Here is a 56,734-nt window from a genome sequence, read left to right as displayed (position 1 = left end):
GGATCACTTGCCGTGGGAGCGCGGAAAATCCGTTGGAAGCGAGACGCTCGAAGCCGTCGAGCGCTGAAACGACGAGGCTGCGCCGCTCTTCGCCAACGTGAGAGGTGAGGGGCCGCAAAGCGGCGCCGTTGCAGATGTCCCAAAGCAGGTTCTGCAGCAGCGGCTCAGGTCTGAAATCCGCCAGAGCCTGACCGAGCTGCGCCAGGCTGCGCCCCAGCGCCTGTATCTGCGGCACGGAGCGCGGTGCCTTGTAGAGCTGAACGCCATCCAGAAATGTCAGCATACGCACAAAGCGCTGCTCGCTTCCGAAACCCAGCTTGAGGAGAAAATTGCCGTTATAGGCCGGGATCGGCTTGGGGAGGGGAAGCGCCAGCGGTTTGCGCTCGAGGTGGCGCAAGGCATCGGTCTGGAAGGTCAGCACATCGGCGCGCTCGGCCGTATTGGCGATCTTCAGGATCGCGCGCTGGCCATGCGCGGCCTGGATCAGGAAGGTCTCGTCGCGCTCGCTTGAGAGTACCGAAGCGCGGCCGGCAATGCAGAAATACTGGGCGGCAATGGCTTCGACGCGCGCAAGCGGCGTCCTCTCCAGTTTTGCCGTCAGGGCGTCGTTGGTATCGGGCTCGGAGGTTTGGGTCATCAAGCTGGCCTTTATTGACACCGGGTCACGGACGATGTTTGAAATTCGATGCTGCGCGATTTGAATGATGCGTTGCACGCAACCGGCCAATGTCGGATGAAAGAGAAGCAATGCCGCCAGCCACCATTCCGCCGCTTACCGAAAGCTCCCGCTCCGTTCTGCGCGTCGTTGCGTCTTCCGGCCCGATCACCCGGCCGCGGCTCGGCGCGATGCTCAATCTTTCCAAGCCGACGATGACCGCGGTGATGAACGAGCTCGGTGCATTGGGGCTGGTGGCGCCGATCGGTTCGCAGCAGGGGGCGATGGGCCGTTCGGCCACGGTTTATGCCCTGGGGCCGGAAGCCGGTTATGTGCTCGGGATCGATGTCGGTGTCGCGCAGGTGCGCGCTGTCGCGCAGGGGCTCGACGGAACGCCGCTTGCGACTGCCGAACTCAAAATCGCCAAGCAGCAGCGCGCCACGACGGAAGAGGTGGCCGAGATCGTCGACGAAGCGGCGCGAACCGCGATCCTGGCGGTCGGCAAGCGCAGCAAGAACCTGCGCAGCATCGCCGTTGCCGTTCCACGCATCGTCTCGCGCAACCGGCTGGGGCTGAGTCGCCGCAAGGGGCCGGAAGCGGTTCTGCAGCGGTTGCGGCAATCCGTCGAAGCGCCGATCCTGCTGGAGAACAACGTCAACTGCGCGGCCTTCGGCGAGCTTCGCGCCGGCGCGGCGCAGGGCCGCGAAATCTTTCTGTTTCTGCAGATCGGCGTACGCATCGGCCTCGGTATCGTCATCGGCGGCAAGCTTTTCCGCGGCTTCAATGGTGCCGCGGGCGAAGCCGGCCGCCTGCCGTTTCCGTGGTCGGCCGGACATGTGCCGGAGCGCGAGGGCCTGGAACATCATTTGGGCTCCGATGCGCTGATGGAACGTTGCATCGCCGGATGGCCCACCACCGCTGGGGAGCCGCCGGTGACGGCACGTGAACTCTTCGACCGGGCGCATGCGGGCGAAAAAGAAGCTCTGCTCTGGGTCAACAGACATGGGGCCGATATCGGGAGAATGGTCGCTGGCTGCATCGGCTTCTTCGATCCGGGTCTCGTTGTTCTGGGCGGCGGCGTCGGTCAGAATCCGCTGATGCTCGATGAGGTCCGTCATGTCGCCCGCGACCTGACCTGGGCGACGGAGATTGCGGTGAGCAGCCTCGGCGTCAATGGCACCGTTCTCGGGGCTACCCGGCTTGCCGCCGACTATGCGCTGGCCGATATTCTCGGCGAAGCGCCGGATGCAACGCTGGTGCTGCCCGCCGGCCCGGCCCCGGACGAGGGGCCGGAAGCGTCTTTCGGCTGATCTTACACTTCCGTCGGCGACCACGGCTTCAGCTTGGTATCGGTCTGGCGATAGCGGAAGGTGATGTTCGTCAGCCCGGCGGCGTCCTGCATGTCGCCTGTTATCATCTGCAGGGCGACGATCTCGATGATCGCATCGGCGATCGGGTGATTGAGGCCGGGCACGGCGATCACCACCAGATTGTCACGCTGGGCAATGTCGCGGCGGTTGGTGATCAGAACCGAGGGGCAGCCGAAGCCCGCCATGTCCTCGGCAATCTTCGTCTCCCGGCCGTTGCCGAAAGCGATGACGCCGGTTCTCCGGTCCTGCGATTCCATCGGCCCGTGCAGATAGTTCATCGTGTCCCATCCGGCGGCGGGAATACGCACGGCCTCGCGGATCAGCATCGCACCTTCGCCGGCATTGGCATAGCCGGTGCCGCCGCCGACGAGATCGATCGAGCTGCAGGCGCCGAGCATTTTTGCGGCTTCGGACGCTTGCCCCGCGGCGGATTGCAATGTCTTCGAAACAGCGGCTGGCAGGCGGTTCCACTCGGGAGAAGAGCGTCCGCCCGCCAGCCTCTCACAGAGCAGCCCGATGGCGAGCAGCATGCCGGTATAGCCCGTCGAGCTCGCGCCATTGTCGGAACCGGACCCCGTCGGAAGGACGGCGCCGGTGAGTTCGGCAAGCGGGTTCTCGCTGCCTCTGCAGATCGCAATCTTCGGCGTGGCAGGCCTGAGCCGCATCACGTCCGAGATTTCACGGCTCTGACCCGATGCCGACAGGGCCACGAAGGCGCCGGCGGCGCTGTCCAGCGCTTCGTAGAGATCGGTCGGGCAATAGGGAAAGGATGGGATGCCCAGCGCGCGAAGGTAGACGGCGCCCGCCATGGCGGCCTGATAGCTGGCGCCGATCCCGGCAAAGCCCACCGTCTTGCCGGCGAAGCCGCTGATATCCAGCCTGGCGAGTGCCTCGCGCACGACGCTCAGGCCTTCCGCCAGGCTTTCCGGCTGGCGGGCAACCGCGTTTCTGTAACCAATGCGTTCCATTTGCGCTTCCTCTGTCTATGCAATCGGTTCAGCCGAGCAGGCGGCGCGCAAGCGCCAGTGCGCCATTGACCGGGGCCGCGCGCAGCAGGGTGATTTCGCTCTTCGGAGAGACCTCCGCCATCGCCCGGCGAAAGGCCTCGAACAGGCTCGGCTGCTCAACAACGACACCGCCGCCGATGACGACGTGACTGGCGTCCGCACCGCGGCTGATCAGAATGCCGACAAGGCGGGCGAGGGCGGCTGCACCGTCCTCGATCACCCTCGATGCGAGTGGTGATTTCTGCGAGGCAGCCTCGAATACGGCATCGGCATAGCTGCCCCAGACGGCCGCGCCGCGCGTCTCGTTGAGCAGGCGGCCGATCTTCGTCGCATCGTCGGTCTGCAGCTTCGACATCAGACCGGCGACAAGCGGATCACCGCTCTCGCCGAGATCGATCGACTTGCGGATCGCCCGGGCGGCTTCCCTGACGAGCGCTGCGGCACTGCCTTCGTCGCCGAGGATCCAGCCCCAACCACCGGCAACCAGCATCTCGCCTTCGCCGTTGCGTGCAACGGCAATCGACCCGGTGCCGGAGACGACTCCGATACCTGCCTCGAAGCCTGCTGCGGGAACCAGCAGTTCGGAATCGTTGACGACCTTGATCTTGCCGGTGAGGTGGGCGGCAAGATCACTTTCCATCTGCGTGCAATGCGGACCGGTGTCGCAGCCATGGGCACCGACAGCGATAGCAGCAGGTTCCGCCTTCGCCGTTTCTGTGATTAGCGCTGCGAGCGCGGCAGCATCGGCGGCCCGGTCCCATGTTCGCCAGTCGGAGGTGGGCACAACCGTATCAGCAACCACATCGCCGTTGTCGCTGACGAGCAGATGCGTCTTTGTGCCGCCGATATCGATGCCTGCGATCAGGCCGCTTTTCGCCATAGAATATATGCCTTCTGCATGAAGTTCGGTGGGCTAAAAAATATAGTTAGGCAGCTTTACAAACTATCTAGCCAAAAGGCAAGAACTATGATTTGTTAATGATCGTGAACACGCCCTAGAAAACGAAAAGGGGAGCGTAATGAGAGTGAGATCGATAGCAGGGCTGCTGACCGCAGCGACAATTGCCTGGGGGCTTTCCGCTCCCTTCACCTATGCCACGGACATTTCCTTCTGGACCTGGCGCCAGGAAGACAAGGCGGCCTACAACGAGCTGTTTGCCGACTTCACCAAGGAAAATCCGGATATCCACGTGAAGTTCGAATCCTTCCCGGACGAGAACTATCCGACGATCGTCTCGACGGCGCTGGCCGGCGGCAAGGGCGGCGATGTCATCCACACGCATGCGTATGGATGGCTCGAGCAGTTCGTGAAATCCGGCTATTTCGTCAAGCAGGACAGCTCCAACATGCCGTCGCTGGCCAACATGTCGGCCGATGCGCTCCTGTCAGGCACGTACCGTGCCGACGGACAGGTCTATTCGTTGCCCTTCGCCTCGCAGACCCTCGGCCTCTTCATCAACAAGGACGTCTTCGAAAAGGCCGGTCTCAAGGCGCCCACCACCTGGGATGAGTTCATCACCGTTTCCAAGGCACTGAAGGAAAAGGGCATCATTCCGCTCGCCAACGGCCTTGGCACCAGCTGGTTCAACGAAATGTTCGTTGCTTCCTTCACCGGCCCGCTGCTCGGCCAGGATTTCGTCTCCGACCTGAAGACCGGCAAGGCGACTTTCAAGGATTCGCGCTACATCGCCGCTCTCACCAAGCTGCTTGAACTGCGCGATTACATGTCGCCCGGCTTCGAGGGTATCGACTACGATACCGCAGGGCAGCTCTTCGTCAGTGGCCGTGCCGCAATGCTTGCCGGCGGCAGCTTCGACATCTCCACCTACAAGGGCGAAAACCCGCAGATCAACATGGACTTCATTGCACCGCCGGCTGCAAAGGCAGGCGATGTTCCCCAGGCAACGAAGTTCTATGACGGCGGCTATGCGGTCAACGCAGCATCGCCGAACAAGGAAGCCGCTCTCAAGCTGGTCGCCTGGATGGGCACCAAGGAATTCGGCGACAAGTTCACCGCGCTCCTCGGCAACATCTCGCCGATCAAGGGCGTCGTCGTGAAGGACCCGCTGCTGGCAGAAGTCGCCAAGCTCAACGAGACCGCGATGCCGCACATCAACGTCGTCTATTTCCGCTTCCAGAAGCCCACGGGTTCCGAGTTGCTACAGAACGACATTACGAAGATGATGTCCGGCAGCATGACGCCCGATCAGCTTGGCGCCGATCTGACCGATGGTCTCGCCAAGTGGTACAAGCCTTTCCAGGGGAAATGACATGAGCAATGACCGGCGCCGCACGACGACTTTTCTGCCGCAGCGCCGGTCCTTGTGGATCTGCTTTCTGCTCTTCCCGGCGATGGCCGTGATGACGCTCTTCGTCGTCTGGCCATTGCTCTCCGCCCTGCGTTTTGCCTTCTATGATTTCAACGGCCTGCTGCCGTCGAACTTCATCGGCCTGGAGAACTTCCGGAAGGTCCTCTTCGAGGAGCCGTATAGCGACTGGACCTACAATGCCTTCTGGCACAATGTTATCGTCTTCGTCTCTCTGATGGTCTTCGAAAACGGCACCGCTTTCCTCATCGCCTTCGGGCTGTTGAAGGGGTTGCCCGGCCATCGCATCCACCAAGTCATCGTCTTTCTTCCGGTGGTGCTTTCTTCCGTTATCGTCGGCTTTCTCTGGAAGCTCTTCCTGCATCCGCTGTTCGGTATCGTCAACGGCGCGCTGGCGCTGATCCACATCCAGGGACCGGCATGGCTCGGCAATGAAAATACTGCACTCGGCAGCATCATCTTCGCCAATATCTGGCATTGGCTGGGCTTCCCGACGTTGGTGCTGCTCGCCGGCATGCAGCGGATTTCCGCCGAGGTGATCGAGGCGGCGCGGCTCGATGGAGCCGGCGACTATGTGCTCCTCCGCCGCATCATCTGGCCGCTGATTGCCCCGAGCGTCACGATTGTCTGCATCCTGACCTTCATCGGCAGCTTCAACTGGTTCGAAATCCCCTACGTCATGGCGGGGCTGACAGGATCGCCCGGCGGATCGACCGATGTGCTCGGCCTCTATTTTTACCGCACGGCCTTCGGCAGCGTCACCAACGGCATCCAGGATTTCGGCCAGGGCAGCGCGCTAGCCGTCCTGATGTTCCTGTTCGTCGCCGGCTTCTCCTTCGTGGCTCTGCGCTTCCTGCGCCGCCGTGAAATCCAGCTCTAGGCCGCCCTTTGCCAGTTTCGGGAAATGACATGAACAATTCCAACGAGTGGATCAAGAACGGCTTCATTCAGGCGGTGCTTGTGCTGAACGCACTCATCATGCTCTACCCGCTTGTCGTCATGGTACTTTCCTCATTCAAGAAGAATGCGGAGATCTTCACCTCGCCCTTTGCCCTGCCGCAGAGTTTCGGCTTCGACAATCTGCAGAAGGTCTGGGATCAGACGAATTTCATTCGCTATATGCTGAATTCCTTTGGCGTCACGGCGGCCTCGATCATCCTGATCCTGACTTTTGGCACGATGGCCGCCTATGCGATCGCCCGCTATGAATTCCGCCTCGGCAGCGCTGTGCTGATGTTCTTCATCAGCGGCATGACGGTGCCATTGAAGCTGGCGATCATCCCGCTCTTCATCCAGCTCGATACGCTGCATCTGGTCGATACCTATGCCGGCCTCGTCCTTGTCTATGTCGCCATGGGCCTGCCGTCGGCGGTGTTCATCATGACGGGTTTCCTGCGCACGCTGCCGCGCGAGCTGGAAGAGTCGGCACGTATCGATGGCGCCAGTGAATTGCGGATCATGCTGAAGATCATGCTGCCGCTGGCGCGCCCTGCCATGGTGATCGTGGCAATCCAGAATGCGGTGCCGATCTGGAACGACTTCTTCTTCCCGCTGATCCTGATCACCTCGGACAATCTGAAGACATTGCCGCAGGGCCTGACTGTTTTCATCGGCGAGTTCACCACTGATTGGGGCGTGATGTTCACCGGTCTGACGCTGGCCGCATTGCCGATCACGCTTCTCTACATCGTGCTTTCCAAGCAATTCATCGCCGGCATCACCCAGGGCGCCGTCAAGTAATTCCAGGAGATTGGACCCCAATGAGCTCCGTGCAAATCCGCAGCGTCAGCAAGAGCTACGCCCAGACCAGCGTTATCAAGGATGTATCCGTCGATATTCCGGACGGCGAGTTCGTCATCCTCGTCGGTCCCTCCGGCTGCGGAAAGTCGACGCTTCTGCGGATGATCGCCGGACTTGAGGATATCAGCGGCGGCGAGATCGCCATTGGCGGCAACGTCATCAACGACGTCGCACCGAAATCCCGGGACATCGCCATGGTGTTTCAGAACTATGCGCTCTATCCGCATATGACGATCCGGGAAAACATGGAGTTTGCGCTTCAGCTGAAAAAGGTCCCGAAATCCGAGATTGATGGCAAAGTGATGCGCGCAGCCGAAATCCTCGGGCTCCAGGATCTCCTGGCGCGCTATCCGCGCCAGCTCTCCGGCGGCCAGCGCCAGCGCGTTGCCATGGGCCGCGCCATCGTTCGCGATCCCAAGGTGTTTCTGTTCGACGAGCCGCTTTCGAACCTCGATGCCAAGCTCCGTGTCCAGATGCGTGCCGAAATCAAGGCGCTGCACCAGCGGTTGAAGACCACCACAGTCTATGTCACCCATGATCAGGTAGAAGCGATGACCATGGCCGACCGCATCGTCGTCATGCGCGCCGGTATCGTCGAGCAGGCGGGAACGCCGCTGGAGCTCTACGACAATCCCGCCAACATCTTCGTGGCGCAGTTCATTGGCTCTCCGGCGATGAATATCATCGAAGGTACGGTTGCTGGCGGCGCGTTCGAGAGCCTCGACGCCATCAGCTTTCCCCTGCCTGCGAATGCGCCAGCCGAGGGAAGCAGGATCCACTATGGCATCCGGCCGGAGCATATCGTCCTGTCGGACAAGGGGGTGGCCGGTATCGTCCATCTCGTTGAGCCGACAGGCGCCAGCACCGAGGTGATCGTCAGCGTCGGCAAGCATCAGGTCGTCGTCCAGGCGCATGAGCGGCTGGTCGTGCAGCCCGGTCAGCAGCTCCATCTGGCCTACGATCCTGCAAAGGTCTGCCTGTTCGACGAGAGCGAGCAGCGCATCCGGATCTAGGAGCAGGCCATGAGCAGCAGGAAAAGTGTCATCATCACCGGCGCCGGATCCGGTATCGGCGCGGCAACGGCAATCGCCTTTGCCCGCAGCGGCTATGACGTTGCCGTCAATTACAGCCGCAACAGGACAGGCGCGGAAGACGTGGTCCGCCAATGCCTGGAAGCGGGAGCCGACGCGATCGCCATCCCCGGTGATATTGCCGGGGATGAGGATTGCCGGCGGATCGCGGACGAGGCGATCCGGCGCTTCGGCAGGATCGACGCGCTCGTCAACAATGCCGGCGTCACGCGTCAGGCCGCAGCCGGAGATCTCGATGCCTCTAGCGCTGCAGATTTCGAGGTGATCTTCCGCGTCAATGTCAGCGGCACCTATCAGATGATCCGCGCCGCCGTCCCCTATCTGCAGAAGGCGCCGCTGGGGTCGATCGTCAACGTCTCGTCGGACTCGGCCATCTCCGGCTCCGGTTCGTCGCTGGCCTATGCAGCCTCGAAAGGGGCCGTCAACACGATGACCCGCGGCCTTGCGCGGACGCTGGCGCCGCATATCCGCGTCAACGCCGTCTGCCCCGGCTTCGTCGATACTTCGTGGGCGCTGTCCTGGCTCAGCGAAGATGCCTACCGGGAGTTCAAGGCCGGGCTGATTGCCGCAGCGCCGCTGAAGAGCATTCCTGACGCATCGGATATTGCCGATGCGATCCTCTGGCTGTCGGACCGCGCCTCCCGGATGACCGGGCAGTGCCTTGTAATCGATAGCGGGGCGAGCCTCGTAGAGTAAGTTCGGCAGATCAGACGCCGCGGACAGTCTGCGAGAATGTCGCCAACACTTGTGCACGCAATCTTGTTTCCGCATATGCTCGCGGCAAACTTGCTGCCGGATGGATCTGCATATGCGTGGCGACAGAGCCAACTCACTGAAGTTGAAGATCGGCTTCCTGCTGGCGCGAAATTTTACGCTGAGCGCCTTTTCCCTGTTCGTCGATACGCTGCGGCTGGGCAGCGATCAGCGCGACAATTCCGGGAGAATTGCCTGCGATTGGTTGGTCATGAGTGTCGACAAGCATTTCGTGACGTCGAGCTCGGGCGTACCCGTGCCACCAAACGCGTCGCTGAAACCACCCGCCGAGTTCGACTATATCGTGGTCGTCGGCGGCCGGATCAACGAGAAGATCGAGGCGCTCGACAGCGCCGCTGTCTCCTATGTCGTCAACGCCGCGCGTGCGGGTGTGCCGGTGATCGGCCTCTGCACGGGCAGCTTCATTCTGGCGGAGGCGGGTCTTCTCCAGGGAAAGAAGGCCTGTGTCAGCTGGCTGCACCATGGCGAGTTTCGCGAGCGCTTCCCTGACATCTCCGTGACATCGCACGAGCTGTTCGTCGAGGACGGAAATGTCATTACCTGTGCGGGCGGCAGCAGCGCGGCGGATCTGGCGGCGTTTCTGCTCAACCGGCATGTCGGAGAGTTCGCTGAGAAGAACGCACTCGAAATTCTGCAGATCGCCAGACGGCGGGATGCCAACGAGATGCAGCCCCGCAATCCGATCGGGCAGGGCAGCATCGATGATGCGAGGGTCGAAAAGGCGCTGCTGACGATGGAGCAGCATATCGAAGATCTGCTCGATATCGAGGATATCGCATCGCAGAGCGGGCTATCGCGCCGCCAGCTCGAGCGCTCGTTCCGGGCGGCGATCGGCACTTCTCCGGCCTCCGCCTACTTGATCGTTCGGCTGGATGCGGCGATGCGCCTGGTGAAAACCACGAAGATTCCGCTCGCCGAGATCGCCATTCGCGCCGGCTTTCAGAATTCCTCACATTTCATCAGAAAGTTCAGAGAGCGTTTCGAGGCACCTCCGGCCACCGTCCGCAAAAATATCAAGCTGCGCGGACTGAGCGGCTGAGACTGCGGCAATAAAGCCTGAGAAACAGAGTGTATCTTCGATGGCTGATAAACCGCCCGTCAATAAATCCATGTCAGATTTCCGTCATCCCATAGCCGGGATGGAGGAACATGATGCCGTCGTCGTCCCCGGTCAGGAAACGATCAAACCGAACGGAAACCGTTGAGGTCGATCGCATCGATCTCGCGAGCGACGTCTACCATCTCAAGAAGGTCTTCGACAGCTGCTCCAAGGCTGCCCGCATCGGCGCCTGGGAATGCAGCCTTGCCGATGAGCGCCTGTGGTGGACCGACATGGTCTACGAGCTCTTCGATGTCGATCCGGGAACACCTTTGGTGCGCGATGAGATCGTGACCATGTATTCCGCCGAGACGCTCAGCGAATTGAAGCGGCTTCGCAGTGCCGCGATCGAGCAGCTCGGCAGCTTTTCACTCGACGCCGAAGTGATCACGCGAAAGGGAAATCGCCGCTGGATCAGGATCACGGCGCGGGTCGAATCCGAAAACGGCAAGGCGGTGCGGATCTTCGGGCTGAAGCAAGACGTGACGCTCGAGATCATGATGCTGAAGGAAATCCGCCATCGTGCCGATTTCGATCATCTGACGGGATTGGCGAACCGCTTCAGGTTCCATGAGCGCCTCGATACCCTCGTAGGGTCCGGGGTGGCGACCGACTGCGCGCTGCTGCTGGTTGACCTCGACGGCTTCAAACGCGTCAACGACAGCCTCGGCCACCGAGTCGGCGATTCCTGCCTGATCGAGGCGGCGCGCCGGCTGAATTTTGCCGCCGAAGGTGCTGACCTCGTATCCCGAATTGGCGGCGACGAGTTCGCCGTTATCTATAGGGGCGCATCGATCCAGCAGGTGGAGACCGCGGCAAACCGCATCGTCGCCGCCATGCAATGGAATGCGGGCGATGATATCGCGCTCGGGGCCTCGATCGGCGTCGCATGGGCCGGATCGGGATCGACGTCGGCCTCGCTTTACGAGGAAGCGGACCGGGCGATGTACCGCGCCAAGGCGTCGGGACGAAATCGCTTCGTCGTCCACCAGCCGCCCAGTCTCGACGCAGCCTGATCGCCTAAGATCCCTGTCCCCCCGTGCTCTCGCGCACGATCAGCTTGAAGCCGAGATCGATCTGCTCGGCGCCATGTGCAGCGCTGGCGTTGACGGCCGCCAGGACTTTTTCAGCGGCGAGCCTGCCGGTCTCGTAGCGTCTCGATGCGATGGACGATAGCGAAGGGGAGGCGCAGGCGGCAAATTCCAGGTCGTGGAAGCCGATGATCGAGATGTCGCTCGGTATCTGGATATTGTGTTTCCGGCATTCCTGCATGGCGCCAAGCGCAAGGTTGTCGTCGGTGCAGAAGATCGCCTCGGGAATGTTGCCGCGTTCGAACATCTCGGCGCACAATGCCGAGCCAAGCGCGATGGAGCTGTGGCGGGGTTTCTGCGTCACGAGCTCGAGGCTCTGATAGTCCGCCTCCTTCATCGCCAGATGGTATCCATCGAAACGCGACTGGGAACGATGATCGAGATTACCGCTGAGGAATGCAATGCGCTGGAAACCGCGCTCGATGAGGTGGCGTGTCGCCGCCCAGCCGGCTTTCTCCTGTGACATGCCGATATTGATATCGATGGGATCGTCGGAGAGCTCGAATGTCTCGACGACGGGCATATTGGCATGGGCAAGCAGCTGCCGCGCATGTGCCGTGTGGTGAATGCCGGCCATGATGATCGCCTCCACCCGCTGGCCGAGCAGCGCCTTGACGGCATTTTCCTCCTCGAGTTCCGAATAGCGGCTGTTGACGACAATGACCTGAAAACCGGCGCCGACGAGCGCTTCATGCAAGGCAAACAGATACTCGGCAAAGATCACGTTGTAGAGCGTCGGCACGATGACGCCGATCGCATGGGTGCGGGCAGAGGCGAGCCGGCTTGCGGCGATATTCGGCACGTAGCCGAGCTCCTTCACCGCGGCGTTGACACGCATGCGCAGGCCCTCGGAGACGGCATCGGGCTTGCGCAGTACCCGTGACACGGTAATCGGGCTGACGCCCGCGAGACTTGCAACATCGTCCAATGTCACGCGTCGCATGAAGTAATTCTCCGGTATGATATATTTCTCTATGTGAAGTCAGAATATCTATAGTTATGCCATAGTTGACAGCGCTAGCAAATAGAATTTGACGGCGCTGTCAACTATGTTACCTTTTTGCCGTTCCGGATATGGATGGGAATGGAGCCTTCCGGATCAAGCATGCCAATCAGATCATACTGGAGAGGCGGCTTCGATCCGCCTCGTGGAGGAGGACATTCATGCCCAAGTCGTTGAAAGCGAAGTCCATCCGGCTCGCTGGCCTTGCCGCGCCCATGCTGGCTCTTTTGTGCAGTGCTGCCTATGCGGAGCCGAAAGTCGTCTCCGGCCCGGCCGCCGATCCGCAATGCATGACGCCATGGGCGTCCGATACGCAATTCCTGCAGTTCCCCAAGAAAGAAGGCCCGTACCGCATCGCGCTGGCGAACGGCTATATCGCCAATACCTGGCGCATTCAGATGGTGCAGACGGCGAAAGCCTATGCCGCACAGCCTGACGTCAAGGCAAAGCTCAAGGAGTTCAAGGTCGTCTCGACCGGTGAGGACGTGCCGGCACAGATCTCGGCGATCAACAACTTCATTGACGCTGGATATGACGCCGTCGTCGTCGATGCGCAGAACCCGACGGCCTTTGGCCCGGTCATCAAGCGCGCCAAGGAGGCCGGCGTCGTCCTGGTTGCCTTCGACAATACACTCGACAGCAAGGACGCGATCAACGTCAACGTGGACCAGAAGGGTCTCGGGGTCATCTGGGGCGATTGGCTGGTCAAGCATATGCCTCAGGGCGGCAAGGTTCTCGAAGTCCGCGGCGTTGCCGGTACATCTGTCGATACCGACCGCCACGATGGCATCAAGGAAACGCTCGCCGCATCCGGCAAGAAGTTTGACGTGACCGAAGTCGTCGGCAAATGGGACGACGGCGTCGCGCAGAAGGCCACGGCCGACGCAATTGCCACCAACGGCCCGTTCGACGGGATTACCGCCCAGGGCGGTGATACCGGCGTCGTCCAAGCCATGATCGATGCCAAGCATCCCTTCGTGCCGTTTGGTGGCGAAACCGAAAACGGCTTCCGCAAGCTCTGCGCTGCCCATGCAGGCGATGGCCTGAAATGCACGTCGGCGGGCACCGGTCCGGCCCAGGTTGCGGTCGCCATCAAGACGGCGATTGCTGCTCTTGAGGGGCAGGTGATCCCGCAGGCGATCAAGCTGCCGACGGCGCTCGTGTCCGATCCTGATTTCAAGGAAGGCCAGGATTACTATCCGAAGGAATCCGACAATTTCTTCGTCGGTAATGCCTTCCCCACCTGCGGCATCAATTTCACCGCCCAGGAAATCATGGGGCAGAGCAAGGAAAACCAGTAAGCGGTCCAATTTGCCATATTGACTGCGGGCGTTCGCGCCCGCAGCCTTGCTGTTGCTGCGACCGCGGGAGGTGGACGCATGAATTTGCCTGAACCGTTTTTCCGGATGGACGGCATATCGAAGCGATATGGCGGTGTGATCGCGCTGAAGGATGCGAGCATCGCCATCCGGCCCGGCGCCATCCATGCCGTCCTTGGCGAAAACGGTGCCGGAAAATCGACGCTGATCAAGATCATGGCAGGTGCCGTCGCACCCGATGAAGGGCGCATGCTGCTCGACGGCGGCGAGGTCTCCTTCGCCAGTCCGGCTGCAGCAACGGCCGCCGGTATTGTCTGCGTCTTTCAGGAACTATCGCTGATCCCGGACCTGTCGGTTGCCGACAATATCGTGATCAGTAACCCGCCCTTGCGCTTCGGCCTGATCGACCGGCGCCGGCAAAGGGCGATAGCCGAAGAAGCGCTGGCGCGGGCCGGTGCATCCGACATTCATCCCTCGTCGCTGGTCAAGGACCTGCCGCTGTCGCGCCGCCAGATGGTCGAGATTGCCAAGGCGCTGGCCCGCAAGCCCAGGCTGATGATCCTGGACGAGGCGACGTCGGCCCTGACCCAATCCGATGTCGAGAAAGTTTTCGGCGTGTTGAAGCGGTTGCGTTCGGAAGGCATGGCACTCGTTTACATCTCCCATCGCATGCACGAGATCGCAGCGCTCGCCGACGATTGCACGGTGTTTCGCAATGGCCGCAGCATCGAATCCTATCCGGCCGGCACCAAGACCGATCAGCAGGTGGTCGAACTGATGATCGGCCGCGAATACACCAATGTCTTTCCACCGAAGCCTGCAAAACTGGCCGATCGCGCCCCGGTGCTCTCCTGCCGCGGGCTTTCCTGGGGAGACAGGCTGTCGAATATCAGCTTCGACATTCGCCCCGGCGAGATCATCGGCTTCGGCGGGTTGGACGGGCAGGGGCAGCGCGAACTGCTGCTGGCGCTGTTCGGCGTGCTTCGCGACACCAAGGGCAGTATCGAGGTTGCCGGTCGGCCTTTGGCGTTGAAGAGCCCGAAACAGGCAAAGTCGGGCAGCACCTCGATTGCGCTGATCCCCGAGGATCGCAAGACGGAAGGACTGATGCTGCCGATGACCGTGCGCGAAAACCTGTCGATTGCAGCACTCGGCAGCGTCTCCAGGCATGGCGTCATCGATCGCAGCGCCGAGCAGGCGAAGATCGACGAACTCCTGAAGCTCCTTGCAATCAAGGCCGCAACGATCGACATGCCGGTGGGGGCGCTGTCTGGCGGCAACCAGCAGAAGGTGGTCATCGCCAAGTGGCTGATGAACCGCCCGAAGATCATCCTGCTCAACGATCCGACGCGCGGCATCGACGTCGGTACCAAGCAGGAAATCTATGCACTGCTGCGCAAGCTTGCCGATGATGGCGCGGCGATCATCTTCTACTCAACCGACTACGATGAGCTGATCGGCTGCTGCGACCGTGTTCTGGTAATGTATGACGGCAGCGTCATACGCTCGCTCCAAGGTGAAGAGATCAACGAGCATGAACTGATCGCCAGTGCACTGAATATCAATCCGCAGGCCGTCGAACAAAGGATCGGGCAATGAGCGCGAAGTCTCCAAGCGACTGGCGGTTCTGGTATGTTCAGCACAAGGGCACGCTGCTGGCCGCGGCACTGTTCCTCGTCATGTTCGTGATCTATGTCAGCAACCATCCCGCAGGCTTCACGCCGAATGTCGTTCAGACGGCGTCGAACAAGGCAACGCTGCTTGCTTTTGTCGCCATGGCGCAGTGCTTCGTGGTCATCACCGCGGGCATCGATCTCTCGGCCGGTATGATCCTGATCCTTTGCAATTGCCTTGCGTCGTGGCTGGTCGTCGGCACACCGCTGCAAACAGGTCTTGGCATTGTCGCGGTGCTGCTGACCGGCCTTGCCTGCGGCCTGCTCAATGGCCTGATCATCATTTTCGGCAGGCTGCAGCCGATCGTCACGACGATCGCGACGAGTGCGATCTTCTTCGGCCTCGCCTTGCTGCTGCGGCCGACGCCGGGAGGATCGGTGAACGAGGATTTGGCCGATGCCTTCACCTCCAAGCTGTTCGGCATCTTCCCAACCAGCCTGATTGTCCTGGCATTGACGATCCTGATCATCTGGGTACCGTTCAGCCGGTCGGTGCTTGGCCGCGCGGCCTATGCCGCGGGTTCGTCCGAAAACGCCGCCTATATGTCGGGCATGCCGATCAAGCGGGCCAAGCTGGCAGCCTATGCGCTGGCCGGGCTCTTATCGGCGATCGGCGGCCTATACCTGACCTTTTTCTCCTATACCGGCGAGGCGGCGTTTGCGAGCGGCAACGCCTATACGCTCTATTCGATTGCCGCCGTGGTGCTTGGCGGCGTGTCGCTGGCCGGCGGCAAGGGCAGCGCCATCGGCGCGGTGTTCGGTGCCCTGGCTTTCCGCACGATCGGCGACCTGTTGTTCGTCTTCGACCTCGATCCGCTTTGGCAGCCCCTTTTCCAGGGGATCGTGCTGATGGCGGCGATCAGCATCGGCTGCATCGGGCTTGCCCGTGTTCGCAACCGGCTGGAGTGGTTCCAATGAGTGAGGATGCATCCTACATGCGCCAGTCGATCATTCCGGTCCGTCTTCGCAGCGTCGATCCAGCTGTCGCCATCGCCTTCGGCTGCATCATTCTGCTGCTGCTCGGCGGCTCGATCTACTCATCGAATTTCCTGTCTCCCGACTACTTGCTGCAGCAGCTGAAGGTCGCCTCGTTTCTTGGGGTGATCGCGACGGGAATGATGATGGTGATCCTGCTCGGCCAGATCGACCTCTCGGTGCCATGGGTGGTGACGGCGGGCGCGATGATGGCCTGTGCGGCAACGGCCTATGGTACGGCGGGCTCGATTGTTGCGATCCCGTTCGGGATCCTCTGTGGTGCGGCAATCGGCGCCTTCAACGGTGCAGCTGTTGCCTATCTGCGTATTCCATCGATGATCATCACGCTCGCGACCAATGCCGTCGTCCAGGGTCTGATGGTCGTCTATACCGGCGGTTTCGCGCCGCAAGACGCGGCCTCTCCGGCGATGCGCTTTCTTGCGACTGGTTACCTCATTCCGGCCATTCCGAACGGCGTCCTCGTCTGGCTCGTCACCGGCATTCTCACCGTCTTCCTCTTGACGCGGACGACCTTCGGCCGCTCGCTCTACGCCATCGGCAACCGTGAGCGGGCCGCTTACATGTCAGGCATCGATACCCGCCGGATCACGCTCCTCGCCTTTGTCATATCGGGTGCGTTGAGTGCGCTCGGCGGCGTGCTGCTTGCCGGATATGCATCGAAGGCCTCGCAATCGATGGGAGATGCCTATCTGCTGCCGTCGATTGCCGCAGTCGTTCTCGGCGGCACCCATGTGCTGGGCGGCAAAGGCTCCTATCTCGGGACGGTTGCAGGCGTGATCCTGATTACCCTGTTGCAATCGATCCTCTCCGTCATGCAGATCGAGGAAGCCGGACGGCAGCTGATTTACGGCGCGGTCATCGTCTGCATGCTGCTGCTCTATGGACGCCAGAAGCTTGCCTGATGCAGCGCGGGCCGCGATCCTAACCGAATTTTGTATCAAACCGCGCTTGCAAATCCATGCAGGCGGAATAGACTAACCCCATGACATCGCTCAGACAGTGACCACGGATGTACTGGCACGAGGCTGAAGCGATAAAGGAAGGTCGGTGCGATTGTTCGCCCGGCCTTTTCTTTTGGACGGGAGTGATCCGCATCTCAGATGGCTGACCGCCGACAGGTGGTGAGCAGGCATCTGAAACAGGTCGCGGCAGACTCAAAAATGCCATGTTGAATGGCAAGACCGGAGACAGGCGCGCTCGACTCATCCTTGCGCCTCCTTGCGCCTCGTTGCGGTGAAGATTGCGTGCAATCGGCGCCAGGCCCCATCAACGCTCAGAAAGTCACTGATGTCCAAAAAATCCTCCGGCGGGTTGTTCGCCGCTGCTGCCGTCGCAATTACCATGCTTTCGGCACCCGGCGCGTATGCTGCCGAGTCTCTGGCGCGCGTGGTTGCCGACGGCAATCCCTGGGAAATGTATGTCGTCAAGCGCCGGGTATCGAACATCCTAGTTTTCAAACCGGATGGCGGCGGAACGATCAGCGACAGCATGGTCAGCATTCACCCGACCTGGAAAGCCGTGGCGGACGGGATCTGCATCAGGACCGAGCCGCAGGCTGCGGAAAAATGCCTGATACTGAAGCGAACCAAGGAGGGCATCGAGGCGTCTCAAGGCGGCAAGGCGGTCTTCATATTGAAGCGCTGATATTGTCGCCCGTCTTCGCCAGACGCGCTTGTGTCGCCAGCGCGTCGGCGCGAACATTGCCAGCGATGCCGGAATGCGCCTTGCACCAGTTGACGGTGATCTGGTCGTTCTGCTGAAGCTCGACATCGAGGGATTGCCATAGCGCGCGATCGGCAATCGCCCGCTTTCTGCGGCGGCTGTCAGGCTCGATCTTCTTCCAGCCGTTGCTTCTCCAGATGAAACGCCATCGATTGCAGCCCTCCAGCACATAGCGGGAGTCGGTCAGGATGACGGCCTGCCGGTTTGCGGCATGGGCGTTGAGCCATCGAGCGGCGTTCAGGATTGCGGTCAGTTCGACTGCATTATTCCCTGGAGCAGCCGGGAAGCGCCCGGCGCTTGCAAGCACCTCGACTTGATCCGCATAGACGACGAAGGCCCATCCCGCTTGGGCAGAACCGGGCTCGAAGGAGCCATCCGTGAAGATCATCAGCGGCTCGTTTATCTGGGGAATATCCAGCTGGCTGTTCTCCGGTCCGCTCATAAGGTTGCTCGTCATGGCTGCCAGCCTTGATGCCTTTCCGGCAAGTGGTCAACTGGCCGCTGTCGAGGGAAGCGCCGGTTGACACCGGCCAGCACGACACCTAGCTACGTTTGAAACTGTCCCGAACATGCGCCGGATGGCGCAGGAGATTAAAGTGGCGAAAAAGGCCAAGGAACCGAAGCTTGAACATTCGGAGCTGTCAGGTGAATTCACGGAAGATGGTGTCACGGTGCTTGTGGACATTTTCCGGACCCAGGGCAGCCAGGAAGACTGGACGATGGAAGTCGTGACCCAGTCGGAAGACCTGATCCGCTGGGACGAACAGTTCGAGACAGACCGCGATGCGTTCGATGAATTCCTGGCGACCATCGCCCGCGACGGGATCGCGTCCTTCCTCGAAGACTCGGAGCCGGCCGTCCACTAGCGAGCCGGTTTCAGCGTTTCCCGTCCGGTCGATCAGGACACGGGAAAGGGCTTTCAACCCAACGATGTAAGAGTTCATTAACCAGGCTCGGATAGGAATTGTTAACCGTCCCGCCGGCGAATGGCGGGTGCTCGCTAGCGTCGGCCGACCTGATGAAACCACTGCTTCCGGCATTCTCCCGCCGTCTAGGCCTGTTCACGGCGCTGGCTTCCGTGGCGCTGCCTGTGCAAGGCCTTGCCCAATCGGCGTGGTCGGGCAGCTCGGACAACGAATTCAGTAATAGTTCGAACTGGACGCCTGCCGCGCCCGGAGCAGCCGGCACCGCTGTCGTCAACACCGGATCTCCGCAGGTCACCAATGGCGTTTCAGTTGGAACGCTCGATGTCGGCGGCGGCAACGTCACCATTACCAATACGGGCGTGCTGAATACAACGAACGGCACCACGATCAGCTCGGGTAGCGTCAGCATCAATGCGGGCGGGGTGCTCAACTCGAATGTCAGCCTGGATGGCGGCGCGCTTTCGGTCGATGGCGACCTCAACGGCCGCCTGATGCTCAACAATGGCAATGTGACGGTCAACGGCACGCTCGACAGCGCGGTGGTCGGAACGGCAACCGCATTGACCAACAATGGCGGGATGAATGCCGTCGATGTTTCCGCGGGCGGGACGTTCGTCAACAACAATGGCGCCACCACCCAGACGGTCACCAATGCCGGGACGGCTTCCAACGCCGGGACGATCGGCACTCTGACGAATACGGCGGGCAATTTCACCAACAACGCCGGCGGCACGGTGACCGGGAAAACCACGGTTTCCGGCGGCACGGTCACCAACAATTTCGTCATCACCGACGCGGACGTTGCCGCCGTTGCGGCCTTCGTCAACAACAATGGAGCCACGGCCGGTGCGATCCGGAATTCCGGCGCGCTCACCAATGCCGGAACGATCGGCTCCGTTCAGAACGACGCCGGGTCGTTCATCAACAATTTCGGCGGCGTCGTTACCGGCGGCACCAACGTCTCGGGCGGCACGGTGACCAACAATGCCACCCTTCACAACGTCAATGTCGGTGCGGATGGCACATTCACAAATGCCAGCGGCGCGGCGGCCGGCGCCGTCACCAATGCCGGTAACGCATCGAATGCCGGCACGATCGATGCCCTGACCAACACCGGCGGCACTTTCACCAACAATGCCGGCGGGACGGTGACCGGTAAGACGACTGTTACAGGCGGGACTGTCACCAACAATTTTGTCATCACCGATGCGGATGTCGCTGCAGTCGCCGCCTTCGTCAACAACAGCGGCGCAACTGCCGGTGCGATCAAGAATTCGGGTGCCGTGACCAATGCGGGCACGGTCGCTTCGCTTCAGAACGACGGCGGCACGTTCACGAACAACGGCGGTGGTGCAGTCACGGGGCTGACGACCGTGAATGGCGGCAGCGTCGTCAACAACGCAACGCTCGATGACGTCGCCGTTGGGACGGCAGGCAGTTTCACCAACAATAGCGGCGCGGTCGCAGGCGCCGTCACGAACGCTGGCAACGCCTCGAACGACGGCACCATCGCGTCACTCGTCAACAGCGGAGGCGTGTTTGCCAACACCGGGACGATCAGCGGGCTGGCAACGGTGTCCGGCGGCTCGCTGGTCAATGACGGAACGATATCCGGCGCGGTCGATATTTTCGGCGGCGGCCTGTTGTCGGGCAGCGGCGTCGTCGGTGGCCTGACGGTGAATTCGGGTGGCATCCTTTCGCCTGGCCCGGGGATTGCAACGCTTGCGGTAACGGGGGGGCTGACGTTTCGCGCGGGCTCGACCTATCAGGTGGATATCGACGCCAGTGGTGCTGCCGACAAGGTGGACGCGACAGGCGCCGTCGATATCCAGGGCGGCACGCTGGATATAAGGGCGGCGAGCGGCAATTACGGGCTGGCGACCAACTACACGATCCTCAGCGCCGGCAACATCACCGGCGCCTTCGATGACGTCACGAGCAACTTCGCCTTCCTGTCGCCGACGTTGACCTACGGCACGACCGCCATCGACATGCAGCTTGATCGCAACAGCGTGCAGTTCGCCGATGTCGCGGAGACGGCGAACGGCCGTTCCACAGCGGCTGCTGTCGAGGCCTTGGGTTCGGGAAATGGTGTCTATGACGCCGTTCTGCCGCTGGATATCAACACCGCCAACAGCGCCTTCTCGCAGCTAAGCGGCGAGGTTCACGCCTCGCTCAAAAGCGCTTTGCTGTGGGAAAGCCGCTTTGCCCGCGATGCAATTATCGAGGAAGTGGCATCGCGCGCCGATCAGCAGCATGACCAGGCGACATTCTGGAGCGCGGGCTTTCTGTCTTCAAACAGCTGGCAGGGCGATGGCAATGCCGCCGGTATCGACACCACGACATCAGGCATTATCGCAGGCGGCGACGTGCCCGTTTCGGATCACTGGCGTCTCGGCGGGATGGCTGGTTACAGCCGCGATGCCCTCGATCAGGCGGATACGGATTCCTATCACGGCGGTGTTTATGCTGCGGGCGATTTCGGACCCCTCGACCTCGTCGGTGGGGCCATCTATTCTCACAACGACGCATCGACCCAGCGCGACATCGCCTTCGGCACCTTTGCCGATCAGCTGACCGCCGACTATGCCAGCGCCACGAGCCAGGTCTTCGCCGGCATCTCCTGGACGCAGGAGCTGGATGCCATCAAGCTGCAGCCCTTCGCCAACCTTGCGTACGTCAATCTGGATAGCGACGGCTTCCGCGAGAGCGGCGGTGCGGCAGCCTTGTCGGCTACGGACGGCAACGACGCGATCGTCGCCTCGACAATCGGCCTGCGCTGGTCGGCCGACTGGCCGCAGAGCGATCTTCCGGTGACGGTCTCCGGCATGTTCGGCTGGCGGCATCTCGCCGGCGACCTGACGCCCTATTCGAGCCTGACCTTTGCCGGCGGCTCGCCGTTCGTCATCGAAGGTGTCGAGATGCCTCAGGATTCCCTGCTGGTGAGGCTCGGCCTCTCCGCAGCACTCACCAAATCCACTTGGCTGACGCTCAGCTATTCCGGCGAGTTCGGCAAGGGCCTGCAATCCAGTACGGCACAGGCGAGACTGGTTGCGAATTTCTAGGAGGGGCCGCATCTCCTGATGCGCCCGACAAAATCCGCCGGATTGCAAAACCGGTCTTGAGCCGCCGCGTGCCGAAGACTACCGTCCGAACCGTCGAAAACGCTGAGAGAATGACCATGGCAAACCGCTCGTATTACTCCCCCCCCGGTGGCCTTCCGCCACAGACCGATCTCCTCTCCGGCAAGGCGGTTTTTACCACGGCATATGCGGTCATCCCGCGGGGCGTGATGACGGATATCGTCACCAGCTACCTGCCACACTGGTCAAAGACCCGTGCCTGGATCATCGCGCGGCCGATGACCGGTTTTTCCGAGACCTTCTCGCAATATATCATGGAAGTAGCGCCCGGCGGCGGCAGCACCAAGCCGGAAGGTGAGCCACGGGCCGAGACGGCGATCTTCGTTGTGTCCGGGACATTGGCGATCGGACACGAAGGACGCGTCCATCAGCTTCGCGCCGGATCCTTCGCCTATCTGCCTGCCGGCAGTGCATGGACGCTGCAAAATGACGGCGCGGAGCTTGCGACTTTCCACTGGATCAGAAAGGCATTCCAGCCTGTCGAGGGACTGGAGGCGCCGCCTGCCATTTTCACCCATGAGGACCAGCACGAACCGGGCGCGATGCCCGGCACGGATGGCAAATGGGCGACGACGCGCTTCATCGATCCCTCCGACATCCGCTATGATATGCATGTGACCATCGTCACCTTCGAACCGGGCGCCGTGATCCCCTTCATGGAAACCCATGTCATGGAGCATGGTCTCTATGTTCTCGAAGGCCGGGCGGTCTACCGCCTCAATCAGGATTGGGTGGAGGTCGAGGCCGGCGATTTCATGTGGCTGCGCGCATTTTGCCCGCAGGCCTGCTATGCAGGCGGCCCCGGCCGCTTCCGCTACCTGCTCTACAAGGACGTCAACCGGCACGCACCGCTGTTCTAGAGGAGGTTGCGGGCGCGGCCCAAATTGTCCCGCCGGCGTGAAACCTTTTGATTTTTGCGCCGTTGTCGGCTCATGACCGAAGCAGAACTGAAACCGAAATCGGTCGACGGCGCCAAACCGGATGGCGCCGCGAAATCGCCTCAGGGCGTGGGGCCGGTTGTCGAGGCTCCACCGCCGCCGGATGCCGTTGAACCCGATCCGGGACTGACGCCAGAAGAAGCCGAGCATGCGCGCAAGCGCTATCTGCTGCGGCGGTTCTGGATCAGCGCCCGCGGCTATTGGGGCCGTCACGGCGACCGGTCGTCATGGCCGTGCTCCATCGGCCTCTTGGCGATGATCATCCTCAATGTCGGCCTCCAGTACGGGATCAACCTCTGGAACCGGCATATTTTCGACGCGATCGAGAAGCGCGATGCGGGCACCATCTATTATCTGAGCGCGGTATTCCTGCCGCTGGTGCTTGCAAGTGTCGCACTCGTCACGGCGCAGGTCTCCGTTCGCATGATGATGCAGCGGCGTTGGCGCTCGTGGCTGACATCGGCCGTCATCCAGCGCTGGCTGGCGAATGGCCGTTATTACCAACTGAACCTGATCGGCGGCGATCACGCAAATCCGGAAGCCCGCATTTCTGAAGATCTGCGGATCGCCACGGAATCGCCGGTCGATTTCGTCGCCGGCGTGCTCGTGGCATTTCTGTCCGCCTCGACCTTCATCGTGGTGCTGTGGACCATCGGCGGTGCGCTGACGCTTCCGGTTGCAGGCTCGACGGTCACCATCCCGGGCTTTCTGGTCATTGCCGCGGTGCTCTATGCCGGCATCACCTCCACGTCGATCGCCATTATCGGACGCAGTTTCGTTGCCGTCTCCGAGGTCAAGAACCAGGCAGAGGCCGAGTTTCGCTATCTGCTGACGCATGTGCGGGAAAATGGGGAAAGCATCGCTTTGCTCGGCGGCGAAGAAGAGGAGCGTAACGACGTCGACCGCACTTTCGGCAAGGTTCTAAAGCAATGGGCACTGCTTGCGGGCCAGCATATGCGTACGACACTGGTATCGCAGGGATCGAGCCTCATCGCACCCGTGGTTCCGATCCTGCTCTGCGCTCCGAAGTTTCTCGACGGCAGCATGACGCTTGGCGAAGTGATGCAGGCAGCCTCGGCCTTCACCATCGTGCAGGCGGCATTCGGCTGGCTGGTCGACAACTATCCGCGGCTGGCGGACTGGAATGCCAGCGCCCGGCGTATCGCCTCGCTGATGATGTCGCTCGACGGGCTCGAGCGCGCCGAGAACAACGATTCGATCGGCCGCATCCAGCGCGGCGAAACCGAGGGAGATGCCATTCTAAGCCTGAACGAGCTTTCAGTGTCGCTGGATGACGGGACGTCTGTCGTTAAGGAAACCCAGGTCGATATCGAACCCGGCGAACGCGTTCTGATCGCCGGCGAATCCGGCTCGGGCAAGAGCACGCTTGTCAGGGCGATTGCGGGCCTCTGGCCGTGGGGGCGCGGCAGCGTCGATTTTCGTGCCGGCAGCCGGTTGTTCATGTTGCCGCAGCGGCCCTACATCCCCTCCGGGACGCTGCGCCGGGCAACGGCCTATCCGCGTGCCGCCGATGACTGGACGGTGGAGGAAATCCTGGCGGCGTTGGAGGCGGTCGGGCTCGGCTATCTCGGCGAGAAGATCGAGGAAGACGCGCCCTGGGACCAGACACTGTCTGGTGGTGAGAAGCAGAGACTGGCCTTCGCGCGCCTGCTGCTGCACAATCCCGATATCATCGTGCTGGACGAGGCGACATCGGCTCTGGACGAGAAGAGCCAGGAGCAGATGATGGAAACCGTGATCCGCGAATTGCCGAAGGTCACGATCGTTAGTGTCGCGCACCGGGTCGAGCTGGAGGCATTTCACAGCCGCAAGATCACACTGGAGCGCCGCGACGGCGGCGCCAAGCTTGTCAGCGATATCGATCTGATCCCGCGGAAGAAAAGGCCGAAATCGCTGCTGCGGCGTAGCGCCTCGGCGCTCCTCAACACGAAGCGACACTCCGGCCACAAGAACGGCGGCCGGAGCTAAACTTGCTGGAACAAGCCACGACGCACTGCGACCCGTCAGGTCGCAGTGCGTCGTGTATCGTTCGGCCTTAGGATGACGCCTTGGCGACGCCGCCGGAAACGAGGCGTCCTTTGTGGAACGTTGCGCTGCGCGGCGACATGCGGGCGACGGCCTCTGCGGAGCAGCTGGCGCTGGTAAGCGTGAAGCCCGCTTCGTCGCTGGCCTTCGGCCAGGCGCGGTTTCCATCGGCATCGAGCGGCAGGATGCCGCCGGTCGAAATGGCAAGCGACCGCGACAGGTGATACTCGTCGGAACCGCGGTAAAGCTGGGCGTAGAGATAGGCCTTCTCCAGCATGTCACCGCTGCCGAATGGCGACCAGTGGTCGATGACGCTGTCGGTTCCGGTCATGACGAAGACGCCGGCCTTGCTGAGCTGGGGCAAGGGCATCATCAACCCGCCGATCGGCACTGTGGAGGCGATGGTCATGCCGTTTGCGGCCAGCCGCGCGGCGGTTTCGTCAAGCGCTTCCGGGGAGAGCGTCGTCAGTGCGAAGGCATGGCTGATGGTCACCTTGTCCTTCAGCACAGTGTTCTTCTCGACAGTGTCGATCATGTAGTTGATCGCGGCGACACCGGCCGGGCTCGTCTCATGCAGGTGGATATCAACGCCCTTGCCGCTGTCGGTCGCAATCTGGAACATCGCATCAAGCGACTTTTCCATGGCGCTGTCGACATTCGTCGGGTCGAGACCGCCAACATAGGCGGCGCCCATCTGCATCGCCTCGCGCATGAGGCCATCGACCTTCGAGTGCAGCAGGCCATGCTGGGGGAAGGCAACGATCTCGCAATCGAAGCTGTCCTTGTGCTTTTCCAGTGCTAGCTTCAGGTGTTCCAGGCTCTTCAGGCCGCTGACCGGATCGATATTGCAGTGGCTGCGGGCGACCGTGCTACCCTTGGATTGGATCAGCGCAATCAGACCTTCGGCCCGTTGCTCGGATGTCGGCAGCAATTGCGGCAGCAGTTTTTCCTCAAGCGCGATCATGTCCATGATCGTCTTGCCCTGACGGGGCAGAGGCGCCTTCCACGGACCGCCGTAGAAGGTCTTGTCGAGATGGATATGCATGTCGCGCATCTTCGGTAGCGCGAGCTGGCCGTTGGCCTGATAGACAGGGACGCCAGCGGGAAGCGTAGCGCCCGCTACATGCAGGGCGGCGATCTTGCCGTCCTTGATTTCAAGCGTATTCAGCGATGTGCGGGTTCCGGTGACGATATCGCCGTCGCGTTCGAAACCGTCTTCGAGGCGAACATCCGTCAGCAGGTAGTGGTTCTCGGTGATGGCTGTGACATCGGCTTCGCTGGCGCAATCGGCAGCAGCGGCCTCGCGGCTCATGCCGCCTGCCAGGCCAGCAAGCGCTGCGGCTGTCGTCATCTGTCCGGTTCGGCTCAGGAAGGCTCTGCGGCTTTGCGATACGGCATTTTGCATGATCGTCTCCTCATCGTCGTGCATGAAATGGATGAGGCACTTTAGGAAATGACGCGGCGCGATTGCAGCGACATATGACAATGGTGACTATTCGATTTGTGAATGATCAGCCGCGTTTCAGGCCGCAAAAGGAAATGAGACGCTCGGCTAGATCGAGGGCAAGCGGCGAGGCGGTGTCGCGGTAAAACAGCGCGAGCTCGAAATTCTCGATCGGCGGAAGACCCTCGGCGGTACCCAGCACGCGATGCCCCTGAAGCCGGCAGCTTGCCGGCAGGAGACTGACGCCAAGGCCAGCGGCAGAGGCTGCGGCAAGCGCCGCGAGCCCGCCGCTGCTATAGCCGACGCGCCACCTGAGGCCGAGGCTTTCAAGCGTCTCGCACAGTTCTTCGCGGTAAAGGCCGTTCACAGGAAAGACGGCGATCGGCACCGGTGATTGTTCGATCGCCGGATATTTCTCGCTGTCGAACCAGAGCAGCGGCTCGGCGCGCGCGGCCCGGGGCAGATGCACGCGCACCTGCTTGACGAGCACAAGATCCAGCTCTTCCAGCAGATAGGCCCGGTGCAGCTCGCGGCTGAGGCCGCTTGAGACATCCAGCCGCAGATGCGGATGCTCGCGTTTGAATTCGGCGAGAAGGTCGATGGTCGGTACGGTCAGATCCTCAGGCATGCCGAGCCGCAAAACGCCATCTCTCCATGGCCCCGTCAGTGCGTCATGCGCCTCTTCGTTGAGCGCGATGATGCGGCGTGCATAGCTTAGCAGCTTGATGCCTTCTTCGGTCAGCCGCACCTCATGCGAGGTCCGCTCGAGCAGCGCTTTTCCCAGCAGCTCCTCCAGCCGCCGGATCTGCTGGCTGATGGTCGATTGCGACAGCGAGACGCGATCGGCGGCGCGGGTGAAGCTATTGGTCTCGCAAACCGCGACAAAGCTGATCAGCAATTGCGGGCTGAACATCGGATAGCGTGTCATTTTCTCGCTGTCTCAACCATCGCCGACTCCTGTCTGCCGACAATTATATACGAGAATGCGGATGATCGGGTCAGTGCAAGCGGGATCCGGCAGGCCGCCGGTTGACCGCAAGCCTGAGAACGCTGATCAAACGCGCGGCCGATCTCATGACTTCGAACGCGATATCGGGGTCGCCGCCGGCGATATCGTCGGCCAGGCGCCGCAGCGTCTGCGACACATCAGTGATGAGCGCACCCATCTGGGCGCGGTCTTCGTCCCGGAGGCCGGCAAGCAGGCTGAGGAGCGTATCGGCAAAGTTCAGCAACGCCGTGGTCGCCTGCGCCGGGGTGAGTGTCGAATGAGATATCTGCGTCATGGGCTCGCTTTCACGGGTTAGGTGTCGCGAGCTAGAGCGATTTCAAGGTTGTAACGTGACGAAGGCGCCCCCTGCTTCAAAGTGCCCGGCTAAGGCGGTCGTGGCGCAGTGGAGGCCGGTTGTTCTCACCGGCGTCGTCGGGCTTTTGACCCCTGGTTCTCAGGAGTTCGGTGGCGGCATCAAACCCGACAGCGCGGGAATAGACGAAACCCTGGCCGAGAATGCATCCCATGGCGAGAAGATGCGATGCCTGCTCTTCGGTCTCGATACCCTCGGCAACGACCTTGATGCCAAGTCTGTGAGCAATACCGATCAGTCCTTCGACGATAGCAGCCCCCGGTTCTTCGCTGATCAGACGATCGACGAAGGACTTGTCGATCTTGATGATATCGACGGGGACGGTCAGCAGATGGGTCAGCGAGGCATAACCGGTGCCGAAGTCGTCGAGCGCGACGCGCAAGCCCTGTTCGCGAAGCGCCCGGATCTCGTCGCCGACCGTGTGGTCGCGGGGGCCGAGATAGACGGATTCCGTCACCTCCAGGATCACATGGTCCAGCGGCACGCCTTTGCCGATGAGATGTTCGTCCAGTTTCGCTCGGAGATTGCCGGTGTGAAAATCGGCGGCCGACAGGTTGATGCCGATATGCTGAAGGGGCAGGCCGAGATCAAGCCAGCGGCGCATGTCTGATGTCACCATATCGAGCATGCGTTCGGTCAGTTGCAAGGCGATCTCGCCGTCCAGCATCGCCTCATGGAAATGGGCCGCAGCGACCGTCTCGCCGGCCGGCGTGCGCATACGGCACAGTGCTTCAAAGCCGACGACCTCGCCCGTGTCCAGCCGGACGATCGGCTGGTAATGCGCTTCGATACGCCGCTCCGCCAGCGCGATGCCGACATCGCGAATGGCCCGGAAACGCCGGGTCAGCGCGGTGCCCATGCCGGGATAATAGGCGGTGAACTGGCCACGGTGGCGGGACTTACCGTGATAAAGCGCGACATCGGCATTCTGGCGCGGATCACCGTCTCCGGCAACGGCGCCGCCCGCCGTCATCGATGGGAAGACCACATGCTTGTCGCACTGGGCGGGCCGCTTGACGGCGCGAAGGATGGCATCGCCGCAGGCTGCAAGCTCCTCCATGCCGCCGCCATCTAGGATCACGGCGAACTCATCGCCACCCAGCCTGAAAGTCCGCTCCGGCGGACCGACCGATGCGATGCGCCTGGCGACCGTCCGGATCAGCGCATCGCCTGCACCATGCCCGAAGGTGTCGTTGACCAGTTTGAGATTGTCGATATCGGCAAGCAGCAGGCTGAAGGTACGGTTGGCGTTCTGGAGTTCTTCCAGCACTTCGTTGAACCGCGCGCGGTTGGCTTCGCCGGTCAGCGCGTCCGTGTAGGTCAGACGTTCGCGCTCGCGGACCCTTTCATCGCGCTCGATGGCGATGGCGCAGAGATGCGTGCAGGTTTCGATGATTTCCTTTTCTCGATCGTCAGGACGCCGGCACTCCTGAAAATAAAGAGCGAAGGTTGCGATGACCCGGCCTGCGCTGATCACCGGGGTGGACCAGCATGCCAGAAGACCAAGCGGCAGAGCCAGATCGCGATAGGCCGCCCATCGGCCATCGGTTGCGATATCTGTGACGATAACAGGGACGCCGTAGAAGGCGGCCGTGCCGCACGACCCGGCAGCCGGTCCGACCTCCAGATTGTCGAGAGCCTGGCTATAGGAATGGGGCAGGGACGGGGCTGCGAGCGGATGGAGCCTGCCGTTTTCAACCCGAAGAACAGAGCATTTGACCCTCGGAAGCCTGATCTCAACCAGCAGGCAAAGCGCCTCCAGCGTTGCCGCAAGCGGCTCGCCCTTGGCAATGCGTTCCAGAACCTTGTTTTGCAATTCGAGCATTTCATCGCCACGGGGTTAGCAAAACCTAAAGTAGGCGGATGAACGATCAAATCTCGTTTCAGGAATAGCTAAAATTGACGCGATTGCTGGATTTTTGGCAGCGCATGGACGATCGCACAGGTTTTATCGGCCAGGGACCGCAGCCCGAGGCTTTTGCCGGCCAATCATTCGCTCACACGCACGATCAGTTTTCCGAAATTCTTGCCTTGCAGCAGGCCGATGAAGGCCTGGGGCGCATTTCCCAGACCATCGACGATATCCTCACGGAATCTCAGGCGGCCATCCGCCAGCCATCCGGATGCCTCTTCAAGAAAATCCGGCCGCTGCGCGGCGAACTCGCGCTGAATAAAGCCGCGCACGGTCAGGCTCTTGCGCAAAACGGCGCGCATGAAGCCGGGAAGGCGGTCGAATCCCTCCGCCGCCTCATTGTTGTAATGCGCAATCAGCCCGCAGACGGGCACGCGTGCGAAGTCGTTCAGAAGCGGGAAGACCGCTTTCCAGACATGGCCGCCGACATTCTCGAAATAGACGTCGATTCCATCCGGGCAGGCCAAGGCGAGCTGAGCGGTAAAGTCCTTCGCGCGGTGATCGATGGCGACGTCGAAGCCGAGCTCGCCGCTGACATAGGCACATTTCTTGGCCCCACCGGCAATGCCGACGACCCGGGCTCCGCGTATCTTGGCGATCTGGCCAACCACCGCACCGACAGCGCCGCTGGCGGCAGCGACGACGACGGTCTCGCCTTGCTGTGGCTTGCCGATGTTGCGCAGGCCGGCATAGGCGGTGAAGCCGGGCATGCCGAGAACGCCGAGCGCGGTTGTCAGCGGCGCCTGCTGCGGATCGAGCTTGCGCAGCCCCTCACCGTTTGACGTCGCATAGGTCTGCCAGCCCGAATGCGACAGGACGAGATCACCGGGCGCGAAATTGCTGTTTCGGCTGCGGATGACGCGGGCAACGGTACCGCCCTCCATGACCTGCCCGATGCCGACGGGTGCCGCATAGGATTTGGCGTCATCCATGCGTCCGCGCATATAGGGATCGAGCGACAGGAAGAGGATCTGCAGCAGCACTTCGCCTTCCGCTGCGGCGGGGACCGGCTGCCGCTCGATCTGGAAATTCTCCGGCACCGGAGACCCTTTCGGCCGTGACGCCAGGGTGATCCTTATGTTTTCCAGTACCTCGGTCATGACAGTCCTTTCCATGATGAAGACGGTGTTTCGCGCAGGCCGACGCTAACGCCGTCATGCGCGAGCGGCACGGTCGATTTTTCCCTTCTTTCAACTCCAAAGAGAAAGCGGTTCCTTACGATGGCAATTATCTACTGATTTTATAGACAATATAGAATTAGATGAGGCGCCGTGATGACATATCTTCTCAGCCTGCTCGACAAGGCCCCGATCGAAGAGGGCGCCAATGCCGCCGAAGCGCTCGTGGCGGCCGTCAAGCTTGCGACCGCCGCTGAAGAGCTCGGCTATCACCGTTTCTGGGTGGCAGAGCACCATAGCATGAGCAATCTGGCAAGCTCGGCGCCTGAGGTCCTGATCGCCCATCTTCTGGCAAGGACACGCTCGATCCGCATCGGTTCCGGTGGAGTGATGCTGCAGCACTATAGCGCCTACAAGGTTGCCGAGACCTTCAACGTTCTCTCGTCTCTTGCGCCGGGGCGTGTCGATCTCGGCGTCGGGAAGGCACCGGGCGGCTTTCCGTATTCGACGCGCGCGCTGCAGGTCGCGATCGATCCGGCGCTGAAGCCGAGCTTTGCCGACCAGCTCTCGGACCTGAACGCTTACCTCGCTTTTGAGACGCGTGAAGATCGCGCCGCTGCAACGCCGATCCCGCCGGTCAAGCCCGAACGCTTTCTGCTGGGCGCCAGTGTCGAAAGCGCGCTTCTCGCGGCCGAGAAAGGCTGGCGGCTGGTTTTCGCCGGGCATCTGAACGGCGATCCCGACAATCTCAAGCGTACCTTTGATGCTTACGCCCAGGCAACCGGAGGGGATGTTCCGATCCTCGCGCTCGCGGCCTTTGCCGCCGAGAATGCCGAACAGGCCCGTCAGCGGGTCGGCGATCTGCGGATCGTCAAACTGTTCCTGCCGAACGGTCAGACCGTGAATGTCGGCAATGAAGAGCAGGCCGCAGAATATGCCAGACAGGCAGGCGTCGCCGAATTCAGGACCGAGGAGAAGATCCCAAGTGTCCTGCATGGAACGGCACGCCAGATACGCGACGCGCTCGACGGCCTCCACTCCCAATATGGCGTCCAGGAATTCGTGCTCGACACGCCGGCTCTGACGCCGAGCGAACGTCTGGCGTCGATCGAGCTCCTCGCCAAAGAACGCCTTTCACTCGCTGCCTAACTGCGCTCCGGAGAACCATCATGGCTCAGAAAAACGTCACTTTCGGCATCATGCTGCAGGGCCCGGGCGGCCATATGAACGCCTGGAAGCATCCAAGCGGCCCGGCCGATGCATCGACCAATCTTCAGTTCTTCATCGATACGGCGCGCAAGGCCGAAAACGTAGGCATCGCGTTCGCCTTCGTTGCCGACGGGCTCTATATCAACGAGCAGTCGATTCCGCATTTTCTGAACCGTTTCGAGCCTCTGACCATCCTGTCAGCGCTGGCCGCATCGACATCGAAAATCGGTCTGGTTGGTACGGTCTCGACCTCCTATAGCGACCCCTTCACCATCGCCCGCCAGTTCGCGTCGCTCGATCTGATTAGCGGTGGCCGCGCCGGCTGGAATGCCGTGACCTCGCCGCTGGAAGGGTCCGGGCGCAATTACGGGCGCGAGCATCCCGAGCATGAGCTGAGATACGAGATCGCCGAGGAATATATCGACGCGACCAAGGGGCTGTGGGATTCCTGGGATGACGATGCCTTCATCCGCGACCGCGACAGCGGGCAATATGCCGACTTCGAAAAAATGCACCGGCTCGATCACAAGGGGCGGTTCTTCTGCATCGAAGGGCCGCTCAATATCCGCCGCTCGAAGCAGGGTCAGCCGGTCGTCTTCCAGGCGGGCGCCTCGGATTCCGGCATAAAGCTTGCCGGAAAGCACGCGGATGCCGTCTTCACCAATGGCGGCCCGATCGAGGAGGCGAAGACCTTCTACAAGCAGCTGAAGCAGAGCGCGATCGCTCAGGGCCGCAGCGCCAGGGAGATCGGCATCTATCCTGGCATCGGCCCGATCGTTGGGGCGACGGCGGAGGAGGCGGAAGCCAAGTATCAGGCAATCCGGGGGCTCATGACGATCGAGGAGGCCCTGCGCTATCTCGGGCGCTTCTTCGATCACCACGATTTCAGCGTCTATCCGCTGGATGAACAATTCCCGGAACTCGGCGATATCGGCCGCAACAATTTCCGCGCCACGACCGACCGGATCAAGAAGACGGCGCGTGAGAACGGCCTGACACTGCGCGAGGTGGCGCTCGATGCGGCAACGCCGCGCACGGCCTTCATCGGAACCGCCGATCATATCGCCGACGAGATCATCCGCTGGATCGACGGCGAGGCTGCTGACGGCTTCATTCTCGGCTTCCCCGTGATCGCCGAGGGCTTCGACGACTTCGCGCATCACGTTCTGCCCATCCTGCAGCGCCGCGGCTATTTCGATCCCAAGCTGAATGGCGAGACTCTTCGCGATCATCTGGGGCTGCCTTTCCGCACCAGCCGCTATGCCGAAAGCGACGGCGATGCAGACCAGCGAAAGGCCGCCAGCGCCTGAGTGCTGGGGAAACCTCTGATGAACGCAAGAGCTCAAACACCTCTAAAGCATGATCGCGTGGAACTGGGGATAGCCTCATTCCTTAACGAATTCATCGAGCTGCGCCGTGATCTTCACCAATATCCGGAGCTGGCCTTTCGGGAACATCGGACCAGCAAGCTCATCGCCTCGCGTCTTGCCTCATGGGGCTATGACGTCGAACACGGCATTGCCGGAACCGGCATCGTTGCGACGTTGAGGAAGGGAAGCGGTGGCAAAAAGCTTGCCATTCGCGCCGATATGGATGCGCTGCCGATCGAGGAGGCGACGGGCCTCGCCTATTCGAGCAGCAATCCCGGTGTCATGCATGCCTGCGGACATGATGGGCACACAACCATCCTGCTGGCCGCCGCGCGCTATCTCGCCGAGAGTGGCCGCTTCGATGGCACGCTCCGGCTGATCTTCCAGCCGGCCGAGGAGATTGGCGCTGGGGCGCGCAAGATGATCGCCGAAGGTCTGTTCGATCGCTTTCCTGTCGATGCGATCTTCGGGCTCCACAATTGGCCTGGCGTTCCCGCGGGGCATTTCGGCTTCGTCGCGAATGCGGCCATGGCGTCGGTCGACCAGGCAGTGATCAGGATCGTCGGCAAGGGTGGCCATGGTGCCGAGCCGCATCGCGGCGTCGATCCGGTGCTCGCATCCGCGTCCCTCATCACGGCACTGCAGAGCGTCGTCTCGCGCAATGTCGATCCGCAGGACATGGCGGTGGTCACCGTCGGATCGATCCATGGCGGGTCCGCTTCGAATGTCATACCCGAAAGCGTGGAGCTGAAGCTCACCATCCGCGCCTATAGCGAGAGCGTTCGCGAAAGGCTGGAGACCCGCATTCCGGCATTGGCTCGCGCACAGGCGGAGAGCTTCGGCGCGACGGCTGAAGTCGACTACCGGCGCGGTTTCCCGGCGCTCGTCAACCATCCCGATGAAACGGCATTCGCGAAAGGCGTGGCACTGAAGGCATTCGATCGCAGCCTGACCGAGGACGGTTTCCGTCCGCGAACCGCGAGCGAAGATTTCGCCTTCATGCTGCAGGAAAAGCCGGGAAGCTATCTCTTCATCGGCAACGGCGAGAGCGCGCCGCTGCACAGCGCCCACTACGATTTCAATGACGCCATCATAGCGCCTGCTGCCCGTTACTGGGTGCAGCTCGCCGAAACCTTCCTTTCCGAAGACAACGGGTAACGACGACATGAGCGACACGTTTCTCTACACAACGCCGCTGGATCCGCAGGCCAAACCGCTGATCGACGAGCTCATTCACGAATATGACAGCCGCTACGGCAGCTACTTCGATGAGAAGGGTGCGGCGGCCGAGCTCAACCGCTATCCGCCGGAAGCCTTCGCGCCGCCGGACGGGAACTTCGTGCTCTTGATCCGCGATGGTGTGACGATCGGCGGCGGCGCCTTTAAGCGCTACGACGAGCGGACCGCTGAGTTCAAGCGCATCTGGACCCGGTCCGACCTGCGCCGCCAGGGGCTGGCGCGAAAGGTTCTCGTCGAGCTTGAGCTGCAGGCGGCCCGCCAGGGCTACCGGCGCGTCTATCTGACGACCGGGTTCAGACAGCCGGAAGCCGTCGGTCTCTATCTGAGCAACGGCTACACGGCGCTGTTCGACATCAATGTCGATCCCGAATTCTACAAGACGCTGCCTTTCGAAAAGGCGATCGCTTCAGGCGTCATGGCGCCGGCGGCGGATATCGACGCAACGCCGCTTCGTGCGGTCGCCAATCTTTGATTTGAGAAGGAGCAGGGCATGGCGCTGACAAGCGAATTTGCGGGCATCGCAAAGCACGAGCACAGAGCGGCGGAAGCCTCCGACTATACGCGCTACAGGATCGTTCCGGCGCGCCACCCGGCGCGTTTTGCGGGCACGGTCTTCGCCGCCGTCGTCATCGCGGCCATCATCTATTCGACATCCACGAACCCGCGCTGGGGCTGGAACGTCTTTGCCGAATGGTTCTTCGCAGAACCCGTGCTGGCCGGCCTCGGCCGCACCCTGCTTCTGACGGCACTCGCCACCATCTCCGGCTCCATCCTCGGAACGGCGCTTGCGCTGGCGCGTGTTTCCCGGTCGCCGCTGCTGTCCGGTCTCTCCTGGGGCTATATCTGGCTGCTGCGCTCGATCCCCGTCATCGTCCTGCTGCTGGTTCTCAATAACCTCGGCTATCTCTATGAAACCATTACGATCGGCATTCCCTTTACCGACACGGTCTTTGCGAGCTATCCGACGACGCAGCTTCTGACGCCGTTCGCCGCAGCCTTTCTTGGGTTGACGCTGAACCAGTCGGCTTTCTTCGCTGAAATTGTGCGCGGCGGCATTCTCTCGGTGGACCAGGGGCAGCTCGAGGCGGCCGCTTCTCTCGGCCTCTCGCATCGCCGCCAGGCCTTCCGCATCATCCTGCCGCAGGCCATGCGCTCGATCCTGCCGACAGGCTTCAACGAGGTGATCGGTCTCGCGAAGGCCACCTCGATGGTTTACGTGCTCGCTCTGCCGGAACTCTTCTACACGGTGCAGGTCATCTACCGGCGCAATCTGGAAGTCATTCCGCTGCTGATGGTCGCGACCGCATGGTATCTGGTCATCATGACCGTGCTGTCGATCGCTCAGCACTATATCGAACGGCATTATTCGAAGGGCGCCCTGCGCAATCCGAAGCCCTTGCCCTTCCAGGCCTTCTTCTCGCGCTTCACCCACCAGCCGGCGGCCGCTGAATTTGTATCTGACACGACGGTTGCCCATGCGGGGTTTGCCGATGCTGCGGTTCTGCGTGCCGGTGGGGCAATCAGCATCCAGAAAATTTCGAAAAGCTTCGGCTCGCTGAAGGTGCTCGATGGCATCGATCTCAATCTGCCGGCCGGCAGCGTGACGGCAATCCTCGGGCCCTCTGGTTCCGGCAAATCGACGCTGCTGCGCTCGATCAATCATCTGGAGCGCGTCGATGCGGGCTTCATTGCCGTCGACGGCGAACTCGTCGGCTACGAGCAGAAGGGCAATCTGCTTTATGAGCTGAAGGAAAAGGAGATCCTGAGGCGGCGCGCCGATATCGGCATGGTGTTCCAGAGCTTCAATCTCTTCCCGCATCTGACCGTGCTTGAGAATCTGATCGAGGCGCCGATCCAGGTGCGCGGTGCCAAGCGCGAGGAAGCCGTTCAGCTTGCTCAGGAGCTGCTCGCCCGGGTCGGGCTCGCCGACAAGATCAATGCCTATCCCCGCCAGCTCTCGGGCGGTCAGCAACAGCGCGTGGCCATTGCCCGGGCTCTGGCACTCCGGCCCAAGGTTCTGCTGTTCGACGAGCCGACATCGGCGCTCGATCCGGAACTTGTCGGCGAGGTGCTCGATGTCATCAAAGAGCTTGCCCGGACGGGGACGACGCTTGTCGTGGTGACGCATGAGGTCGGCTTTGCCCGCGAGATTGCCGATACCGTCGTCTTCATGGACGGCGGCAGGATCCTCGAATCCGGTCCGCCATCGAAGATCTTCACCCGGGCCGAACATTCCCGCACCAGAGAGTTTCTCGCCAAGGTGCTCTGAGCTTTCCGCAGGAAACGAAATTCCGGCCGCGACGGGCGTCCGGATCGCATGCCAACACCCACAATCTAAAGAAGAAATGGAGTAGGGTCATGACATTCAGAAATAGTGCAATCCGCCTGCTAGCCGGCGCCGTTGCGGCGGCGACCTTGGGGCTCGGCTCGGCACAGGCTGCCGAGAAGTTCAACTTGAGCCCGGATACCTCGAACCGCATCCGCGCCGAAAAGGACGAAGCCGCGATCAAGGCGATCTCTCCTTCCTTCAAGTTCGTCCAGAAGGGCAAGTTCACCGTCGCCATCAATCCGTGGGATCCGCCGGTCGCGACCTACGCAACGGATGCGAAGACCGTCGTCGGTACCGATCCCGAGATCGCCCAGCTTCTCGCCGATTCCTTCGGCCTCGAGCTCGATCTTGTTCCCGTTGCCTGGGAGGACTGGCCGCTCGGCGTCTCCTCCGGCAAATATGATGCCGTCATCTCGAATGTCACGGTAACGGAGGAACGCAAGGAGAAGTTCGACTTTTCCACGTACCGCAACGACGTGCTCGGCTTCTACGTGAAGGCCGACAGCAAGATCAGCGCGATCAAGGAGCCGAAGGATGTCGCCGGTCTGAAGGTCATCACCGGCGCCGGTACCAACCAGGAAAAGATCATCCTCGAATGGGACCGCGAGAATGTTGCCGCCGGCCTGAAGCCGATCGAGGTCCAGTATTATGACGACCGCGCCGCTGCCGATCTCGCTATCCAGTCCGGCCGCGCCGACGTCGAGTTCAACCCGAATGCCACGCTTGCCTACAGCGCCTCCATCAAGGGCTCGACCAAGCTGGTCGGCACCGTCAGCGGTGGCTGGCCGGTCGCGGCCGAGATCGCGGTGACGACGAAGAAAGGCGCCGGTCTGGCCGATGCGGTGACACTCGCTCTCAACGACCTGATCAAGGACGGTAAATACGGCGAGGTGCTGAAGCGCTGGAACCTGACATCCGAGGCGACGGCGGAATCGAAGACCAACCCGCCAGGCCTGCCGAAGAGCGGTTCCTAAGGCTGGTTGAGCGGACCGGCGCGAGGGATGCGAGCCGGTCCGCACGTTTGATTTCAGGAGATTTGAAATGATGTCTTTTGCTTCCTGGCGCCCGGCGCTGCTCTTGAGCGCGATGATGCTGTCAGGCTTCGCCACTGCGCATGCCGGTGACGAATTCGATCTGAGCCCCGAGCAGCCGGCTCGCGTTCATGCGGTGAAGAACGAGGCCGCGATCGCCTCGATCCCGAAGAATTTTGCCTTTGTGACACTTGGCAAGTTTACCGTTGCGATCAGCCCCGGTGGACCGCCGCTCGCGACCTATGCCACCGATGCGAAAACGGTCGTCGGCGCCGATCCGGAATATGCCGGTGCCATTGCCGAAAGCCTCGGGCTGGAGCTGGAGATCGTTCCGGTTGCCTGGATCGACTGGCCGCTCGGCCTGGTCTCTGGAAAATATGATGCGGTGATTTCCAATGTCGGGGTTACCGAGCAGCGCAAGGAGAAGTTCGATTTCTCCACCTACCGCAAGGGGCTGCACGGCTTCTTCGTCAAGGGCGACAGCGCCATATTCTCCATCAAGGAACCGAAGGACGCTGCGGGTCTCCGGATCATCGTTGGTGCCGGCACCAACCAGGAGCGGATCCTGCTCAAATGGAGCGACGAGGACACCGCTGCCGGTCTGAAGCCGATCGAACTTCTCTATTTCGATGATGAGGCGGCAAGTCTGCTGGCGCTGCAGTCCGGCCGGGCCGACGTCATCGTTCAGCCACATGCGCAGCTGGTCTTCATTGCGGCGCGCGACAAGAACATCAAGCGGGTGGGAACGCTGAGCGCCGGCTGGCCTGATCGCTCCGATGTCGCGATCACCACGCGCAAGGGCAGCGGCATCGCCGATACGCTTACGATCGCGACGAACGGTCTGATCAAGGATGGCACCTATGCCAAGATCCTCGATCACTGGCATCTGTCGGAGGAAGCATTGCCCGCATCCGAGACGAACCCGCCCGGCCTGCCGAAATTCTGAGTTCCAGAGATGACCAGCAATTCCATCGCGATAAAACATGTTGGTTTCCTGACGCCCGGAAACTACCCCGAAGACGATCCCCATCGCGGGCTCGAAGAAACGCTTCAGCTTCTCAAGCATGGCGAAGAGCTCGGTTTCAACAGCGCCTGGGTCAGGCAGAGACACCTGGAGCCGGGCATCTCCTCGGCGACCGCCTTTCTCGCGGCGGCCACCCAGCGCACCAGCCGGATAGAGCTTGGCACGGCTGTCATCCCGATCGGCTACGAAAGTCCCTACCGGCTGGCCGAAGATCTCTCGACCGTCGATGTGCTCTCCAGGGGGCGGCTCAATGTCGGCCTGAGCGCCGGACGGCCGCTTCACGCCGATCTGATCGGGCCTCTTGCCTTCGACGGTGACTGGGAAAGCCACGATTTCTCGCATGCCCGCGTATTGAGGTTCGCTGACAATCTGAAGGGCAGCTATCTCGGGGACGAAGAGACGCGGATCAAGACGCCGTTCGGTCCGCAGCGTCCACGACTCAATCCCCATGCGAAGGGACTGATCGACCGCATCTGGTATGGTGGAGGGTCGCTGCGCTCGGCAGCCTGGGCGGCGCAGAACGGCTTCAACCTTCTGATCGGCAATGTGACGACGGGCGAGGAGACCGATGCGTTCTTCGTCGCCCAGGGACGGCAGCTTGAGCGCTACAAAACGTCCGGCGGCGCCGGCCGACGGGTGGCGCTCGGAAGGGTGATCGTTCCCTTCGACAGTGCCAGCGCGGCGACGCGCAAGCGCTACGCCGCCTATGCCGCGGGCCGTCACGAACGGACGCTCTCGCCGCAAGGAGAACGGCGCACTCTCTTTGCCCGCGATCTTGTCGGGACTGCGGACCAAATTCTGGAGGCGCTGCACGCCGATCCTATTCTGCCGCATGTAGAGGAATTCCGTCTCGAACTTCCCTATGAATTCATCGACGAGGATTACCGACAGATCCTACACGACTTCGTGACGCTGATCGGTCCCGAACTCGGTTGGCGCTCCCCTGCGCTTCAGCCATTATCGCCGCGCGCCGGTGACGTGAGATCTTTGAAATCAGGATATTAGCAATGACCAAGTCCCTCGAGTATTTCTTCTCCATCGGTTCTCCCTGGTCCTATATCGGCCTCGATGCCTTCACCGATATCGCCAAGCGACATGAGGTCGAGATCGAGCCCTTCCTGACCACTGTCATCGAAGAAAACGGCGGCATCTTCTCGCGCAACCGGCCGGAAATCCGCCGCGCCTACTGGATGAGAGACCTGAAACGCTGGGCAAAGGTACGCGGCAAGACGATCTGGCTGGACAAGCGCCCGGAACTCGGCGATCCCACGCCTGCCTCCTTTCTGGTGATTGCTGCCTATCTCGACGGCAGGGACTGGGTTGGCGTCACCCGCGCCCTGCAGGCGGCCTATTGGGCCGACGCACGCGATATCGGCAAACCTGAGGTCCGCGCCGAAGTGGTCACCAGAGCCGGCTTTGACGGCGAGGCACTGCTGAAGCGCCAAGGCGACGACGACGTTCAGAAGAAATGGAGCCGCGACCGGGAGCGCGCCCGAAACGGCGGCGTCTTCGGTTTCCCGACATTCATCTATGACGGCGAGACCTATTGGGGTCAGGACAATTTGCCGTTCCTGGAAAGGCATTTCGAGGGCGACAGACCCTGACGGCTGGCGTTCTGAGCGCATTTGGGTTGCCATCCGATAGAATTGGAAGCGGTGCAAAATGCCTCTTGAACCGGCCTCGTGCCGTCGCCAAATTCCTCTAGCCGCAACCCGTTCAGCCGCACGCAATCATGGTCAGGTTCATTGACTGAGAAACAGCTTCACCTCGGCGCCTTCATGCGCCCCGTCAGCCTCCACACCGGAGCCTGGCGCTATCCCGGCTCCTATCCGGACGCCAATTTCAACTTCGGGCATATCGTCTCCTTCGCCCAGAAGCTCGAGGCCGCGAAGTTCGATGCGTTTTTCATGGCCGACCATCTCGCGGTCCTGAATATGCCCGAGGAGGCTTTGAAACGCAGCCATACGGTGACGTCCTTCGAGCCTTTCACCTTGCTCTCGGCGCTGGCGGCGCTGACGAGCCGCATCGGCCTCGTCGCCACCGCGTCGACGACATTCGACGAGCCCTATCACGTGGCGCGGCGCTTCGCCTCGCTCGATCATATCAGCGCCGGCCGCGCCGGCTGGAACATCGTCACGACGGCCAATCCGGATGCCGCCCTCAATTTCGGGCTCGAGGAGCACGTCGCCCATGGTGAGCGCTATGAACGCGCCCGTGAGTTCTACGACGTCGTTACCGGCTTGTGGGACAGTTTCGAAGACGATGCCTTCATTCGCGACATCAAGAGCGGCGAATATTTCGATCTCGCCAAAATGCATGTCCTCAATCACAAAGGCCCCGAACTTTCGGTGCGAGGCCCGCTCAACATCGCCCGGCCGCCTCAGGGCTGGCCGGTGATCGTCCAGGCCGGACAATCCGAGCCCGGCCGCCAGCTTGCTGCTGAGACCGCCGAAGTGGTTTTCTGTGCGCCGCGCGATCTGGCCGCCGGACAGGCGCTCTATGCCGATATCAAAGGGCGGATGGCCAGGCTTGGGCGCGACCCGGGCCACCTCAAGATCCTGCCGGCGGCATTCGTGGTGATCGCGGACACGATCGAAGAGGCGAAGGCCAAGCGCGCGGATCTCGACAGCCTGGTTCACTACGACAGCGCGATCGCCTCGCTTTCCATCGCACTTGGTCATGACGCGTCGAAATTCGATCCCGACCAGCCGCTTCCCGATGTGCCGGAAACCAATGCCAGCAAGAGCGGCCGCGAGCAGGTGATCAGGCTCGCCCGCCAGGAGCAGCTGACCGTTCGCCAGCTGGCGCAGCGCTATGGCGGCTATTCGGGCCTCGCCTTTGTCGGAACGCCGGCGACAATCGCAGACGAGATGGCGGAATGGTTGCAAAGCCGCGGATCCGACGGTTTTAACGTCGTCTTCCCCTATCTGCCGCAGGGGCTCGATGACGTTGTCGATCGCCTTGTTCCCGAGCTGCAGCGCCGCGGGCTATTCCGCTCGGAATATGAAGGCGCTACGCTGCGCGATCATCTCGGGCTGCCGCGGCCGAAAAGCCGTTACCTTTGACCCTGGGCGGTCTGCGTCCAATTCTACCGGAACCCGATCTGCACCGGATGCGTTTGCTCTTGGCATTTGAGGGATTTGAATGATCTACGACGCGGTACTGGTGGGGTCCGGTTTTTCGGCCATAGCAACGCTCTGCAACCTCATCGAGCTTCTTCCCGTAACGGCGACGGTTGCCGTTATTGGGGATGATCCGGGTTTTGGCCGCGGAACGGCCTATCGCTCGGAACTCTATCTTCACCGGTTGAACGTGCCTGCGGGGCGCATGAGCCTGTTTCCCGACAGGCCGGATGGGTTCGTCGAATGGCTTGCGGAGCGAAAGCGGCCGCTCCGGGAAGGCGACTTTGCCTCCCGCCAGGATTATGGCCTCTATGTTCGCGACAGTCTTGCGGCCCTGCTGCGCAGCAAGCGATCGCGATGCAAGGTCGATTTCATCAGGGCCAAGGCGACGGGTTGCGTCGAGCGCTACAATGCGACGCTCGGTTTTCTGCTCGACAATGGCGGCGAGATCGCCGGGCGCAACGTCGTGCTGTGTCTCGGTGTCGGCAATGCGCCGTTGCCGGTGAAGATTTCCGGCTTGTCCGGCGAGGCGAAGGACAGGGTGATCGAGAATCCGTGGCGGCTGTCCTGGTTGAGGCGGGTCGGCAATGACCGTGTGTGCATACTCGGCTCCGGGCTGACGATGATCGACCAGGTTCTGGCCCTTCATGCCCGCGGTTTCCGCGGCAAGATCGACGTTCTCTCAAGGCGCGGCCTCGTTCCGCACGGCCACGCGAAAACGCCGGAGCCGCCGGCCGATTTCGATCCCGCGACCCTGCCTGCAACGATGAGTGCGCTTCTCCATCGTCTGCGCAGGGAAAGCCAGGTTGCGGGTGATTGGCGCTCGGTCATGGACCGGTTGCGCCCACACACCCAGGCTCTGTGGGCTCGCTCGCCGGCCTCCGAGCGCAGCCGTTTCCTCCGTCACGCGCTGCCATGGTGGAACATTCACCGCCATCGCGTGGCGCCCGATGTCCATGCGAGGTTCCAACAGTTGCTCACGAGCGGTCAAGTCGCCGTCCATGCCGGGTTTCTTTCGGGTGTCGCCGGGCGCGAAGGCGGCCTTGCTGTCAGCTACCGGCCGAAGGGGACTCAGAATATCGAGAGCCTCGACACCGGTTGGCTGATCAATTGCACCGGCGTCGAGAGGGCAGGGATCTCGCATTCTCCCCTGCTTGCGGAGATGAAGCGCCAGGGCCTCATCAAAGCCGATCCGCAGGGACTCGGCATCGCCGTCGACCATGGTTCGAAGGTGATCGGAGACGTCGCCGTCAATGCGCAAGTCTATGCTGTCGGCGCGCTGACGGCCGGGCAGTTCTGGGAAATCACCGCCGTTCCCGATATTCGCGTCCAGGCACGCGCGGTTGCGTCCGAAGTTGCCGCGGCAGTCGCATCTCCTGCTACGGCCGCCCACTCAGCGCCCGCGTGATGCCTTCGGATTGGCAACCGGCAGGTAGGACAATGGAAGCTCGGTGGTGAATTTCAGTTCCTGCATGGCAAAGCGCGAGCTGACATCGCCGATCTCGACCTTGGCCACCAGCCGCTTGTAGAAGGCGTCATAGCCTGCCACATCGGGCACGACGACGCGCATCAGATAATCGACATCGCCGCTCATGCGGTAGAATTCGACAACCTCGGGGAAACTCGCCACCACCTCGGAAAACCGGCGCAGCCACTCGGGGGAATGGCTCCTGACGCGAATGGAGACGAAGACCGTCACCGCAGCGTTGATCTTTGCCGCATCGAGAAGCGCCACCCGGCGGCGGATGATCTTTTCTTCCTCGAGCTTCTGCACCCGGCGCCAGCAGGGCGTGGTCGATATGCCGACGGCCTTTGCCAGCTCGGGGCCGGGAATGTCCGCATTGTTCTGCAGTTGCGCCAAAATCTTGCGGTCGACTCTATCCATATTGTCCTCTGGCTTGCCGGTTCGCCGTTCGCAGTTTGACTGCCTCTACCGCCTCAGCAGCGGCAGAAGCTTGTCTCCCTGCCGCCTGATCTCTCCGAGATAAGGCGTGTCCGACAGCACGAAATGCGTGATGCCGAGCGCCTCGTATTTGCGCAGCGAGGCTGCGACGTCTTCGGCTGAGCCGACGAGCCAGGTCGTGCCCGCGCCGCCGCCGCCGAATTTGCCCGGCGCGGTGTAGAGATTGTCGTCGAGCACATCGCCACGTTCATGGAGCTCCAGCAGGCGGCGTTGGCCGACGGCGACGGTGCGGCGATGGTCCTGCCAGTTGCCGCCCTGGCCGGCCGCCATTTCGGCAACCTTCCTTTCGGCGTCGGCCCAGGCTTCCTCCCGCGTATCCCTGACGAGGGTCGTGATCCTCAGGCCGAATTCCAGCGGTGCGAGATCTCGGTCGAGGCCGCGGCTCAGCGTCTTCAATCTCTCGATGCGTTCTCTCACGCCGTCGAGCGGTTCGCCCCAGAAAAGCTGGACGTCGGCCTCCGTCGCCGCCACTTTCTCGGCAGCCTCGGAGGCGCCGCCGAAATAGAGCTTGGGATGGCGGCGCCCGGCGCGCTCTGCAATGCGCGGCTGAACGGTCGAGCCTTCGACGCTGAAATGCTCGCCTGCAGCGGTGACGTTCTCTTCGGTCCACAGGCGGCGGACGAGGCGCATGAATTCCTTCGTGCGGGCATAGCGGTGCGCCTGATCGCCCTCGCTGTCGCCGTAGGCCGCAAGATTGTCCTGGCCGGAGACGATGTTCACGCGGACGCGCCCGCCGCTCAGGTGATCGAGCGTGGCCGCAGCCGAGGCGAAATTCGCCGGGCGCCAATAGCCGGGGCGGATGGCGATCAGCGGCTCGAAGGTTGCCGTGCGTGCCGTCAGCGCGGCTGCGACGGTGAACGTGTCCGGCCGCCCCCAGCCAGTACCGATCAGCGCACCCTTCCAACCATGATCTTCAAGCGCGCGGGCGTGTTCCGTCAGCGTCTCCAAACTGTTGTGATTAACGGTCGCGTTGTCGCCGCGGTGACCGGCTGTGACATCGTTGGGGATGTACCAGAGGAATTCGGAACTATCGGTCATGCGTCTGCCTGCTTGTCGATCTGAGTGATTGTATCGGATGGCCGGGCGGCGCGGCTTATTTGAGCGGAAAGCCGAGCTTGCGAATAACGCTCTTCAGCACGTGCCTGCCATTGAGCGCAGCGACAGTGCCGATGCGCTTTCCGACCTGCTCGGTCCAGTCGATCCTCGGCATGGACTGTTCCGCCTGGAATGTTGAGAGCGCCTGATTGTAGTCGCCAAGAAAGGCCCGATGCGCGGACGGATCGTAGCGGTTGCGACGACCGCCGCCTGGGCGAGACGTGGTTTGACATCCGCAGGACGGGCGGGATCGGGATAGCCGACGGTCAGGCCGAAAACCGGGAATACCCCGTCAGGCAGCCCCAAGGCCTGCGATACGGCGTCCGGGTCGTTGCGGATGGCGCCGATATAACAGGTGCCGAAGCCAAGGGATTCCAAAGCGACGACGGCATTTTGTGCCGCAAGGGCTGCATCGATAACCCCGAGCAGAAAGCTTTCGACATAGTTGAGACCTTCGGCAGGGCCGCCCTGTTCCTCGGCGATGCTGCGCGGCCGGGCAAGGTCGGCAAGCCAGACCAGGAGCAGCGGTGCCTGGGCGATCTGGCGCTGATTGCCGGCGACGGCGTTCAGCCTGCGCTTGATATCCCCGTCTTCGACGGCAACCACGCTCCAGGCCTGCAGGTTCGAGGAACTGGCCGCCGACTGCGCTGCCGCGACGGCGATATCGATGACATCAGCCGGGACCGCCTGCGGACGATAGTCGCGGACGCTGCGGTGAGACAGGATGGCCTCGAGCGCTTCGTTCCACGGGCCCGACAGCGTCTGGCCGTTGCGATAGCGGCTGGCGGCCAGCGTGGTCAGCCTGTTGTGATCCGGTGTGACGGGCGCGGACAAAGTCATTCAGATCTCCTCAAGCGGTGCGGCGGTCGCACGGACGTGACGGGACCATGCCCGCTCGGGCGCGGGCTTTCCAATTACAAAAGTTCCTTCAATGCGCCGGAAATAGAATATAATTTCTATAGGTTATTCTGATCTGATCGCGCTGAGCACGCATGACGGCATTAGCGATGCGCTGGGCGATCTGATCGAGGCCGGACGCGCCGCTTCGCGTCATCCGGCATTCCGTAGCGGCGCGATCGTTTATCATCTTTTCGAGAGATATGATTGCACTCGCTGCGAAATATGCGACGTTGTCTCATTGGGACGGTTCGGCCGTCTCGATGACAATAGCCGTTTGAAATCGAGCAAAAAGCGCGCGTGAAACGCAGCGCGATGGGGAGAGAACAATGGCAGATGCAGAAATGATGTCGCAGATGACCGGCAAGGCAGGTTTCATCGCTGCTCTCGACCAGAGCGGCGGATCGACGCCTGGCGCCTTGCGTCTCTACGGCATTGCCGACAGCGATTATGGCAGCGAGGAGGAGATGTTCCGCCTCATGCACGAGATGCGCGTCCGGATCATGACCGCTCCCGCCTTCTCCGGCGACAAGGTGATCGGCGCCATCCTCTTCGAGAAGACCATGGATGGGGAAGCCAGAGGAAGGGCGGTTCCTTCGTTTCTCTGGGAGGAGCGGGGCGTGGTGCCGTTTCTCAAGGTCGACAAGGGCCTTGCTGCCGAAGAAAACGGTGTGCAGGTAATGAAGCCGATGCCCGATCTGGATGTGCTGCTTGATCGCGCCGTGAAGAAGGGGATCTTCGGGACGAAGATGCGCTCGGTGATCGCCAATGCCGACCGCGCCGGCATCGCCGCCGTCGTCAAGCAGCAATTCGCGATCGGCCGGCAGATTCTCGGCTATGGCCTGGTGCCGATTATCGAGCCTGAGGTCTCTATCAAGAGCCCGACCAAGCAGGAAGCCGAAGCTATTCTGCTCGATGAAATCAGCCGCGAGCTGGATGCGCTGCCGTCCGGCGAGCGGGTCATGATCAAGCTGACCATCCCGACGGTTGCGGATATCTACAAGCCGCTCATCGACCACAAGTCCGTCGCCCGGGTTGTGGCGCTTTCGGGCGGATACAGCCGCGCCGACGCCTGCGAAAAACTCAGCCACAATCACGGCATGATCGCCAGCTTCTCTCGCGCCCTGACGGAGGATCTGCGGGTGACGATGAGCGACGCGGAGTTCGATTCCAGTCTCGCCAGAACCATCGACCAGATCTACACAGCGAGCGCCACGAAGATCTAGGCGCCTGCAGCAAATCTTGGCACGGGCTGCGCTGCTTCAAAAAGGAGCGGCGCAGATCTGCCGTTAGTCTATCCCTTCACAGCGCCTGCAGTCATCGAGCCGGAGATTTGCCGGTACATGAGAAGGCCGAGCAGGGCGGGCGGAAGCGCGCCGAGCGCCATGACGGCCGAGGCAACGCCCCATTGCACGCCGCCGCCGCTGGCGGCGAAGAAAAAGGAGGCGCCGACCGTCATCGGCACGGCCTTGTTCGTCGTCAGCATCAGGCCGAACAGGAATTCGTTCCAGGCGGTGATGAACCCGAAGATGAATGCGGTGACGAGCGCTGGACGGATCACCGGCGCGATGACGCTCACCATCGCCTGAAACGACGAGGCGCCGTCGATCCGTGCCGCCTCGTCGAGTTCCAGCGGCACGTCATTGATGGCGTTGACCAGCATGACAAGCGCAAGCGGGATGTTGACGATCGTCAGGATCAGGCCAAGGCCGATCTGGGTGTCGAGGAGACCCAGCCACTGATACATCATGTAGAGCGGGATCGCGAAGATGATTAGCGGAACGGCGCGCAGGTTGATCACCAGCGGCATCAGCACCCGCCGTCCCACCTCGCTGCGGGCAATCGCATAGGCTGCAGGCAGGCAGAGAAGGATCGCAAGCCCGGTTCCGAGCACGGCGGCGATCGTGCTGTTCAGCAGGTAGGAATAGATGTTGAAGCGATCCGTCTGCGTCAGGATGCTTGCATAGTTTGCAAGCGTTGGCTCGCTGATCCACAGGCCGGCATTGCTGGAAAGCTCGCGGGCGCTCTTGAACGAGGTGACGAGGGTTACGATGATCGGGAAGTTCATCGCCGCCGCGGCAATGGCGAAGACGGTCCAGCGAAGAGCGTAGATCATGCTGCTTTCCTCCGGCGCCCGGCGAGCCAGTTCAGGCCGTGAAGCACGGCAAGCGACGCGACGAAAAGCACGACCGAAGCGGCCACGGCCTTGCCGATCGAGCCATCCTTGAAGAAGGACTGATAGATATAGATGGATAGCGACGTGGTGGAGCCGCCGGCGCCGCTTCCGGTCAGCGCGTAGACATTGTCGAACACGCGGAAACCGTCGATGAAGCGGATGAAGAAGGCGATGACCAGTGTCGGCATCATCAGCGGCAGGTCGATCCACCACAGGACGCGCCAGGCCGATGCACCGTCGAGCGCAGCTGCCTCGCGCACATCGAGCGGAATGGCCGAATAGGCGACGTAGAAGAGCAGAAAGGCGAATGGCGTCCACTGCAGCGTTTCGATGACGACAAGCGCCTTGAAGGCATTGTTGACGTCGAGAAAGGCAGGGCTGTCGCCGAACCACAGAAAAAGATAGTAGGGCACCGGCCCGGCGAATTCATGCAGTACGAGCCTGTACATCAGGCCGATCATCGCAGGCGCCACCATCAGAGGCAGCATCAGCGGGGCCATCAGAGCCGAACGCTTCGCCAGCAGCGGCGCGAGGAAGATCGCCAGAAACAGGCCGATCACACATTCTGCAATTGCCGTCAGCATGCCGAAGCGGAAGGAAAAGAAGGTCGCCTGCCAGAAGCCGCGGTCCTGGATGACTGCAAGATAGTTCCCGAAGCCCGTGATCGTGGGGCTGCGCAGGTTCTGGAAGCTGACGGTCGAGACCGAATAGACCAGATTGACGAGGGCCGGAAAGCCCAGGAAGAGCAGCAGGAAGCCGATCAGCGGCGCCAGATAAGCCCTGCCTTCGGCACGTGATACGATAGCCATTGCGGTCCGCCGGATGGGAGGGATGCCGGGCTCACCCGGCATCCGGTACAAGGTTACTTCTTGAGGAGATCCTGCATGCCGGTCTTCGTATGGGCAAGCGCGTCCTCAAGGCTCTGCTGGCCCGACCAGTAACCGGTGAATTCCTTGGCCTGCAGCTCATAGACGGAGAGTGCATTGGCCGAGGTGGCGCCGTTCATCACATAGCCGTATTTGCTGGCAAATTCGCCAAGCTTGACGAGATCTGGCCGCTCCGAAGCGATCTTCGCCACGACCTCGGGCGTCAAGGCCGGCGAACCGCCGCCGCGGGCATAGGTCAACGCCGCATCTTCGGTTGCCAGCCATTTCAGGAACTTGACGGCGCCTTCCTTGTTCTTGGCATTCTTGTTGAGGCCAAGACCAAGGCCGTGGATATGATCGGCGCGGCCGTTCGGGCCGGCCGGCGGCGCGACGATGCCGGTAACGCCGGCCACAGCCGGAGACTTCTCGGCATTGGTCAGGTCGGCGGCCGCGGCGTTCCACTGCAGCGCAGTGGCTGCCTGACCGGCGGCAAAGGCTGCGTTGGTTTCCGGATATTCGTAGCTTAGCGAATCCTTCGGCGAGGCACCGGCATCATAGAGCTTCTTGTAGAGCTGCAATCCGGTCTTGTAGGCGTCGGAATCGACCGTCACATTGCCGCTGGCATCCATCCAGTCTCCACCATAGGATCGCGGCAGGGACTGGAAGACCATCATGTTGAAGAGCAGGTTCTTCATCTGCAGCACGGTGCCATAGCGAACCGGGCTATCGGGATTGGCCTGCTTCGAGAAGTAGAGTGCGGTCGCCGCCCAGTCGTCCCAGGTCCAGCTGTCTGGATCCTTCGGCTGCAGATCCTTGCCGAGAACCTTCTTGGCGAGCTCGGAATAGGTCTTCTTCGCCGCATCGTCCTTTAGCAGCGCGTCGATCAGGTCCTTGCGGTAGTACATGAAGTGAAGCGAAAGGTCGGTCGGCACGCCATACTGCTTGCCGTCGAACTGCATCGTCTTGAGAACGGAATCACCGAAGACCTTGGCGGCATCCGGTCCGAGATCGACCGGCTCCATGTAGGGCGCGTAACGGCCGATCGAATAGGTGGCGACGAGGTTGATGTCGAAGGCGCTCGAACCGGCTGCCATATCGGCCTGCAGCTTGTCGTAGAAGCCGTCGCGGTTGAAGAACAGCAGTTCGACCTTGTCGGCATCGGCAGCGGTCTTGTTATAGGCGTCGACGGTCCCGCGCAGCGCCGTTTCTTCCGATCCGCCGGGCCATCCGAGCACGGTCACCGTTGCATTGGCGAGACCTGGCAGGGCGGCACTCGCAAGAAGCACGGCGAGAGCCGGAGCGATTATCTTTTGCAGTTTCATCGTTGTTCCCTTTCTTTGTTTGGTTTGTTCATTCGGTGGTCTTCAGCGGTGCTGCCGCGCAAGGTCGGTAACGCCGATAATGCCTGCGTGACTGCCGAGTTCAGCGGGGGCGAGCTCGGGCCTGATCCTTGATCTGAGGTCAGCGACGTGACCGCGCACCCGATCGAGATATCCGGGGGCAAGGCCGATGCCGCCGCCGATGACAATGCGCCGGGGGTCGAACATCAGCTTGATATCCCGGCAGAGCAGCGCGACCCGGGCGGCGGATTCCTCGACAATCGCTGTCGCCCATGCCGATCCGGCCGCGGCTTCGGTAAAGACCGCGACGGCGTCCGCCTCATGCCCGGCGCGCTTCGCTTGCCCGGCGATCCAGAGGCCCGAGGTCGTATCTTCAAGGGGCTCGGTTCCATGCGAGGCGATGCGGGTCAAGCCGAAATGACCGGCAAGGCCCGGCAGAAGCTTGCCATTGGCGACGATACCGCCGCCGATGCCGGTGGAGATTGTCAGGAAGACGATATCCTCTCCCTTGCCCGCACCGAACCGGTATTCACCCCAGGCGGCCGCCTGGGCATCGTTGATGGCTGAGACCGGGGTGCCGAGCCGGGCGGCGGCGCGATCGATCAGCGGATAATTGTCCGGAATTCCAAGCGTCACCGGGTTCATTGCCGACCAGCAGCCATCCTCGACGAAACCGGTGACGGCAATGCCTGCATGTGAGAATTGGCCGCGCCATCTGTCAATCTCGGCGGCAATGGCGTCAAGCCAGGAGTCGGGTCCTTGATCGCGCAGCGTCGGGACTACGCGTTGGTCTATAACCTCTCGGCCTTGGACCAGAGCTGCGATGGTCTTGGTGCCGCCGATGTCGATGGCAAGCACTGGCCTGCTATTAGCCTCGCGGGCGGAAAATGCGGCCGCTACAGCCTCATGGAACCAGGCTGTTGCATGTTCTGTGCGGGTGATCGCCGAGCCGACGACGACGGCAAGGGCGCCGGCGGCAGCCGCCTGCTGGGCCTGTTCCGGCGTGCGGATGCGGCCCTCCGCGATCACGAAGGGGGTGAGCTCGCGCATGGCAGCAATCAGCGCGATATCGGGTTCGATTGGCTCCGGTCCGCCGACATAGCCCGACAGGGTCGTCCCGACGAAATCGACACCGGCGGCGAGCGCCCGTCTGGCATCCTCGAGCGAGGAACAGTCGGCCATCGTCAGCTTGCCCCTGGTTTTGGCCGCAGCAATCAGGGCATCGATCGAAGCGGGGCGGATACGGTCCGTGGCGTCGAACGCGATGATATCGGCACCGGCATCGGCAAGCCCCTCGACATCGGCAACGAAGGGCGTGATGCGCACCGGGCTGCCATCGAGATCGCGCTTGACGATGCCGATAATCGGCACGGCGACATGCGGGCGGGCAGCCTTGACATAATCGACGGATTCGATGCGCACTGCCGCAGCACCCGCGGCTGCAGCCGCATTTGCAAAACCGATGACAAACCGGGCATCATCCATCGGGCCATCGGGAACCGGCTGGCAGGAAACGATGAGGCTGTTCTTGAGGTCTTCGCGCTGCACGGGATGCTCCATTTCGGGCATCACGATATCGCTAAAATACCAGATGGCAACCAGTTTATAACTGGTATTATCTCTGCAATTCGAAGACGAAGTCGTAGACCTCGCCCTTGTACCGCGTCTCGCAGAGCTCGACGATCTGGCCGTCTGCCAGGAAGCACCGGCGCTCGGTGACAAGAAGGGGCGCGCCGGGATCGCAATTCAGGTGAACCGCGTCGTCGGCAGACGCGGCGCGCGACCGCATGCGCTGGACCGCGCGCTCGGGCATGAAACCACGGTCCTGGAGAACGGTATAGAGCGATTGGTCGATCAGGTCGGGGGAGGGAACGAAGCGCACCGGGACGACCGACGTTTCCACAGCGATCGGAAGTCCGTTGGCCGTTCGAACCCGTTTCATCCGGATGACATTGGCGTTTCCGGCAATGCCGAGCGCCATCATCTCGGTGGTGGACGCACGGCTGATCTGCTTCGATATCCAAATACATCCAGGCACTTGCCCTCGGGCGCTGATGTCTTCCGAGAAGCTCGTCAGCGTCGACATCGACTTTTCGACACGCGATCCGATTTCCGTCTTCGAGCCGTGCCGGCGGCTGAGCAGTCCTTCCTGTTCAAGAAGGGAGAGCGCTTTGCGGACGGTAACCCGTGAGAGCGACAGGGAACCGGCAATCACCCGTTCGCCGGGCAGCACGCTCCCGGATTGAAAGGCCTGCGTCTGGATGGCCTGTTCGATCGCCAGCTTCAGCCGCTTGTACAAGGGAATATCGAGGGGGATTTGCGCCAGAGATTTCTCGATGGCGGTGACAACCTGGTTCTCGGACATAAAAGTTCCGCCAACTTCCCTGTAAAAAATCCTCTGGACTTATACTGGTATTATCTTCCGGGCGCGAAGGAATGGCAAGAGCGCAGTGGCGGCAGGGAGAGCTGACGCCGCGAAGGCGTCAGCTCGTTGATGTCAGCGGCGAAGAGCCGGGCAGCCGCGCGCATTGGCAAAGCTGATTTCATCCGGGCCGCGGCGCGTCCAGCCCTGAACGACCACGCGGCGCGGCGTGATGTCGACGACATGCGCGCGCCGGAAACCAAAGTCCCGGGCGCGGTCTTCAGCCAGGCGTGGATCGCAGCCACGCGACGGGCGGCCATAGCCGGGTGGCGGCGGGGGCGGCCTGTTCCAATCCTGTTGGGGAGCGAAGCGCGGAGGCGGTGCCCGGCCGTATTCGTCGTAATACTGCGCCGAGGCGAAGCCGGCCGTTGAAATGAAAGCGCTCACCGCAAGCAGTGCGCCAAGTTATGCGATCTTCGTGTGTAGCGGCATTTTAGAGATGCGACATATAGGCTAGTTAGAGATGCGACAGTCGTCGCTTCTTGGGATGCTAGCTGAACGTCAGCATTGGGAAGCAAGACAAGCGACGTGCATCGTGGTCGAGGCCATTTATGTTCGGAGTCGTCATGTCGTGTTTGATTGTCATGTCGCAGAAGGAATTGCATCGTCTTGAACATATTCGGCAGGTTCGCCAAGGCAGCCTGACGGTCACGCGGGCGGCTGAGCTACTTGGGCTCAGTCGCAGCCAAGTCCATCGGCTGTTGCAGGCCTATGATCTGGACGGGCTCGACGGTCTCGTCTCGAAGAAGCGCGGCCGCCCGAGCAACCGGCGCCACAGTGAGGATTTCCGCAATCTGGCTCTCGACCTGGTGCGTGAGCATTACGTGGATTTTGGCCCAACCTTGGCGGCCGAGAAGCTAGTTGAGCGCCATCGGATTTCCGTCAGCAAAGAGACGTTGCGCCAATGGATGATGGAAGCCGGCATGTGGGTATCACGCCGCGAGCGCAAGAAGCGGGTCTTCCAGCCACGCGGCCGGCGTGATTGCTTTGGTGAACTCGTCCAGATCGACGGGTCGCATCACTGGTGGTTCGAGGACCGTGGCCGCAAATGCGCCCTGCTCGTCTACATCGACGATGCGACCGGCAAGCTGTTGCATCTGCGCTTTGCCGCCTCTGAGAACACCTTTGACTATCTGCATGCGACGAAGGCTTACTTGCAGCAATGGGGCAAACCGATTGCGTTTTACAGTGACAAGCACGGTGTTTTCCGCAGCACGCATGCCTCGATGACGGACCGCACGAGCGGTCTGACGCAATTCGGCCGGGCGCTTTATGAGTTGAACATCGACATTATCTGCGCCAACACCCCGCAGGCGAAAGGCCGGGTGGAACGCGCCAATCAGACGCTGCAGGATCGGCTGGTGAAGGAATTGCGGCTGCGCGGTATCGATACGATCGAGGCGGCCAACGCATATGCGCCTGAGTTCATGGCGGATTTCAATACGCGTTTCGGGAAGCCACCGCGCAATCCGAAGGACATGCACCGGCCGTTGGCCGATCATGAGAACCTCGATGATGCCATGTGCCGCAAGGAGGTTCGCAAGCTGTCGCATTCCTTGACGCTGCGCTACGACAAGGTGATGTTCATCCTGGACCCGACAGAGCGCGCCAGGGCGCTGGCGGGAAAGAAGCTGATTGTTTGCGATTATCCTGACGGACGACTTGAGATCACGGACGGGGAAGCCTCCCTGCCCTACAAGACGTTCGATACGTTACGGTCAGTACACCGATCCGAAGTGGTCGAGAACAAGCGGCTGGACGACATGCTGTCTGTTGTCGCTGAGCTGCAGGCGGGGCGTGAGCAGCAGCGCAGCAAAAGGGGACCGCGTCGAAGCGGACAGACGGATCACATGTTCGGTATTCCCGATGGCAGTGTCAGCAACGGTTATCAGAAACGCGGCACCGAACCTGGACGAAAGACGGATTTTACGAAGGATCCTGCCGTCATCGCCCGACGGCGGCAAGCGTTGGCGCGCCTGGGTCCGGCCGAGTGATGTAAGCGATCCGGCTGAGAAAGCGCAGTATATGATTGCGCTTGAGTCATCCGCCGCCGACCGAGCTGCGCAACCCTGGCCATCTCCGCCCGGACGGCGGCTAATTCCCGAGCACACATCAATATAGAATCTTGCAATTCCAGTAATAGTGAATAGAATTACGTCGCGTTTCTAAATTGCTTACTTTGTATCATCTTTAAATAGCTGTGACATTGTGTGTAGCCGCAAAGTTAGAATGTCCTGTTTCTGCAAAGTTGGAATGTCACACTCCCCGGGTCTGAATGACGTCCGGGAGATTGCAGATGGGATTGATTGCGATGAGCGAACGCGATCTGCAGCGGATCGAGATTTTGTCGAAGGTGGTTGCCCAGCGGATGACCACGGTGTCAGCGGCGCATGTGCTTGATCTGAGCGAGCGCCAAGGTGCGCCGGCTGCTGGAGCGTATGCGGACTGGCGGCGCGGCTTCGATCCGGCACAAGGCGATCGGCCGACCGTCGAACAACCGGATCAGCGACGGGGTTCGCGATTATGCGATGACGCTGGTTCGCGAACGCTATGCGGATTTCGGGCCGACGTTGGCGACGGAGAAGCTGGCTGAACGCGATGGTTTGCGGGTGTCGCGCGAGACGGTGCGCAACTGGATGGCGGATGCCGGCCTCTGGCTGTCGCGCAAGCAGCGGCGGACGTTTCATCAGCCGCGGCTGCGGCGCGAAGCCTATGGCGAGCTGGTGCAGATCGACGGGTCGGAGCATCGCTGGTTCGAGGATCGCGGACCGCCTTGCTCGCTACTGGTGTTTGTCGATGATGCGACCGGCAGGTTGATGCAATTGCGCTTTGTACGCTCGGAAAGTGCCTTTACTTACTTTGAGGCGCTCAAGCTCTATCTGCAGGCGCATGGTGCTCCCGTCGCCTTTTATTCCGACAAGCATTCGGTGTTTCGGGTGGCGAAGAAGGAAGCCAGGGGTGGCCAGGGCATGACCCAGTTCGGGCGTGCGCTCTGCGAGCTAAACATCGAGATTCTTTATGCAAATTCGAGCCAGGCCAAGGGTCGGGTCGAGCGCATGAACCGGACGCTGCAGGACCGGCTGGTCAAGGAGCTCAGGCTTTCTGGCATCGACACCATGGAGGCTGGCAATGCGTTCTTGCCGGGCTTCATGGAGGACTACAATGCGCGATTTGCAATCGTCCCTGCCCGCCCGGACAACCTGCACCGGCCACTGAATCTGGCGCCGGATCGGTTGACGGAGATCCTGTGCAAGCGCGAGCAGCGTTATGTCGGATCGCAGCTGACGTTTTCGTTCGAGCGCCAGCGGATCATGCTGGAGGAGACCGAGGTGACGCGCGGTCTGGTGGGTCGCTATGTCGAGACCTATGCTTATGCGGACGGTCGGCTGGAGGTGCGTTGGAAGGGATATTCCCTGCCCTACACCGTGTTCGACAAGGATCAGCGGGTGACGCATGCGGCGATCACCGAGAACAAGCGGTTGGGTGATGTTCTTGCCTATATCAAGGAGCGCCAGGAACAGCAGGACAAGCCGACGGTGAAGAGCAACAGCGACAAGAATGGCTATGTCAAACGTGCTCGCGGGCCGGGCCGGCGGAAGGATTTTGTGAACGATCCGGCGGTGATTGCTCGGCGAAAGAAAGCACTGTCGCGGCAGCAGGCTGCTGAGTGAGGCGTCTCAAAGCTAAAGCCGAAGAGGTGTATTTACCACCCGCCCCGATCTGATCTTGCAACCGGGATCAGCCGGTCAGATCGGGGCTGGCCCGTGTGCCGTATGGTGGCCTTGCGGACATTTTAACTTTGCAAACCGGCGGACATTTCAACTCTCACGCCACAT

The 56,734-nt window shown here is 61.6% G+C and carries 48 protein-coding genes and 2 pseudogenes (1 of these 50 cut by a window edge); 31 read left to right on the top strand and 19 right to left on the bottom strand.

The genetic code is table 11. From position 1 onward, the window contains the following. Positions 1–637 carry the 5' portion of a phosphotransferase gene (locus AC1DNK_RS24675; protein ID WP_477943793.1) on the bottom strand. It extends 416 nt beyond the left edge of the window, so only the first 637 of its 1,053 coding nucleotides appear in the window; the start codon lies at positions 635–637; the stop codon falls past the left edge of the window. A gap of 110 nt (positions 638–747) precedes the next feature. Between AC1DNK_RS24675 and AC1DNK_RS24670 the strand changes: the two genes are divergently transcribed. Next, positions 748–1,965, top strand: a complete 1,218-nt coding sequence (locus AC1DNK_RS24670; protein ID WP_477943792.1) for an ROK family transcriptional regulator — start codon at positions 748–750, stop codon at positions 1,963–1,965. Between the two features lie 2 nt (positions 1,966–1,967). On the opposite strand, the gene AC1DNK_RS24665 is transcribed toward AC1DNK_RS24670, so the two are convergent. Further along, positions 1,968–2,993 (bottom strand): SIS domain-containing protein, encoded by a 1,026-nt coding sequence (locus tag AC1DNK_RS24665; protein ID WP_477943791.1) that lies wholly within the window; start codon positions 2,991–2,993, stop codon positions 1,968–1,970. Between the two features lie 28 nt (positions 2,994–3,021). Then, positions 3,022–3,912, bottom strand: coding sequence for an N-acetylglucosamine kinase (locus AC1DNK_RS24660; protein ID WP_477943790.1), 891 nt, complete (start codon positions 3,910–3,912; stop codon positions 3,022–3,024). Positions 3,913–4,051: 139 nt separating this feature from the next. Here AC1DNK_RS24660 and AC1DNK_RS24655 point away from each other — a divergent pair, with 139 nt between their 5' ends. The 7 genes from AC1DNK_RS24655 (at position 4,052) to AC1DNK_RS24625 (ending at position 11,139) form a co-directional block, all read left to right on the top strand. Continuing rightward, on the top strand, positions 4,052–5,302 hold the full coding sequence (locus AC1DNK_RS24655) for an extracellular solute-binding protein (RefSeq protein WP_477943789.1): 1,251 nt from the start codon (positions 4,052–4,054) through the stop codon (positions 5,300–5,302). A 1-nt stretch (position 5,303) separates the two neighbouring features. Next, positions 5,304–6,239, top strand: coding sequence for a carbohydrate ABC transporter permease (locus tag AC1DNK_RS24650; protein ID WP_477943788.1), 936 nt, complete (start codon positions 5,304–5,306; stop codon positions 6,237–6,239). Between the two features lie 29 nt (positions 6,240–6,268). Further along, a complete protein-coding gene (locus AC1DNK_RS24645) occupies positions 6,269–7,099 on the top strand; it encodes a carbohydrate ABC transporter permease (protein WP_477943787.1) in 831 nt (276 codons plus the stop codon). Between the two features lie 20 nt (positions 7,100–7,119). Continuing rightward, positions 7,120–8,172, top strand: a complete 1,053-nt coding sequence (locus tag AC1DNK_RS24640) for an ABC transporter ATP-binding protein (protein ID WP_477943786.1) — start codon at positions 7,120–7,122, stop codon at positions 8,170–8,172. A 9-nt stretch (positions 8,173–8,181) separates the two neighbouring features. Next, complete coding sequence (locus tag AC1DNK_RS24635) at positions 8,182–8,946, top strand: SDR family NAD(P)-dependent oxidoreductase (RefSeq protein ID WP_477943785.1); 765 nt, start codon at positions 8,182–8,184, stop codon at positions 8,944–8,946. A 112-nt stretch (positions 8,947–9,058) separates the two neighbouring features. Continuing rightward, positions 9,059–10,063 (top strand): GlxA family transcriptional regulator, encoded by a 1,005-nt coding sequence (locus tag AC1DNK_RS24630; protein ID WP_477943784.1) that lies wholly within the window; start codon positions 9,059–9,061, stop codon positions 10,061–10,063. 110 nt (positions 10,064–10,173) lie between these two features. Next, the gene (locus AC1DNK_RS24625) at positions 10,174–11,139 is read left to right on the top strand and encodes a diguanylate cyclase domain-containing protein (RefSeq protein WP_477943783.1); all 966 of its coding nucleotides are present in this window, start codon (positions 10,174–10,176) and stop codon (positions 11,137–11,139) included. Positions 11,140–11,143: 4 nt separating this feature from the next. On the opposite strand, the gene AC1DNK_RS24620 is transcribed toward AC1DNK_RS24625, so the two are convergent. After that, positions 11,144–12,157, bottom strand: a complete 1,014-nt coding sequence (locus AC1DNK_RS24620; RefSeq protein ID WP_477943782.1) for a LacI family DNA-binding transcriptional regulator — start codon at positions 12,155–12,157, stop codon at positions 11,144–11,146. A 221-nt stretch (positions 12,158–12,378) separates the two neighbouring features. Between AC1DNK_RS24620 and AC1DNK_RS24615 the strand changes: the two genes are divergently transcribed. From AC1DNK_RS24615 to AC1DNK_RS24595, 5 genes are all read left to right on the top strand, one after another. Further along, the gene (locus tag AC1DNK_RS24615) at positions 12,379–13,518 is read left to right on the top strand and encodes a sugar ABC transporter substrate-binding protein (protein ID WP_112389961.1); all 1,140 of its coding nucleotides are present in this window, start codon (positions 12,379–12,381) and stop codon (positions 13,516–13,518) included. Positions 13,519–13,596: 78 nt separating this feature from the next. Next, complete coding sequence (locus AC1DNK_RS24610; RefSeq protein ID WP_477943781.1) at positions 13,597–15,135, top strand: sugar ABC transporter ATP-binding protein; 1,539 nt, start codon at positions 13,597–13,599, stop codon at positions 15,133–15,135. Next, on the top strand, positions 15,132–16,127 hold the full coding sequence (locus AC1DNK_RS24605) for an ABC transporter permease (RefSeq protein ID WP_112389959.1): 996 nt from the start codon (positions 15,132–15,134) through the stop codon (positions 16,125–16,127). Before AC1DNK_RS24610 ends, AC1DNK_RS24605 begins: the two co-directional genes overlap by 4 nt. Further along, positions 16,124–17,107, top strand: coding sequence for an ABC transporter permease (locus AC1DNK_RS24600; RefSeq protein ID WP_112389958.1), 984 nt, complete (start codon positions 16,124–16,126; stop codon positions 17,105–17,107). The genes AC1DNK_RS24605 and AC1DNK_RS24600 overlap by 4 nt, the downstream gene beginning before the upstream one ends. Before the next feature lie 385 nt (positions 17,108–17,492). After that, a complete protein-coding gene (locus AC1DNK_RS24595; RefSeq protein WP_477943780.1) occupies positions 17,493–17,849 on the top strand; it encodes a hypothetical protein in 357 nt (118 codons plus the stop codon). Here AC1DNK_RS24595 and AC1DNK_RS24590 read toward each other — a convergent pair. Next, entirely contained in the window at positions 17,833–18,384 is a 552-nt protein-coding gene (locus tag AC1DNK_RS24590; RefSeq protein ID WP_477943779.1) for a ribonuclease H family protein, read from the bottom strand. The two genes, AC1DNK_RS24595 and AC1DNK_RS24590, sit on opposite strands and share 17 nt — an antisense overlap. Positions 18,385–18,523: 139 nt before the next feature. Here AC1DNK_RS24590 and AC1DNK_RS24585 point away from each other — a divergent pair, with 139 nt between their 5' ends. From AC1DNK_RS24585 to AC1DNK_RS24570, 4 genes are all read left to right on the top strand, one after another. Further along, positions 18,524–18,793 (top strand): hypothetical protein, encoded by a 270-nt coding sequence (locus AC1DNK_RS24585; RefSeq protein WP_477943778.1) that lies wholly within the window; start codon positions 18,524–18,526, stop codon positions 18,791–18,793. Positions 18,794–18,945: 152 nt separating this feature from the next. Beyond that, positions 18,946–21,918, top strand: coding sequence for an autotransporter outer membrane beta-barrel domain-containing protein (locus tag AC1DNK_RS24580; RefSeq protein WP_477943777.1), 2,973 nt, complete (start codon positions 18,946–18,948; stop codon positions 21,916–21,918). Between the two features lie 116 nt (positions 21,919–22,034). Further along, positions 22,035–22,856: a bifunctional allantoicase/(S)-ureidoglycine aminohydrolase gene (locus AC1DNK_RS24575; protein WP_477943776.1), complete on the top strand. Its 822-nt coding sequence runs from the start codon at positions 22,035–22,037 to the stop codon at positions 22,854–22,856. A gap of 72 nt (positions 22,857–22,928) precedes the next feature. Then, positions 22,929–24,923, top strand: a complete 1,995-nt coding sequence (locus AC1DNK_RS24570; protein ID WP_477943775.1) for an ABC transporter ATP-binding protein/permease — start codon at positions 22,929–22,931, stop codon at positions 24,921–24,923. A gap of 67 nt (positions 24,924–24,990) precedes the next feature. Here the strand turns inward: AC1DNK_RS24570 and AC1DNK_RS24565 are convergent, their stop codons facing one another. The 5 genes from AC1DNK_RS24565 to AC1DNK_RS24545 form a co-directional block, all read right to left on the bottom strand. Then, the gene (locus AC1DNK_RS24565; protein ID WP_477943774.1) at positions 24,991–26,385 is read right to left on the bottom strand and encodes an amidohydrolase family protein; all 1,395 of its coding nucleotides are present in this window, start codon (positions 26,383–26,385) and stop codon (positions 24,991–24,993) included. 106 nt (positions 26,386–26,491) lie between these two features. Next, positions 26,492–27,352 carry a LysR family transcriptional regulator gene (locus tag AC1DNK_RS24560; protein ID WP_112598904.1) on the bottom strand — a complete coding sequence of 287 codons (861 nt, stop codon included), beginning with the start codon at positions 27,350–27,352 and terminating at the stop codon, positions 26,492–26,494. A 70-nt stretch (positions 27,353–27,422) separates the two neighbouring features. Next, complete coding sequence (locus tag AC1DNK_RS24555) at positions 27,423–27,707, bottom strand: hypothetical protein (RefSeq protein WP_112389950.1); 285 nt, start codon at positions 27,705–27,707, stop codon at positions 27,423–27,425. 76 nt (positions 27,708–27,783) lie between these two features. Further along, the gene (locus AC1DNK_RS24550; RefSeq protein WP_477943773.1) at positions 27,784–29,610 is read right to left on the bottom strand and encodes a bifunctional diguanylate cyclase/phosphodiesterase; all 1,827 of its coding nucleotides are present in this window, start codon (positions 29,608–29,610) and stop codon (positions 27,784–27,786) included. 164 nt (positions 29,611–29,774) lie between these two features. Next, positions 29,775–30,797, bottom strand: coding sequence for an NADP-dependent oxidoreductase (locus AC1DNK_RS24545; RefSeq protein ID WP_477943772.1), 1,023 nt, complete (start codon positions 30,795–30,797; stop codon positions 29,775–29,777). Positions 30,798–30,971: 174 nt separating this feature from the next. Between AC1DNK_RS24545 and AC1DNK_RS24540 the strand changes: the two genes are divergently transcribed. The 11 genes from AC1DNK_RS24540 to AC1DNK_RS24490 all read left to right on the top strand — a co-directional run bounded on the left by AC1DNK_RS24540 (position 30,972) and on the right by AC1DNK_RS24490 (position 43,547). Beyond that, positions 30,972–31,964 (top strand): MsnO8 family LLM class oxidoreductase, encoded by a 993-nt coding sequence (locus AC1DNK_RS24540; protein ID WP_477943771.1) that lies wholly within the window; start codon positions 30,972–30,974, stop codon positions 31,962–31,964. 20 nt (positions 31,965–31,984) lie between these two features. Then, complete coding sequence (locus AC1DNK_RS24535) at positions 31,985–33,334, top strand: LLM class flavin-dependent oxidoreductase (protein ID WP_477943770.1); 1,350 nt, start codon at positions 31,985–31,987, stop codon at positions 33,332–33,334. A gap of 18 nt (positions 33,335–33,352) precedes the next feature. Beyond that, positions 33,353–34,552 carry a M20 aminoacylase family protein gene (locus AC1DNK_RS24530; protein WP_477943769.1) on the top strand — a complete coding sequence of 400 codons (1,200 nt, stop codon included), beginning with the start codon at positions 33,353–33,355 and terminating at the stop codon, positions 34,550–34,552. A gap of 7 nt (positions 34,553–34,559) precedes the next feature. Beyond that, positions 34,560–35,105: a GNAT family N-acetyltransferase gene (locus tag AC1DNK_RS24525; protein ID WP_477943768.1), complete on the top strand. Its 546-nt coding sequence runs from the start codon at positions 34,560–34,562 to the stop codon at positions 35,103–35,105. A gap of 18 nt (positions 35,106–35,123) precedes the next feature. After that, entirely contained in the window at positions 35,124–36,902 is a 1,779-nt protein-coding gene (locus AC1DNK_RS24520; RefSeq protein WP_112598884.1) for an amino acid ABC transporter permease/ATP-binding protein, read from the top strand. An 89-nt stretch (positions 36,903–36,991) separates the two neighbouring features. Further along, entirely contained in the window at positions 36,992–37,936 is a 945-nt protein-coding gene (locus AC1DNK_RS24515) for an ABC transporter substrate-binding protein (protein WP_112598882.1), read from the top strand. A gap of 112 nt (positions 37,937–38,048) precedes the next feature. Beyond that, positions 38,049–38,939: an ABC transporter substrate-binding protein gene (locus tag AC1DNK_RS24510; RefSeq protein WP_477943850.1), complete on the top strand. Its 891-nt coding sequence runs from the start codon at positions 38,049–38,051 to the stop codon at positions 38,937–38,939. Positions 38,940–38,948: 9 nt separating this feature from the next. After that, the gene (locus AC1DNK_RS24505) at positions 38,949–40,022 is read left to right on the top strand and encodes an LLM class flavin-dependent oxidoreductase (RefSeq protein WP_112598876.1); all 1,074 of its coding nucleotides are present in this window, start codon (positions 38,949–38,951) and stop codon (positions 40,020–40,022) included. Between the two features lie 2 nt (positions 40,023–40,024). After that, a complete protein-coding gene (locus AC1DNK_RS24500; RefSeq protein WP_112598873.1) occupies positions 40,025–40,621 on the top strand; it encodes a DsbA family protein in 597 nt (198 codons plus the stop codon). 141 nt (positions 40,622–40,762) lie between these two features. After that, positions 40,763–42,082: an LLM class flavin-dependent oxidoreductase gene (locus AC1DNK_RS24495; protein WP_477943767.1), complete on the top strand. Its 1,320-nt coding sequence runs from the start codon at positions 40,763–40,765 to the stop codon at positions 42,080–42,082. Positions 42,083–42,161: 79 nt separating this feature from the next. After that, entirely contained in the window at positions 42,162–43,547 is a 1,386-nt protein-coding gene (locus tag AC1DNK_RS24490; RefSeq protein WP_112598868.1) for an FAD/NAD(P)-binding protein, read from the top strand. On the opposite strand, the gene AC1DNK_RS24485 is transcribed toward AC1DNK_RS24490, so the two are convergent. From AC1DNK_RS24485 to AC1DNK_RS24475, 3 genes and pseudogenes are all read right to left on the bottom strand, one after another. After that, positions 43,533–44,024: an Lrp/AsnC family transcriptional regulator gene (locus AC1DNK_RS24485; protein ID WP_112389936.1), complete on the bottom strand. Its 492-nt coding sequence runs from the start codon at positions 44,022–44,024 to the stop codon at positions 43,533–43,535. The genes AC1DNK_RS24490 and AC1DNK_RS24485 overlap by 15 nt on opposite strands. 45 nt (positions 44,025–44,069) lie before the next feature. Further along, complete coding sequence (locus AC1DNK_RS24480) at positions 44,070–45,140, bottom strand: LLM class flavin-dependent oxidoreductase (protein ID WP_112598866.1); 1,071 nt, start codon at positions 45,138–45,140, stop codon at positions 44,070–44,072. 55 nt (positions 45,141–45,195) lie between these two features. Then, positions 45,196–46,037, bottom strand: a pseudogene (locus AC1DNK_RS24475) (NADPH-dependent oxidoreductase). Between the two features lie 386 nt (positions 46,038–46,423). On the opposite strand from AC1DNK_RS24475, the gene AC1DNK_RS24470 reads away from it, so the two are divergent. Then, positions 46,424–47,320, top strand: coding sequence for a fructose bisphosphate aldolase (locus AC1DNK_RS24470; RefSeq protein WP_477943766.1), 897 nt, complete (start codon positions 46,424–46,426; stop codon positions 47,318–47,320). Between the two features lie 68 nt (positions 47,321–47,388). Here the strand turns inward: AC1DNK_RS24470 and AC1DNK_RS24465 are convergent, their stop codons facing one another. The 6 genes from AC1DNK_RS24465 to AC1DNK_RS24440 all read right to left on the bottom strand — a co-directional run bounded on the left by AC1DNK_RS24465 (position 47,389) and on the right by AC1DNK_RS24440 (position 53,285). Then, positions 47,389–48,210, bottom strand: a complete 822-nt coding sequence (locus AC1DNK_RS24465) for a carbohydrate ABC transporter permease (protein WP_112598858.1) — start codon at positions 48,208–48,210, stop codon at positions 47,389–47,391. Continuing rightward, positions 48,207–49,079, bottom strand: coding sequence for a carbohydrate ABC transporter permease (locus AC1DNK_RS24460; protein ID WP_477943765.1), 873 nt, complete (start codon positions 49,077–49,079; stop codon positions 48,207–48,209). The genes AC1DNK_RS24465 and AC1DNK_RS24460 overlap by 4 nt, the downstream gene beginning before the upstream one ends. A 53-nt stretch (positions 49,080–49,132) precedes the next feature. Continuing rightward, on the bottom strand, positions 49,133–50,458 hold the full coding sequence (locus AC1DNK_RS24455) for an extracellular solute-binding protein (protein ID WP_477943764.1): 1,326 nt from the start codon (positions 50,456–50,458) through the stop codon (positions 49,133–49,135). 42 nt (positions 50,459–50,500) lie between these two features. Continuing rightward, complete coding sequence (locus AC1DNK_RS24450) at positions 50,501–52,036, bottom strand: putative N-acetylmannosamine-6-phosphate 2-epimerase (protein ID WP_477943849.1); 1,536 nt, start codon at positions 52,034–52,036, stop codon at positions 50,501–50,503. Between the two features lie 55 nt (positions 52,037–52,091). Then, positions 52,092–52,841, bottom strand: coding sequence for a GntR family transcriptional regulator (locus AC1DNK_RS24445; protein ID WP_477943763.1), 750 nt, complete (start codon positions 52,839–52,841; stop codon positions 52,092–52,094). Between the two features lie 132 nt (positions 52,842–52,973). Continuing rightward, on the bottom strand, positions 52,974–53,285 hold the full coding sequence (locus tag AC1DNK_RS24440; RefSeq protein ID WP_477943762.1) for a hypothetical protein: 312 nt from the start codon (positions 53,283–53,285) through the stop codon (positions 52,974–52,976). Between the two features lie 179 nt (positions 53,286–53,464). Here AC1DNK_RS24440 and AC1DNK_RS24435 point away from each other — a divergent pair, with 179 nt between their 5' ends. Beyond that, the gene (locus AC1DNK_RS24435; RefSeq protein ID WP_112599180.1) at positions 53,465–54,892 is read left to right on the top strand and encodes an ISNCY family transposase; all 1,428 of its coding nucleotides are present in this window, start codon (positions 53,465–53,467) and stop codon (positions 54,890–54,892) included. 302 nt (positions 54,893–55,194) lie between these two features. After that, a pseudogene (locus tag AC1DNK_RS24430) lies at positions 55,195–56,569 on the top strand (ISNCY family transposase). The last annotated feature ends 165 nt before the right edge of the window (positions 56,570–56,734 follow it).

The organism is Rhizobium sp. 01N424 (genome assembly GCF_056399485.1).
Note: the sequence above shows the minus strand (reverse complement) of the source record. Positions and strands in the feature narration are given on the sequence as shown.

What these genes read in the sequence shown, in the direction of transcription:
- AC1DNK_RS24670 (WP_477943792.1), top strand. Translation starts at nt 748, where the DNA reads ATGCCGCCAGCCACCATTCCGCCGCTTACCGAAAGCTCCCGCTCCGTT.
- AC1DNK_RS24665 (WP_477943791.1), bottom strand. Translation starts at nt 2,993, where the DNA reads ATGGAACGCATTGGTTACAGAAACGCGGTTGCCCGCCAGCCGGAAAGC.
- AC1DNK_RS24660 (WP_477943790.1), bottom strand. Translation starts at nt 3,912, where the DNA reads ATGGCGAAAAGCGGCCTGATCGCAGGCATCGATATCGGCGGCACAAAG.
- AC1DNK_RS24655 (WP_477943789.1), top strand. Translation starts at nt 4,052, where the DNA reads ATGAGAGTGAGATCGATAGCAGGGCTGCTGACCGCAGCGACAATTGCC.
- AC1DNK_RS24650 (WP_477943788.1), top strand. Translation starts at nt 5,304, where the DNA reads ATGAGCAATGACCGGCGCCGCACGACGACTTTTCTGCCGCAGCGCCGG.
- AC1DNK_RS24645 (WP_477943787.1), top strand. Translation starts at nt 6,269, where the DNA reads ATGAACAATTCCAACGAGTGGATCAAGAACGGCTTCATTCAGGCGGTG.
- AC1DNK_RS24640 (WP_477943786.1), top strand. Translation starts at nt 7,120, where the DNA reads ATGAGCTCCGTGCAAATCCGCAGCGTCAGCAAGAGCTACGCCCAGACC.
- AC1DNK_RS24635 (WP_477943785.1), top strand. Translation starts at nt 8,182, where the DNA reads ATGAGCAGCAGGAAAAGTGTCATCATCACCGGCGCCGGATCCGGTATC.
- AC1DNK_RS24630 (WP_477943784.1), top strand. Translation starts at nt 9,059, where the DNA reads ATGCGTGGCGACAGAGCCAACTCACTGAAGTTGAAGATCGGCTTCCTG.
- AC1DNK_RS24625 (WP_477943783.1), top strand. Translation starts at nt 10,174, where the DNA reads ATGATGCCGTCGTCGTCCCCGGTCAGGAAACGATCAAACCGAACGGAA.
- AC1DNK_RS24620 (WP_477943782.1), bottom strand. Translation starts at nt 12,157, where the DNA reads ATGCGACGCGTGACATTGGACGATGTTGCAAGTCTCGCGGGCGTCAGC.
- AC1DNK_RS24615 (WP_112389961.1), top strand. Translation starts at nt 12,379, where the DNA reads ATGCCCAAGTCGTTGAAAGCGAAGTCCATCCGGCTCGCTGGCCTTGCC.
- AC1DNK_RS24610 (WP_477943781.1), top strand. Translation starts at nt 13,597, where the DNA reads ATGAATTTGCCTGAACCGTTTTTCCGGATGGACGGCATATCGAAGCGA.
- AC1DNK_RS24605 (WP_112389959.1), top strand. Translation starts at nt 15,132, where the DNA reads ATGAGCGCGAAGTCTCCAAGCGACTGGCGGTTCTGGTATGTTCAGCAC.
- AC1DNK_RS24600 (WP_112389958.1), top strand. Translation starts at nt 16,124, where the DNA reads ATGAGTGAGGATGCATCCTACATGCGCCAGTCGATCATTCCGGTCCGT.
- AC1DNK_RS24595 (WP_477943780.1), top strand. Translation starts at nt 17,493, where the DNA reads ATGTCCAAAAAATCCTCCGGCGGGTTGTTCGCCGCTGCTGCCGTCGCA.
- AC1DNK_RS24590 (WP_477943779.1), bottom strand. Translation starts at nt 18,384, where the DNA reads ATGACGAGCAACCTTATGAGCGGACCGGAGAACAGCCAGCTGGATATT.
- AC1DNK_RS24580 (WP_477943777.1), top strand. Translation starts at nt 18,946, where the DNA reads ATGAAACCACTGCTTCCGGCATTCTCCCGCCGTCTAGGCCTGTTCACG.
- AC1DNK_RS24575 (WP_477943776.1), top strand. Translation starts at nt 22,035, where the DNA reads ATGGCAAACCGCTCGTATTACTCCCCCCCCGGTGGCCTTCCGCCACAG.
- AC1DNK_RS24570 (WP_477943775.1), top strand. Translation starts at nt 22,929, where the DNA reads ATGACCGAAGCAGAACTGAAACCGAAATCGGTCGACGGCGCCAAACCG.
- AC1DNK_RS24565 (WP_477943774.1), bottom strand. Translation starts at nt 26,385, where the DNA reads ATGCAAAATGCCGTATCGCAAAGCCGCAGAGCCTTCCTGAGCCGAACC.
- AC1DNK_RS24560 (WP_112598904.1), bottom strand. Translation starts at nt 27,352, where the DNA reads ATGACACGCTATCCGATGTTCAGCCCGCAATTGCTGATCAGCTTTGTC.
- AC1DNK_RS24555 (WP_112389950.1), bottom strand. Translation starts at nt 27,707, where the DNA reads ATGACGCAGATATCTCATTCGACACTCACCCCGGCGCAGGCGACCACG.
- AC1DNK_RS24550 (WP_477943773.1), bottom strand. Translation starts at nt 29,610, where the DNA reads ATGCTCGAATTGCAAAACAAGGTTCTGGAACGCATTGCCAAGGGCGAG.
- AC1DNK_RS24545 (WP_477943772.1), bottom strand. Translation starts at nt 30,797, where the DNA reads ATGACCGAGGTACTGGAAAACATAAGGATCACCCTGGCGTCACGGCCG.
- AC1DNK_RS24540 (WP_477943771.1), top strand. Translation starts at nt 30,972, where the DNA reads ATGACATATCTTCTCAGCCTGCTCGACAAGGCCCCGATCGAAGAGGGC.
- AC1DNK_RS24535 (WP_477943770.1), top strand. Translation starts at nt 31,985, where the DNA reads ATGGCTCAGAAAAACGTCACTTTCGGCATCATGCTGCAGGGCCCGGGC.
- AC1DNK_RS24530 (WP_477943769.1), top strand. Translation starts at nt 33,353, where the DNA reads ATGAACGCAAGAGCTCAAACACCTCTAAAGCATGATCGCGTGGAACTG.
- AC1DNK_RS24525 (WP_477943768.1), top strand. Translation starts at nt 34,560, where the DNA reads ATGAGCGACACGTTTCTCTACACAACGCCGCTGGATCCGCAGGCCAAA.
- AC1DNK_RS24520 (WP_112598884.1), top strand. Translation starts at nt 35,124, where the DNA reads ATGGCGCTGACAAGCGAATTTGCGGGCATCGCAAAGCACGAGCACAGA.
- AC1DNK_RS24515 (WP_112598882.1), top strand. Translation starts at nt 36,992, where the DNA reads ATGACATTCAGAAATAGTGCAATCCGCCTGCTAGCCGGCGCCGTTGCG.
- AC1DNK_RS24510 (WP_477943850.1), top strand. Translation starts at nt 38,049, where the DNA reads ATGATGCTGTCAGGCTTCGCCACTGCGCATGCCGGTGACGAATTCGAT.
- AC1DNK_RS24505 (WP_112598876.1), top strand. Translation starts at nt 38,949, where the DNA reads ATGACCAGCAATTCCATCGCGATAAAACATGTTGGTTTCCTGACGCCC.
- AC1DNK_RS24500 (WP_112598873.1), top strand. Translation starts at nt 40,025, where the DNA reads ATGACCAAGTCCCTCGAGTATTTCTTCTCCATCGGTTCTCCCTGGTCC.
- AC1DNK_RS24490 (WP_112598868.1), top strand. Translation starts at nt 42,162, where the DNA reads ATGATCTACGACGCGGTACTGGTGGGGTCCGGTTTTTCGGCCATAGCA.
- AC1DNK_RS24485 (WP_112389936.1), bottom strand. Translation starts at nt 44,024, where the DNA reads ATGGATAGAGTCGACCGCAAGATTTTGGCGCAACTGCAGAACAATGCG.
- AC1DNK_RS24480 (WP_112598866.1), bottom strand. Translation starts at nt 45,140, where the DNA reads ATGACCGATAGTTCCGAATTCCTCTGGTACATCCCCAACGATGTCACA.
- AC1DNK_RS24470 (WP_477943766.1), top strand. Translation starts at nt 46,424, where the DNA reads ATGGCAGATGCAGAAATGATGTCGCAGATGACCGGCAAGGCAGGTTTC.
- AC1DNK_RS24465 (WP_112598858.1), bottom strand. Translation starts at nt 48,210, where the DNA reads ATGATCTACGCTCTTCGCTGGACCGTCTTCGCCATTGCCGCGGCGGCG.
- AC1DNK_RS24460 (WP_477943765.1), bottom strand. Translation starts at nt 49,079, where the DNA reads ATGGCTATCGTATCACGTGCCGAAGGCAGGGCTTATCTGGCGCCGCTG.
- AC1DNK_RS24455 (WP_477943764.1), bottom strand. Translation starts at nt 50,458, where the DNA reads ATGAAACTGCAAAAGATAATCGCTCCGGCTCTCGCCGTGCTTCTTGCG.
- AC1DNK_RS24450 (WP_477943849.1), bottom strand. Translation starts at nt 52,036, where the DNA reads ATGGAGCATCCCGTGCAGCGCGAAGACCTCAAGAACAGCCTCATCGTT.
- AC1DNK_RS24445 (WP_477943763.1), bottom strand. Translation starts at nt 52,841, where the DNA reads ATGTCCGAGAACCAGGTTGTCACCGCCATCGAGAAATCTCTGGCGCAA.
- AC1DNK_RS24435 (WP_112599180.1), top strand. Translation starts at nt 53,465, where the DNA reads ATGTCGTGTTTGATTGTCATGTCGCAGAAGGAATTGCATCGTCTTGAA.